Origin of the sequence: Roseovarius sp. MMSF_3350, assembly GCF_030733425.1 — a bacterium.
Taxonomy (GTDB): Bacteria; Pseudomonadota; Alphaproteobacteria; order Rhodobacterales; family Rhodobacteraceae; genus Roseovarius.
In genome coordinates this window covers 168205-224840 of record NZ_JASHIZ010000001.1, presented here as the reverse complement: position 1 = coordinate 224840, position 56636 = coordinate 168205, and the positions used below count along the sequence as shown (strand labels likewise).

The window sequence follows — 56636 nt, the reverse complement described above, 5'->3', positions numbered from 1 at the left end:
TCACGCCCAGCGCCGCCGAGGCGATGCGCTCTTCCGCCCCCTGCGCCCGGCTGGTCAGCAGGATCGGCACCTTGGCCCCCAGCACCACGCCGGCACAGCAGCACCCCATGCCGAACGACATCAGCTTGAACAGCGCGTTGCCCGTGGTGATGTTCGGCGTCAGCATGATGTCGGCATCGCCCGACACCTCGGACTCGTAATTCTTCGCCGCCGCCGCCGCCTTCGACAGGATCAGGTCCATCGCCATCGGCCCTTGCACCACCGCCCCCGGCAGCGCGCTCTTGGCCCACTCCGCGATCTCCTGCGCCTCCATGGTGTTGGGTACCGTCGGAATGGGGTCCTCGGTCGGCGCCAGGATCCCCGCCTTGGGCCGCTCGATCCCCAGCTTGCGCGCCAGAGTAACGGCATGGCTCAGACAGGCCTGCCGCGTTTCGACGTCCGGGTCCACGTTCAACGCCGCATCGGTCAACAGCAAGGGCCGCTCCGACCCCGGCATGGTGATGTGAAACACATGCCCGCAGCGCGTGCCCTTCTCGCGCAGCCCAGCCGCCGACGGCAAAAGCCCCTTGAGAAAAGTCGACGTGTGGATCTGCCCCTTCATGATCGCGCCCACCTCGCCGCCCCGCGCCATCTCGGCCGCCACCGGCGCGGCGCTCTCCTTCGGCGCGTGGATCAGCGGCAGCCCCGCGATATCCCACCCGATCTCCTTCGCCGTGGCCTTGATCTTGTCGCTGTCCCCGATCAGCACCGGCTCGGCCAGCCCGGCCTCGGACGCCTCGCGGATGCCCTGCAACGGGTTCGGCGCACCGGCATTCACCAGCGCCACGCGCGGCCGCGGCAAGCCTTGCGCCCGCGTCAACAACGAAGGCGGGCAGGTGGGCTCACTCGCGGCGAGAAAGGGATATCGGTCTGTCATGTCTTGTCCTGTGCTCTGTCCAGGGCCCTGATCGGCCCCGCGTGGCAAGAGTATGCCTGCGGGGCGTCAGGATTGCGACGTCTCAGACCCGTTGCTCGATCATGTCGTCAGCGCTGATGCCGGCCACTTCCACAGGTTTCTTCATGGCATCCCGGCGGAACGGCTCACCCAGCTCCTGGTTGATCATCGCCTCGATCAGCGTGGTCGTGCCGTTCTCCATCTGCTCCTTGATCGCGGTGTTCAGCGCATCGGTCAGCTCGTCCATCGTCCGCGCCACGACCCCTTTCAGCCCGCAGGCATTGGCGATCCCGGCATAGCTGACATCGTCATCCAGCTCGGTCCCCACGAAATTGTCGTCGAACCACAGGGTCGAGTTCCGCTTCTCCGCACCCCACTGGTAGTTGCGGAACACGATCTGCGTGATCCCCGGCCACTCGCTCCGGCCAATGGCCGTCAGCTCGTTGACAGCGATGCCGAACGCACCGTCGCCGGCAAAGCCCACCACGGGCACGTCCGGGCAACCGATCTTGGCGCCGACAATGGCGGGCAGACCATAGCCACAAGGCCCGAACAGCCCCGGCGCCAGGTATTTTCGCCCCTCGTCGAAATCCGGATAGGCGTTGCCGATCGCACAGTTGTTGCCGATATCGCTGGAGATGATCGCGTTGCGCGGCAGCGCGCCCTGTATCGCCCGCCACGCCATGCGGGGGCTCATCCAGTCGGGCTTGTCCTTGCGCGCCCGCTCGTTCCAGGTGGTGCCGGGGTCGTCATCCTCGTGGTCCATGCTCGCCAGCTGCTGCGCCCAACGGCTCTTGGTCTCGGCAATCTTCGCCTTGCGCGCTTCGCGGTCGTGATCCCCCGCCGTCTCGCCCAGGTTCTTCAGGATGCCCTGCGCCACCTTGGCCGCATCGCCCACGATCCCGACGGTTACCTTCTTGGTCAGGCCGATCCGGTTCGGGTTGATATCCACCTGAATGATCTTGGCATTCGTGGGCCAATATTCCATCCCGTACCCCGGCAGGGTCGAGAACGGGTTCAGACGCGTGCCAAGGCACAGCACCACGTCCGCGTCCTTGATCAGCTCCATCCCCGCCTTGCTGCCGTTATAGCCCAGCGGCCCGGCAAACAGCGGATGCGAGCCCGGGAACGCATCGTTGTGCTGATAGCCCACGCAGACCGGCGCGGTCAGCCGCTCGGCCAGCTCCATCGACGCCTCGATCCCGCCCTTGGACAAGACCACGCCCGCCCCGTTCAGGATCACCGGGTTCTTGGCATCGCTCAAAAGCGCGGCAGCCTCGGCGACCGAGTTGCTGCCGCCAGGGCTCACCTCGAACTCGATCGCGTTGGGGATCTCGATATCCACCACCTGCGTCCAGAAATCGCGCGGGATGTTGATCTGCGCCGGCCCAGACAGGCGCTTGGCCTGGCTGATCACCCGCGCCAGCACCTCGGCCACGCGCGTCGGGTCGCGCACCTCTTCCTGATAGGCCACCATGTCCTCGAACAGCTTCATCTGCTCGACTTCCTGAAAGCCACCCTGACCGATCGTCTTGTTCGCCGCTTGCGGCGTCACCAGCAACAGCGGTGTGTGGTTCCAGTAGGCGGTTTTCACGGCCGTCACGAAATTGGTGATCCCCGGCCCGTTCTGCGCGATCATCATGCTCATCTTGCCGGTCGCACGGGTATAGCCATCGGCCATCATCCCCGCGCTGCCTTCATGCGCGCAATCCCAGAACGTGATCCCGGCCTTCGGGAACAGGTCCGAAATCGGCATCATCGCCGACCCGATGATCCCGAACGCGTGCTGAATCCCGTGACGTTGCAGCGTTTTGACAAAGGCTTCTTCGGTGGTCATCTTCATGACTGTGCTCCTGAACATTGGAAAAGGCCGGTCCTCCACCGGCGCGGCTTGGGGGGGAAGCTACCCTCGCAGTCACCCCCATTCTAGGGCCAGTTTCCGCTGCATACTATAGCCAGAGAGTATTTTTATTGAGACTTTTGGTCTCATTTATTTGCACTCCGGATCTCTTTTGTGATTCCGCGAGGGGCTTTACGCCCTGTCATGCAAGGCGCGTTCGCCTTTCGGCGGCGCGACCGTAAACGGCCTCACGAACCCAGCTCATTTGCCAGTATCCCGATCCCGTCCGCGATCCGCTCCGAGGGAATCGAGGAATAGGCCAGCCGGTAGAAATTCCGCGGCGCATTCGCAGCGTCAAAGAACGGCCGCCCCGGCTCGATCAGAACGCCCCGGGTCTGCAACCGGCGCGCAAGATCCTCGGTATCCACGCCCTCGGGCGCCCGCATCCAGATCGAACTTCCGCCGAACACGCCGCGCCCCTCCACGCCGAGGCCCTGATCGTCCAGCGCCGCCTCCATCACCTGCCGCCGCCGCGCATAGGCCTTGCCGATCCGCCGGATCAGGCTGTCGTAATGACCCAGGCTCAGGAAATAGGCCGTGGTCCGCTGCACATGCCCCGGCGGATGCCGCAGAACGCTGGCCCGCAGCGCCCGCGCCTCACGGATGAACGCCTGCGGCCCCACCAGATACCCCAGCCGCAGCCCCGGAAAGATCGACTTGGAAAAACTGCCCACGTAGATCACGCGCCCGTCGCTATCGAGCGATTTCAGCGACGGCAGCGGCGCGCGCAGAAAGCTGATCTCGAACTCGTAATCGTCCTCGACGATCAGCGCCTCCATCTCGCGCGCCCGCGCCAGCAACTCCTGCCGCCGGTCCAGCGGCATGGTGGCATTCGTGGGCGCCTGGTGGCTCGGAGTGGTGAAAATCACGTCCGCCCGCTCCGGCAGATCCTGTGGCCGCAACCCGTCACGATCCACCGGCACCGGCGCCATGTGACAGCGCGACTGCGTCAGGATATCGCGCAGCGCGTGGTAACACGGCTCCTCCACCGCCGCCGTCCGCCGCTGGGTCAACAACACCTGCGCCGTCAGCCACAGCGCGTTCTGCGCCCCCATCGTCAGCAATATCTCCCCCGGCTCCGCCAATATCCCCCGGCGCGGCAGAGTATGCCGCGCGATGAATTCGATGAGCTTGGGATCGTCCTGGTCATACGCATCCGCCGCCAGCGCCTGGAACTCCTTCTGCCCCAGCGCCCGCAGCGCGCAATGCCGCCAGCTTGCGTGATCGAACAGGCTCGGATCGGTCTGCCCGAAGATGAACGGATAGGGATAGTCCGACCAGTCCCGCGGTTTCTCCGGGGTCGCTCCGCCGGTATAGCGCCGCCCGATCGCCCGCCCCCAATCGATCATGTCGCCCTTCGCCGCACTGGGCGTGAACGCCGGCGGCTCCGGCGCGTTCTGCGACACGAAATACCCCGACCGGTCCCGGCTCTCCAGGTAATCGTTGGCCTGCAACTCGGTATAGGCCAGCGTCACCGTGATCCGGCTCACCCCAAGATGTTCGGCCATCTTGCGGGAACTCGGCAGCCTCTCGCCTTTCCGGAACCGCCCCGACAGGATGCCCTGCGCGATCATCTGCTGGATCTGCGCCTGCAACGTCCCTTCCGCCTCGGGCGACAGGAAAAAGCTTTCCACCGATATGGCCATGCGCGGGATCCTACACTGGCCCCATCGTCGCGGCAATCTGGACCGATCGGCATTTCGGCTGATTCTGCCGTTGCCATTTAATATCTTGATGATATATCAATTGCCGACAATACTGTGCCAGCTACGGCGCGGCACATCGATGGCTCAAGGGAGGACGGCCACATGACCGAACGAAAAAAACGGACAATCACCCAGATCAGGGCCTCGAAACATGACGGCACGCGCATGGTCTACACCTCCGTGCCAGATTACACTTCAGCGCAATGGGCCGAGGCGGCGGGCGTCGATGTCGTCGTGGTCGGCGACAGCCTCGCCATGATCGCCCACGGCCACGCCTCGACCGCACCCGCGACGATGGACATGATGGTCCTGCACGCCCAGGCCATCCGCCGGGGCGCGCCCAATACCTTCTCGCTCGGTTGCATGCCCTATCAGAGCTATCACACAGTGGACCGCGCCCTGACCAACGCCACGCGCTTCATGCAGGACGGCGGCTGCGACGCGGTCAAACCCCAGGGCGGCCGCAGCCAGGCCGACATCCTCAAGGCTCTCGTCGCGGCGGGCATCCCCACGGCCAGCCATATCGGCATGGCCCCGCACCGCGTCGCGATGTATGGCGGCTTCCGCGTACAGGGCAAGACTCCCGAGGACGCGATGGACATCCTGCAGGACGCGCTCGCCATCCAGGACGCCGGCTGTTTCATGCTTGAATTCGAGGCGGTGCCGGCCTCGATCGCCCGCATCATCTCCGCCGAGCTCGAGATCCCCACCATCGGCATCGGCGCCGGCGCCGGCACCGACGGACAGATCCTGCTCAGCTACGATCTTCTCGGTGTATTCACCGATTTCAAACCCAAGTTCACCAAGCGCTACGCAAACCTGACCGAGGCCGCGGTAAAGGGCCTGTCCGATTACGCCGCCGACGTCCGGTCCGGCGCCTTTCCCGACGACGACCATAGCTACCATGTCGATGACAGCGTAACCGACGCCTTCCGCGACATGGTCGAGAAACGCCGCCAGGTCTGAACCGGGCCGAACCCCACCCGGCGCGCATTCGAACGCAAAGCCGTCCCGCCCCAGGTGCCGGAGGCGGCGATGCCGCCGACCGGCCACGTAGGGTGGGTGAAAACCCACGCGCCGTCCAACGCCTCCGCGAACGCAGCCGCCGGCACAAGGGCGCCCGCGATTGCGGCAAACCGTTCGGATCGCTCCCGAACCGGTCACAAGGCCGCGTCCCTGCTCCGTCATCTCCTTGGCGCGAGAAAACGACGCTTTTGCCCAATCAGAGAAGTTCCTCTTGCGCGAGGAACGAACCTTCCTGAAATGTGTTTCGACACTAAGCACAGGAGAGCCCAGATGATCGCCGTCATTTTCGAGGTCATGCCGCACCCCGACCAGAAAGACGCCTATCTCGCCATGGCCGCGAAGATGAAGCCTCTGGCCGAAAGCATCGACGGCTTCATTTCCGTCGAGCGCTTCCAAAGCCTTGTGAACCCTGAAAAGCTTCTCTCGCTCAGCTTCTGGCGCGACGAGGCCGCGTTGGACGAATGGCGCCGGCTCGAGGCGCACCGCGGCGCCCAGCGCGCGGGCCGCGAAATGATGTTCGACGATTACCGCCTGCGCGTCGTGTCGGTCATCCGCGACTACGGCATGCATCAACGCGACGAAGCCCCCGAGGACAGCAAACAGGTTCATAACGGCTGAGACGTCCCTGTCGCGGCTTCCGTCCTGGCCTGATCCGGGGACTCTCGCGGCAAGAGATCCCGGATCAAGTCCGGGATCGCGCAGCTCAACATACGCTGCCGTTTGTTTTACGCACGCCGGTCAGATCAAACCGCGCGCTCGCAGGTCCTTCAGGACGGCCTCCGTATCCTGCCCCCGCGCCGGGGTCGGGTTCGGCGCTAGGGCTTTCCCGTCAAAGCGCGGCGCCGGCGCGGGTTGCAGCACGTCGCCCTCCGACGCGTGCCAGATCGCGCGCGCCGCGATATGCGGATCCGCCGCCGCCTCCCACGGGCTCAGCACCGGCGCGACACAGGCATCGGAATTTTCAAACAGGGCGGCCCAATGGGCCACGGGATGCTCGGCGAACAGCCGCGAAAGGTGCGCCGTCTGATCCGGCCACTGGGCACGGTCGTACTGAGCGGCAAAGAGCGGGTGGTCATCAAGCCCGAGAAGATCCAGAAACATCGCATAGAACTGCGGCTCCAGGCATTGCACCGACAGGTACCGCCCGTCGGCGCAGACATAGGTCCGCCCCCAGGGCGGTGCGTCCAGCAGGCTCTGCCCCCGCTCCCGCGACAGGTTCCCGCCCCCCGCCATCGCCATGAACAACGCCATCATGTGCGCCGACCCGTCGGTGATCGCCGCGTCCACCACCGTGCCCCGGCCCGTCCGCTGCGCATTCAACAGACCGCTCAGGACGCCCGCCACCAGGTACAGCGCCCCGCCCCCGATATCCCCCACGATCGTCGGCGGCGTCAGCGGCGCATCGCCGGGGGTCGAGGCATAGTATAGCGCCCCCGCCGTGGCGATATAGTTATAGTCATGCCCCGCCAGATGCGCCCGCGGCCCGTCCTGCCCCCAGCCGGTCATCCGGCCATAGACAAGCCTCGGATTGCTCTGCGCAAACGCCTCCGGCCCCAGTCCCAGCCGCTCCATCACCCCGGGCCGCAACCCCTCGATCAGCGCATCGGCCTCGTTCACCAGCGCCTTCGCGACCGCCATGTCGCGGGGATCCTTGAGATCCAGCACAACGGCCCGCTTCCCCCTGTCCAGCATGTTGTGCGCGCCCATCGTCGGATTGGCAGGCCCGGGCCTCTGGACAACGGTGACCTCCGCGCCCAGATCCGCCAACATCATGGCGGCAAAAGGCGCGGGGCCAAGGCCCTCGAACTCGATTATTTTCAGACCAGCGAGCATGGGGGCGCTCACACCACCACCTCCATCTCCTCCTGCTCGCCCACCCCGAACACCCGCTTGTAGCGGTCGATCTGGTCGGCGGGCCCCATCGCCTTGCGCGGGTTGTCCGACAGTTTCACCGTGGGCCGTCCGTTCGCGGCAACGGCCTTGCAGACCAGGCTGAACGGCGCCAGCGCGTCTCCCGGAGTCAGGCCGCGAAAATCGTTGGTCAAGAGCGTCCCCCAACCGAACGACACCCGCACCCGGCCCGCGAACTGCTTGTGCAGCGACAGGATCTTCTCCTCGTCCAGCCCGTCGGAAAAGATGATCAGCTTCTGCGTCGGATCCTCGCCACGGTCCTTCCACCACCGGATCGCGATCTCGGCCCCGGTCGCCGGGTCGCCCGAATCGATCCGGATGCCGGTCCACCCGGCCAGCCAGTCGGGCGCCTTCTCCAGAAACCCTTCGGTGCCGTATGTATCGGGCAGGATGATCCTCAGGTTGCCATCGTGCTCGTCATGCCAGTCCGACAGCACCTCGTAGGGCGCGCGGGCCAGGCTGGCATCATCCTCGGCCACCGCGGCATAGACCATCGGCAGCTCATGTGCGTTGGTCCCGATCGCCTCCAGGTCGCGGTTCTTGGCGATCAGGCAGTTCGAGGTGCCCACGAAATTCTCGCCCAGCCGTTCGGTCATCGCCTGCACGCACCAGTCCTGCCACAGGAACGAATGCCGCCGCCGCGTGCCGAAATCGGCGATGCGCAGGCCCGGCGTGTCGCGCAGGATCTCGGTCTTTTCCCACAGGCGTGTCATGGCACGGGCATAAAGCACCTGAAGCTCGAACCGGGCCATGTCGTGCAGCACGGCGCGCGACCGCAGCTCCATCAGCACCGCCAGCGCGGGAATTTCCCAAAGCATCACCTGCGGCCAGGTCCCCTCGAAGGTCAGCTCGTACTGCCCGTCGCGTTTCTCCAGGTGATAGGGCGGCAACCGCAGCTTCTCGAACCAGTCCATGAACTCGGGCGTGAACATCTGCCGCTTGCCATAGAACGTGTTGCCCCGCATCCACGTGGACTCCCCGCGCGACAGTGACAGCGAGCGGATGTGGTCCAGCTGTTCGCGCAGCTCTCCCTCGTCCACCAGCTCGGCCAGTCGGATGTCCTTGCTGCGGTTGATCAGCGAGAAGGTGACGGTGGTATGGGGCCGGTTGCGGAACACCGACTGGCACATCAGCAGCTTGTAGAAATCGGTGTCGATCAGCGAGCGGACGATCGGGTCGATTTTCCACTTGTGGTTCCAGACACGGGTCGCGATGTCGACCATGGGCGGCCTCCCGGGGTAGTTGCGCCGCCTCTTAGAGCAAAGTGGTCAGGTCTCCGCAAGCGCGGCGCGGGTCGCGGTGGCGAGGCGCTCAATTCCCGTGACCAGCTTGTCCTCGGTATTGTAGGTAAAGTTGATGCGGATCGAGCTGTGGTCGCGCCCCTCTGGATCGAACACCGACGAGGGCGAGATGCACACCCCATGCTCCAGCCCCACCTCCATCAGCCGGTTTGTATCCAGCGCGGGGTCCTTCGCCGTGGCCCAGACGAACATGCCCCCCGTGGGCCGCTCCCAGGTGAACATCTCGGGCAGATGCTCGTCCATCGCCGCGCACAGCGCATCGCGCCGCGCGCGGTAAAGATCCAGGATCGTCGGCAGCATGTCATCGGCCAGCCCGGTGGCGAAGGCGTCATGGGTGATCTGCTGGCACAGGCCGCTGGTGCACATGTCGGCACTCTGCTTGGCGGCTTTCAGCACCTCAATCATCTCGGGCGCGGCGATGATCCAGCCGATGCGCAGCCCCGGCGCCAGCTCCTTGGACACGGTGCCAAGATAGATCACCGGCCCGTCATAGGGCGCCCCGGCCCGCTCCGCCGACAGCGTCAGCATCCGCGGCATCGGCGCGTCGTCATAATAAAGCGTGCCGTAGGGGTCATCCTCGATCAGCCAGGTGCCTGTCTCGTGCGCGGCATCCACCAGCCGCCGGCGCGTCGCCGCATTCACCAGCTTGCCCGTCGGGTTCGAGAAATTCGGCACCGTATAGGCAAACTGCGCTCCGGTCATCGCCGCCACCGGGTCAAGGTCGTTCGCCTCCAGCCGCATCGGGCGATAGACCGGCTGCCGCGGCCGCCAGTTGTCCAGCGCCCCCAGATAGGCCGGCGTCTGCGAGGCGACCACGCTGCCTTCCTCCAGCAACACCGTGCCGATCAGGTTCAGCGCCTGCGCCCCGCCCGCGGTGATCAGGACGTTGTCGCGCGTCAGGGTAAGATCGCCCTCGGAATACCGCGCCGCAATCAGGTCGCGCAGCTTGGGCAGGCCCGCGACGGGGGCATAGGCCAGGGTCTCGTCCGCATGATCGGCCACGGCAGACGTCGCCAGTTTCGTCATGTCCTCGATCGGCCAAATCTCGGTTCCCGGCAGGCCACCGCCAAGATTGACAAGACCGGGAATACGCCCGGCAGCCAGGAAAGTGGCTGTCACGTCGTTGGTATCGTCAAGCCATTTGGCAAAGGCGGGGCGCTGGGGCATCGGCTGTCTCCCGAAGTCGTGCAAGGGGTCGGGGCGTGCATAAAGGAAAATGAACATTCGTTCAATTCCCGTTCTGCGCGCTCAAGCGCCCGGCTCGAACGCCTCGACCGACAGGATCGTGGGCATGTGCCGCGCAATCTCGCGCCAGCTGTCGCCTTCGTCAAGGCTGGCAAAGACCGACCCCGAGTTGGTCCCGAAATACAGGCCCGGCGCGTCCAGCGTATCCCCCGCCATGGCCTGCCTCAGCACGGTGAAGAAACAGTTCTCCTGCGGCAGCCCCTCGCGCAGCGCCTCCCATGTTTCGCCCCCGTCGCGCGAACGCCAGACAGCACAGGCCGAATCGGGCGGGTAGCGCCCCGCCATGTCGCCATTCAGCGGCAACGTCCAGATCGTGCGCGGATCGCGCGGATGCACCCGGATCGGAAAGCCGAAGGTCGACGGCAGACCCCGGGTTATGTCGTCCCACGACCGCCCGCCATCGGACGACCGCCAGACCCCGTGGTGGTTCTGCTGATAGAGCAGGTCCGTCTTACCCGGTGCGCGCATGATGTTGTGCACGCAATGCCCGGTTTCCCCGTTGCTCGGTCCGGCTGGATGATCGTGTGCGCCACAGGCCTCGGCATTCGACAGCCGGTTGCGCCGCGCCCAGGTGGCTCCGCCATCCTCGGTGGCGAACACCCCGGCGGCGGAAATCCCGATCCACTGCTTCCGGGGTTCATCAGGGTCGAAGACGATCGTGTGCAAAACCAGCCCCGCGGCACCGGGGTTCCAGTCCTTGGCCGATGGATGATCGGTCAAGGCGTCGACGCGACTCCATGTCCTACCGTGATCACCGCTCCTCAGCAAATTCGCGGGCTTCGTTCCGGCATAAAGCGTCCCGTGCGCGAACCCCAGCGACCAGATCTGCTCGAACCCATCCTCGAACGGCAGCGGCGTGTCGGTCCAACCGATCATCTCGGCAAAGCCCGGATCCTGCGCGGCCCACTCGTCCATCTGGCCGCGGGTCAGGCGGGCAAGCGTCCATGACCGCCCATGGTCCTCGGAGCGCCAGATGCCCGCCCCGTGAAACGCACCGCCACCCCCGGCCCAGATCGTGCCGGTGTCGGGATCGCCCGCCATGTGGTTGATGCACCAGCCATCACAATGCGGGCCGGTGACGTCCCAGCCGTTCCGGTCCGGACCGGCCGACAGGATAAAGGCACCCTTGGTGGTGCCGACAAGAAGGCTGACGCAGGGGGAAGGCATGACACGGGGCTCCGCATGGTTCGCGCAAAACTACCACGTCCCGGCGCGATTCCCGAGAGCGGGAATTGGCCGATCCGGATCCGCCAAATGCGGGCTTGTTTCCATCGGGCCAGAGGCCCCGGATCAGGTCCGGGGCGGGATGCGCCCTGATACGACGGTCACGCCCACATCCCGGCAAAATGATGCGTCGGACCATGCCCAGACCCGACATCCAGCGCCCCGGCCCCGGCAATCGCCCGCGCGACATAGGCCTTGGCCTCGGCCACCGCCTCGGGCAGAGGGTCTCCCCGCCCGATCCGGGCTGCCAGCGCCGCCGACAGGGTGCATCCCGTGCCATGGGTATTGCGCGTCGCCACCCGCGCGCCCTCGAACCAATGCACGCCGTCCGCATCGGCCAGCACGTCCGGGCTGTCCTCGCCCACAAGGTGCCCGCCCTTCAACAGCACCGCCGCGCAGCCCAGCGTCCGCAACGCCTGCGCCTGTTCGGCCATCGCGTCCCGCGTCGTCGCCTCGTCGCGGCCCAGCAACGCCGCCGCCTCCGGCAGGTTCGGCGTGATCACCGCCGCCTTCGGCACCAGCGCATCGCGCAGCGCCGCCACCGCGTCCTCGGACAGAAGCGACGAACCCCCCTTGGCCACCATCACCGGGTCCAGCACCACCGGCGCCTCGGGCAAGGCATCCGCCACCGCCCGCGCGATCTCTGCCGTGGCGATCATCCCGATCTTCACCGCGTCGATCCGCACGTCCTCGGCCACCACACGGATCTGGTCGGCCACGAACTCCGGCGGCACCAGGTGCACGCCCTGCACGCCTTGGGTGTTCTGCGCCGTCAACGCGGTCAGCGCCGCCATGCCATAGGCTCCGTTCGCCGAGATTGCCTTGAGATCGGCCTGCACGCCCGCACCGCCCGACGGGTCCGACCCCGCGATCGACAGGACGTTGGCGATCCGGCCCTTGGCAGTGTTCCTTGTCTGGGGTTTCATCCGGCTCCTTTCGCGACGTCGAAAGGCTGGGTCCGACCGGTTCCGGTCGCGCCTTCCTCCGCCAGCATGATCTGGGTCAGGTTCAAAGGGTGCATCTCAGCCCGAAGGCGCCCCTGGCTCATCCCCGACGATAGGCACGGCGGCGGTCCTGTCAACTGCGGTGGCGCGGCGCAACGCCCGCCCGGTTAATCATGCCATTTGCGAATAATAGCACCGTCGCCATACTGTTAGGATACCGACGTGATACCGACGTGCCGATCTGCCCCTCGCCGCCCCGTTCACCTTTCGAGTCGTTTCAGGGGGTTGGAAGCCTCCGACACAGGCGCTATCTTCATCCTTCGCACCGCCCGGAAGGCATTTTGAGATGGTTAAGCCCAAGATCAATCCCAACTACAAGGTCGTCGCCGAGAACCGCAAGGCGCGGCACGACTATGCCATCGAGGACGACCTCGAATGCGGCATGGTGCTCGAAGGGTCCGAGGTCAAATCCCTGCGCCAGAAAAGCTCCAACATCGCCGAAAGCTACGCCGCGGTGGAGGATGGCGAGTTGTGGCTGGTCAACAGTTACATCGCGCCCTACGAGCAGGCCGTGCCTTTCGGCCACGAAGACCGGCGCAAGCGCAAGCTACTGGTTTCACGCAAGGAAATGGCGCGGCTGTGGAACGAGACCCAGCGCAAGGGCATGACCCTCGTGCCGCTGGTCATGTATTTCAACGACCGCGGCATCGCCAAGATCAAGATCGGCATCGCCAAAGGCAAGAAAAACACCGACAAGCGCCAGACCGAGGCCAAGCGCGACTGGAACCGCCAGAAGCAGCGGCTTTTGCGCCACGGTATGTAATCCGTTCCGATTTCGGCCTCTGCGGGTGTCGGGCCTTTTGCTATCATCCCTCTTGTTCCGGGCGTCACGCGCGCGGTTGCACGAGGGACCGGACCGCATGGACCTACTGATCAGCCTCATTGCCGGCGCCATTGGCGGCAACTTCGCCGGCGGCCTCCTGCGCACGCTCAACCTCGGCTTTCTGGTCAACTCTCTTGCCGGCACTCTCGGCGGCGCAATGGGCGGCCAAGCTCTTGGTCTTATGGCGCTCGGCGGGCTGGCACAGACCGCGCCGCACGACGCCGCGCTCGACCCCACCGCCCTTGCCATCGAGCTCGCAGCAGGGGGCCTTGGTGGTGCCGCCTGCCTTCTGGTCGCGGGCCTGTTGCGCAATCTGGTCGCCCGCTGAAGTCGGTGCGGCAATCGCCCGTCGGCTTGCACTGGCCTGCATCCCGCGCTACGTCATTCGCAACCGTTTCTGGGGGCTGTCATGGCAAACGACGATCCGAAAACACTGGTATCCACCGATTGGCTTGCCGCGCATCTGGGCGATCCCGACCTGCGGGTCCTCGATGCCACCTATTTCCTGCCCGGCGTCGAACGCGATGCCAGGGCGGAATACGATCAGGCGCACATCCCCGGCGCACGTTTCTTCGACATTGACGATATTTCCGACCACCGCTCCGACCTGCCGCATATGGCTCCGCCGGTGGAGAAATTCATGTCCCGTATGCGTCAGATGGGCGTGGGCGACGGTCACCAGGTGGTGGTCTACGACACCCACGGCCTGTTCTCGGCGGCCCGCGTATGGTGGCTCTTCCGCCTGATGGGCCAGACGGATGTCGCCGTCCTGGATGGTGGACTGCCCAAGTGGCTGGCCGAGGGCCGCCCGACCGAGGATCTGCCTCCGATGATCCGAGACCGGCACATGACTGTCCGGCGCGAAGCGCACCGCGTCAAGGACGTGACGCAAGTCGCGGCCGCATCGAAGCTGGGCGACTACACCATCCTGGACGCCCGCGCCCCGGGTCGTTTCCGCGGGGACGAACCCGAGCCGCGCAAAGGGCTGCGGGCTGGGCATATCCCCAATTCCCGCAACGTGCCCTACAGCACACTGCTCAACGATGACGCAACGATGAAGTCCCCCGACGAATTGCGCGCGATCTTCGACGCCGCCGGCGCGGACCTCACCAGGCCCGTCATCACAAGCTGCGGCTCCGGCGTGACCGCCGCGGTGATCAACCTTGCGCTGGAACGGATCGGCAAGACCGACCATGCGCTCTACGACGGATCCTGGACCGAATGGGGCGCCTTCCCCACCGTCTCCGTCGCCACCGGAGAAGCCTGATGTTCGAACACCTCAAGGAACAACCCGCCGACAAGATCCTGGCACTGATGGAGGCCTACAAGGAGGATCCGCGCGAGACCAAGATCGACCTCGGCGTCGGTGTCTACAAGGATGCCGAAGGCCGCACGCCAATCATGCGCGCCGTCAAGGCCGCCGAAAAGGAATGGTGGAAGAAGGAAGAGACAAAGGCCTATGTCGGCCTCGCCGGCGACCCGGCCTTTTCCGACGCGATGGTCAAGCTCATCCTCGACGATGCCGCCCCCCGCGATGCGGTGGCGGCCGTGGCCACCCCGGGCGGCACCGGCGCGGTGCGGCAGGCGTTCGACCTGGTGAAGATGGCCAACCCCGGGGCGCGCGTGTTCGTGTCGGACCCGACCTGGCCCAACCACCTCAGCATCCTCAAGCACATGGGGATCGAACATGTCCCCTACCGTTATTTCGACAACGAGACCGGCGGCGTCGATTTCGACGGCATGATGCAGGATCTGGACAGCGTCAAAGCCGGTGACGTGATCCTGCTGCACGGCTGCTGCCACAACCCGACCGGCGCCAACCTGACGATGCAGCAATGGGGCGAGGTGACTGACCTGGCCAACGCCAAGGGCGCCATCCCGATGATCGACATCGCCTACCAGGGGTTTGGCGACGGCCTGGATGCCGACGCGGCCGGCACCCGCTACGTCGTGTCCTCCTGCCCCGAGGTCCTGATCGCTGCCAGCTGCTCCAAGAATTTCGGCATCTACCGCGAGCGCACCGGCCTCCTGATGGCGGTCTGCCAGGACAGCGCGCGTCGCCCGACAACGCAGGCGAACCTCGCCTATCTCAACCGTCAGAACTATTCCTTCCCGCCCGATCACGGCGCGCGGCTCGTTTCGCTGGTGCTGAATGATGACGCCCTGCGCGCCGACTGGCAGGCCGAACTCGAAGAGGTCCGCCGCGGGATGCTCGGCCTGCGCGAGCAACTGGCACAGGAATTGCGCACGCTCTCGGGGTCCGACCGCTTTGGCTTCATCGGGCAACACCGCGGGATGTTCTCGCGCCTGGGTCTCGCGCCTGACAAGGTCGAGGCGCTGCGCCGCGATCACGCAATCTACATGGTCGGCGACAGCCGGATCAACATCGCGGGCCTGAATGCCAACACCGTGCCGCTGCTGGCAAAGGCAATCATCGACGTGGGCGCCTGAGCGCCCCGTTAAACTTTTCTCAATTGTTGTCAGCGACGGTTACGGGAATTGGAGAGACACCTGCCGGTTGGCGCTTTATCAAAGCGCTAGGCGCCGTACCGCGCCAGAAAGGTTTCGACCGCGCCGGTCGCGATGCGCTCTATCGCATCTTCGGACTTGTCACATTCCACGCCGCACAGGCATCGCACGAAGAGGTCACATTTGCACAGTTCTCCGAACTGCTTGGTGGCCAGGTCCATGTCTTCGATCTTCAGCTCGCCGCGCTCCACGTACGGGGCCAGCAAACGTCCGATCCGTTCGCTGAACAGCGCCGGACCGGAGGCATAGAACCGTTGGCCCAGTTCCGGAAAACGATAGGATTCCGCGACGCAGATCCGGAACATCTGCTGACCGAAATCCGACAGGAAAAACCGCACGGCCCGGCTCGCCGTCTCGTGCAGGGCGTCCTCGATCGACACCGCGTGGCCAATCTGTTGCAGCGCCTCTTCGGCCTGCCGGTTGCACTCGACCCGCGCAACCTCGGAAAACAGCAACCGCTTGTCCGGGAAATAGCTGTAAAGCGTCGCCTTCGACACGCTTGCCGCACGGGCAATGTCATCCACACTGGCGCCTTCGAATCCGTCTCGCATGAAGATTTGCCGCGCGCCTTCAAGCACCTGGTCGAATTTCCGACCTTTCTTGATCTCGGCGTCCATGGCCGTCATGCAAGTCCTCCTGCCTGTTCCTGTCAGCTTACAGGTCCGACGCGGCGAACTGCAAGCCTGTCTGCGGGCAAGCGGGGGAGAAGAGGATGGCTGGCCCGCAGACGTGATGCGCAAAAGTTACTGGGACGCGATGCCACCATCGCCTTGCGTCACCGGCTCGGGCGCGGGTTCCGGGAAGGTCAGAACCGGCGTCAGGCTGGACATATCGACACTTACCGCCATGGCAGGCCCTGCAAATGCAGACGCGACAAGCGTCAATGTCAAAAGAAGAGATTTCATATCATGTTCCTTTTCTGAACTATTCAGTTCAATTAACAATCTAAACAGATCGGTTCATTTTGCAATGTGGGAAATAAACAAACCAGTTTACTTATTCGAATATTCGCTATTCATTCTCGATTGGCCCGGCGTCCACCCAATAAGATTGACGCGCCCCGCCAACATGCTAGGACCGGTCCATGCTGGATATCTTCTTGCAAACCCTGCCCTTCTTTCTGCTGATCGGGCTTGGCTACTGGGCAGGGCGCACCGGGTTCTTCAGCGAAGAGGCGACCGCCTACCTCACCAAATTCGTCTTCTACTTCGCCTTGTCGGCCATGCTGTTCCGGTTCTCCGCGAACCTGACCATGAGCGAGATCTTCGACTGGCGGTTCGTCATGGCCTACCTTTGGGGCACCGCCTTTGTTTACGGGCTGGTGACGCTGGTCGCCTTCGTCCGCCGGCTCAAGGCAGAGGAAGCCGCGTTCGAGGCTCAATGCGGCGTGATCGGCAATGTAGGCTTTCTGGGCGTGCCAATGCTGACCCTGCTTCTGGGGCCGGACGCGATCGGACCAGTCATGCTGGTGCTTGCTGTTGACCTGATCGTCTTCGGCTCGCTGATCGTGATCGTCGTCACAGGCACCCGCGACGGTCGGATGAGCCTCGGAATCTTTCGCACCGTCGGCATCGGCCTCGTGAAAAACCCGATGATCGTGTCGATAACGCTCGGCCTTGCCTGGTCCGCCTTCGACCTGCCGATCCCCAACGTGATGAACGATTTCCTGTCCCTGCTGGGCGGCGCGGCGACCCCGGGCGCGCTCTTTGCCATCGGCGCGTCGCTGGCCACAAAGTCCGCCGAACGCCCCTTCGTCGCTGGCTGGCTCAGCTTTAACAAGCTGATCCTGCATCCGCTCTTCGTCGCCTTTTCCGCGCTTTATCTTTTCCCGGTCGACCCCTACCCGGCCGCCGTGATGATCACCGCCGCCGCCCTGCCCGTGGCCGGTAACGTCTACATCCTGGCCGAGCATTACCGCGTCGCGCCCCAGCGGGTCTCGGCCTCGATCCTGATCTCGACCGCCGTAGCTGTCATTACCGTGTCGATCGTCATTGGCTGGGTCACCGGTCTCTACCAGTAACGCCGCGCCCGCAGCCTGGCATTTGTGAAACTGAAACCTGTTGGCGCTATGCCGGCGCCGAGCAAATTCGCGGTTGGCCGCAGGGCTGGGCATGATACGGTCCGCGAAAGTCGCCGGATAATGCCGACCCGGCGCCTCACCGCGTTAAGGACAGAAGGAAGATCGTGATGGAAACCGTTTCGGAAAATGCCTGCTTTGGCGGCACGCAAGGTGTCTACACCCACAAATCCAAGGCCTGCGATTGCGACATGACCTTTGGCCTCTTTCTGCCGGAAGAGGCGAAATGGGGCACCGTCCCCGTGCTGTGGTACCTGTCTGGCCTGACCTGCACCCATGAGAACGCCATGACCAAGGCCGGCGCCCAGCAATGGGCGGCCGAACAGGGCATCGCGCTCGTCTTCCCCGACACCTCGCCAAGGGGCGAGGGCGTGGCCAATGACGACGCCTTCGACCTCGGCCAGGGCGCGGGCTTCTACGTCAACGCCACGCAGGACCCCTGGGCGCCGAATTTCCGCATGTGGGACTACGTGACCGAGGAACTGCCAGTGCTGATCGCCTCAAACTTCGCCATCGACAGCGCCCGGCAGGCCATCACCGGCCACTCCATGGGCGGGCATGGTGCGCTGACCATCGCGATGAACATGCCCGACCGCTTCGCCTCGGTCTCGGCCTTCTCGCCCATCGTCAACCCCACCCAAAGCAGCTGGGGGCGCAAGCAGTTCGGCGCCTATCTGGGCTCGGACGAAAGCCTCTGGGCCAAGCATGACGCCACGCTGCTGATGAACGAAAAGGGCTTCGATGGTCCGATTTTGTGCGATACCGGCACGTCGGACCAGTTTCTGGACCTGCTGATGCCCGAAAGCTTTGCCAAGGCTTGCGCCACCCGACGCCAGCAATCCATCCTGCGGATGCAGCCCGGTTACGACCACAGCTATTTCTTCGTTTCCTCCTTCATGGAAGAACACATCGCCTTCCACGCCGAAGCGCTCTACGCAGGGTAAGTCATGAGCCATTACGACCTCATCATCATAGGCTCCGGCCCCGCCGGACGCTCTGCCGCGATCCAGGCGGGCAAGCTGAAACGCCGGGTGCTGGTCGTGGACCGCAAGAACAGGCTGGGTGGCGTGTCGGTGCATACCGGCACGATCCCGTCCAAGACTCTGCGAGAGACCGTGCTCAACCTCTCGGGTTACCGCGAACGCAGCTTTTATGGGCGCTCATACCGCGTGAAAGAGGATATCGGCGCGCAGGACCTGAAAATGCGACTGCACAAGACGCTGGATTACGAGGTTGATGTCCTGGAGCACCAGTTTAACCGCAACCACGTCGATACCCTCCACGGGATGGCGAGTTTTACGGGGCCCAATGCGCTGGATGTTGCAACCGAGGCGGGTGAAACCATGTCTCTCACCGCCGACCGCTTCCTGATCTCCACCGGCACCAAGACCTATCGCCCCGACTACGTGCCTTTCAACAGCAATACGGTCGTCGACAGCGACGAGTTCCTCGAACTGGGTCAGATCCCGCGCAGCCTCGTGGTGGTGGGGGCGGGCGTTATCGGCGTCGAATACGCCACCATGTTCTCGGCCCTCGACGTGCGCGTCACCCTGATCGAGCCGCGCGACAGCTTCCTAGACTTCATCGACAAGACCCTGATCGACGACTTCACCCACCAGATCCGCGAGAACGGCGTCGATTTGCGCCTCGGCTCGGCCATCGAGACGATCGAGGACGCGGGCGAGCATATCGAGACGACGCTGGCCAACGGGCGGCACGTCCGCTCCGAGATGCTGCTTTTCGCCGCCGGGCGCATGGGCGCCACGGATCGGCTGGGGCTCGACAAAGCCGGGTTGAACACCGACCACCGCGGCCGGCTCGAAGTCGACCGCAAGACCTACCAGACCAGCGTGCCGCATATCTACGCCGCGGGCGACGTGATCGGGCACCCTTCGCTTGCCTCGACCTCTTTGCAGCAAGGCCGCATTGCCGCCTGCCACGCGCTCAACACGCCCACCTTGCCCGAAAGCCCGTGGTTTCCCTACGGCATCTATTCCGTGCCAGAGATTTCCACCTGCGGCATGTCAGAGGAGGAAATGCAGGAGCGCGGCATCGCGTACGAGGTCGGCATCGCCCGCTTCCGCGAAACATCCCGCGGCAACATCATGGGGCTGGAACACGGGATGCTGAAAATGCTCGTGTCGCTGAAAACCCGCCGTGTGCTGGGCGTCCAGATCGTCGGCGAAGGCGCGACCGAACTCATTCACATCGCCCAAGCGGTGCTGAATTTGAAGGGCACGGTGGATTACTTCGTGCAGAACACGTTCAACTACCCCACGCTGGCTGAGGCCTACAAGATCGCCGGTCTCGACGCGTTCAACCGCATGCCGATCCCAGAGGAATACAAGGTCGCGCGCGGCGCCAAGGCGGCGGAATAGGCCCATGTCCCTCTACGTCGATGCCGATGCCTGTCCGGTCAAGGACGAGGTCGAGCGGGTGGGCACCCGTCACAAACAGAAGATCTTCATCGTCTCCAACGGCGGCCTGCGCCCCTCGCGCAATCCGCTGGTGGAAACCATCATCGTGCCCGACGGCCCCGACGCGGCCGACATGTGGATCGCCGAGCGTGCCGGGCCGGGCGACGTGGTCATCACCGGCGACATCCCCCTCGCGGCCAAATGCGTCGAGGCCGGCGCGCTGGTGTTGAAACACAACGGCGAGGCGCTGACCCAGGCCAATATCGGCAACGCGCTGGCCACCCGCGACCTGATGAGCGACCTGCGCGCCGCCGACCCGTTCCGGCAGGGCGGCGGCAAAGGGTTTACCAAGGCCGACCGCTCGCGCTTTCTCGACGCGCTGGAACGCATGGTCCGCAAGGCAGCGCAGGGATGAGCGTGTCGCGCACGAACCTCGCCGGAGCGGGCTGTGCCCTGCTGGCTGTAATGTGCTTTTCGCTGAACGACGTGGGCATCAAGTTCCTGTCGGACGATTATGCCCTGCACCAGATCGTATTCTTCCGGTCAGCCATCGGCCTGCTGACCTTCGCGGTGATCTTCCTGCCCATCTACGGTCTGCGGGTGCTGCGCACACGGCGCCCGGGTGCGCACCTGTTGCGCGGGGTCTGCGTGGTCGGTGCCAATTCCTGCCTGTTCCTCGGGCTGGCGGCGATGCCCATTGCCGATGCGGTGGCGGTGTTCTTCATCTCGCCGCTGGTGATCACCGTCTTCTCGGTGATCTTCCTGCGCGAAACCGTGGGCGCCCGCCGCTGGGCCGCCATCGCCGTGGGATTTCTGGGCGTGCTGGTGATCGTCAAGCCCGGCACGTCGGCCTTCCAGGTGGCCGCCCTCCTACCCATGGCTGCCGCGGTCCTTTACGCAGTGATCCACATGGTCGCCCGCAAGGTCGGCGGCACGGAATCCGCGGCCACCATGGCGGTCTATATCCAGATCACCTTCATCATTGCCTGCACCTTCATCGGCCTCTCCATTGGCGACGGCAAGTTCGCCCAACAGGATCACGCGTCACTGGCCTTCCTTTTCCGAGCGTGGGGGCCGATCGCGGCGCATGACTGGTGGATCCTCATCATGCTGGGTGTCAGCGGCGTCACGGGCGGTTTCTTCATCAGCCAAGCCTACCGCATTTCCGAGGCCGCGTTCGCCGCACCCTTCGAATACGTCGCCATGCCCATGGCCATCATGTGGGGCGTCACCGTGTTCGGAACATGGCCGGACCGTACCGCGTGGATCGGCATCGCGCTGATCCTCGGCTCCGGTCTCTATTTGATTTGGCGCGAATCCCGTAAGGACCAGATCGTCGCCAGCGATGAGCCCCGCCACCTTTGACAGCACTATTTGACGCCAACCGCGCCAGCACGCATACCTTGCGAAACAACCAGCAAGGAGCGCCCCCATGAGCATATCCATCATTCCCTTCGACGAAGGCGAGGCGCTACTGAACTGGTTGGCACTGTGCGACACCTTCGAAGCCGGGCACATGCGCCCCAAGGCCGAGATCGGCGACACGTTCCTCTACCGCGACCCCGACACGCTGCTCAGCCGGTCCGCGTGGATCGACGGCATGGGTCTGGCCGTCAAATCCGCCACGATCTTTCCCGGCAACCCTGACAAGGGCCAACCGATGATCAACGGATCGGTCAGCGTGTTTTCCGATACGACTGGCAGTCTGGAGGCGGTCATCGACTTCCACCTCGTGACCAAGTGGAAAACCGCGGGCGACAGCCTCTTTGCCGCCCGACGCCTGGCCCGGCCCGACAGCCGCAATATCCTGATCGTCGGCGCAGGCACCGTGGGCCGCTCGCTCTTTCAGGCCTACAGTGCGGGATTTCCCGACGCGCGATTCACCGTCTGGAACCGCACCCGTGCCAATGCCGAGGCTATGTCCGAAGATTGCCCCGGCCTGAGCGTCGCGGACGACCTGGAAACCGCCGTGCGCGCCGCCGACATCGTCACCTCGGCCACCATGTCCACCGAGCCGGTGCTCAAGGGCGACTGGTTCCAGCCGGGCCAGCATATCGACCTGATCGGCGCCTATCGCCCCGACATGCGAGAGGCCGACGACGCCGCCCTGCAACGCGCCCGCGTCTTCGTCGACAGTTATGACACAACGGTCGGTCATATCGGCGAGATCAAGATCCCGCTCGAGGCCGGTGCGATCAACCGTGACCACCTCGTGGCCGACTATTACGAGCCCAATTTGTTCAATCGGCGCTGCGAAGACGAGATCACGCTGTTCAAGAATGGCGGAGGCGCGCATCTGGACCTGATGACCAGCCGGTACATCCTCGACGCCTGGCAGGCCGGCGGTTGATCGGCTGGGCGCTTGTTGCCGCCGGCGCCGCAATCGCGGCGGCACCCTTCGCGGCCGAAGCCGTCCGTTCCCGCGTCGGCGATCGACACCGCGCCGTCGCCTCTGGCCAGACGGCAAATCTGCCGGGCGGCGCGACATTCTTCAGTTGGCAGGGACCGAAGGATGGTCCGGTCGCGGTCTGTATTCACGGGCTAACAACACCGAGCTTCGTCTGGGGGCCAATCGCCGAGCACCTGACGAATATGGGGTTTCGCGTTCTGGTCTATGATCTTTATGGCCGGGGCCTTTCCGCGCGTCCGAAGGGGGTGCAGGACAGCAGCTTTTTTAATGCCCAGCTCCTCGCGCTGCTCGATCACGAGGGCGTTGAAGGTGACATAACGGTCTTGGGGTATTCGATGGGCGGCGCCATCGCATCCGGCTTTGCAGCAAGTCACCCCGACCGTCTGCGCCAGCTTTGCCTCATCGCACCGGCCGGATTGGGCCACGATCTTGGGCCGGTGGCAGATATGGCTGTCAGCCACCCCGCACTTGGCCGGTGGATGATGCTGGGCTTTTATGGCCGCAGTCTCCGTCGCGCGCTGGACGCCGAGCGCGCTTTGCCCTCAGCCATTCCCGATATGGTGGACATGCAGATCGCAGAAACTCGCAAGCACGGCTTTGCGCCAGCCGTCATGGCCTCGCTGCGCGGCATCATGGACGAGGATATGGCACTTGCGCACCGGGCCATAGGTGAGGCGCGAATACCCACGATTGCAATATGGGGAGAAAAAGACGATGTTATCCCCCTCTCGGGCCGCGACCGGCTGTCGGAGTTGAACCCGTCAGCCCGCAACGTGGTCATATCCGGGGCGGGTCATGCGCTGGCCTACACTCACGTCTCCGAAGTGACCGCCATTTTGGACAGTCTTCGCGTGGCCGATCACTCGGAGAGCTGACCCAGCCGTGCCCTTGCGGCATCGCAGGCGCTGCCATCCGGGTCGACATCACACGCACGCTCCAACGCATCGCGCGTCTTGCCGGATTCTGCCCCGTTGCTTTCGTACTCCATCCCCAGCATGAAGCACCCCCAAGGCGCTTTGGCATCGCAGGCTGTTTCATAGGTTCGGACCTGACAATGCGATGTCGCGGCCGCATCGGGGCGAGTGTTCTGAATCCAGTTGCCTTTCTTCGCGGTCGCCCCGGCATTGGTGCAGCCGTTGGCATCGCCTGCGGCACAGGCTGCCATGAAGAAGGGGAACTTGACATTGGCCTGACCGTTGACGTCAAGTTCGATCTCGACCGCTCGCGCCAGCCCGAAACACGCCTTTGCCTGCCCCGCGCGACACAAAGCCATGCACCATCCGGGCCGATCCGTGCAATCCCGCGTACCGCTGGTGTCCTGTGCAGGGGTCCGGTAGACGTCCGCCGGGCATTGATCCCGATAGGTGGCAAAGACCGGGTCGTCCTGTCCCGCTTGAAGGGCGGCCCGATAGCGTTCGGGCTGGGTTGCGATCCAGCTGTCGACATCTGCCGCGGCAGGGACAGCCACCGCAGCAAGTAAAAGGACTGCCGTCAGGCCAAGGCACCACGCGGCAGGACTCGTTCTTTCACCGGAAGATGTACGATGGCCGAGAATGCGCCCACTCCTACGCCAATCCACCAGACAAGCGAATAGTTGCCATACATATCATACAACTGCCCCCCTAACCAGACACCTAGGAAACTGCCTAACTGGTGGCTGAAGAAAACAATCCCGTAAAGCGTGCCCATGTATCTAAGACCGTAGATATGCGCGATCAGCCCGCTGGTCAGCGGCACAGTGGCCAGCCAAAGGGACCCCATCGCCGCCGAGAACAAGAGCACGCTGGTCGGCGTGATCGGAAACAGGATGAAGGCCGCCGCGACGAGCGTCCGCCCGGTGTATATTCCGGCCAGCAACAGTTTCTTGGAATGGCGTTTGCCCAGCCACCCCGCCGTCAGCGTCCCCGCGATATTGGCCAGCCCGATCAGCGCGATGGCCACCGCCCCCAGCGCCGAGGTCGTGGTCACCCCCATGTTGTGCAACACGCTGCCGGCCGCAATCGGCCCGCAATACTCCGTCACGAAGGCCGGGAAGTGCGCCGTGATGAACCCCAACTGATAGCCACAGGAAAAGAAGCCAAGGAAGATCAGCGTGTAACTCGGGTCCCGGAACGCCTTGACCAGGATCTGGCCCATCGTCTCTTCCAGCTCCGCCGTGCTGACAGGCTCCGGCGCCCGCATCAGCGGCAGGCAGGCCAGCACCGCCAGGATCGCCGCCGCGAAGATCAGGAAGACCGACTGCCAGCCCATCATCGACAACAGGTACTCCGCGATCGGCGGGCCGAACACCTGCCCCGCCGATCCGGCCGCCGTCGCGATGGCAAGGCTCATCGAGCGGTTCTCGTCGCTGCTCGCGCGGCCGACAACGGCCAGGATCACGCCGAACCCGGTGCCCGCGATACCGAAGCCCACCAGCACCTCGTAAAGCTGGTGCGCCAGCGGCGTCGTTGCAAAGGACGACAGGACCAGCCCAGCGGCATACATCAATGCACCGAGGATGATGGCCTTGCGGTCGCCCACCTTTTCGGCAATCGCGCCGAATATCGGCTGGCCGATCCCCCAGGCCAGGTTCTGAACTGCTATGGCAAGGCTGAACTCCACCCGCAGCCAGTTGAATTCCTCGGCAATCGGGATCTGGAACACGCCAAAGGCTGCCCGGATCGAGAACGAAACGAGCATGATCAGGCAGCCCGCCACAAGGACAGACGTGAAAAGTGGCGCCGCTTTCTGCATCGCATCCTCCGAACAACCCGCGCAGATTTACCCGAGCCCGACCCGCCGTCAATTTATGGATTGTGATGCACACAATTCCGTTTCGCGATCTGCTTCGTGCTTTCCACGCCTGCGCCGCTTCGATATCCAGAGTGCATGGAGACTGTGCCCGACAGATATGAGCGTTTGGTGTCCGAAGGCGTTCTGAAGCGTGACGAAGCACAGGTCGCCGCGGTGGAAGAGTTGGAACGGCTTCGCGCCGATCTTGCGCAACCTCAGAAGAAGGGATTTTTCCGCAGGCAGGTGGAAGCTCCCATGGGTCTTTACCTTTGGGGCGGCGTCGGCCGCGGCAAATCCATGTTGATGGATATGTTTGTCGACACACTGACGGTCCCAAAGCGCCGCGTGCATTTTCACGCCTTCATGCAAGAAATTCATGCCGGCATGCACAAGGCGCGCGCCGAAGGGAAGGAAGATGCGCTTGCCCCGGTGGCCAAGTCCGTCGCCGATTCGGTGCGCTGTCTCGCATTCGACGAAATGCAGATCACGGATATCACCGACGCGATGATCGTTGGCCGGTTGTTCGAGTCGCTGTTCGATTCCGGCGTCGCCGTGGTGACAACCTCCAACCGCGTGCCCGACGACCTTTACAAAGATGGCCTCAACCGGCAACTTTTCCTGCCCTTCATCGAACTCTTGAAGGAAAGGATGGTCATCCACGAAATGATCAGCCCCACCGATCACCGGCAGGGGCGCCTTGCTGGCAGTCCGACCTATTTCACACCAAACAACCCCGAAGCGCGCGCCAAGATCAACGCGATCTGGCAGGATCTGACCGAAGGCAAAAGTCAGCCGCTGACCCTGGTGGTGAATAAACGCGAGGTCGAGATACCCGCCTTTCACAACGGTGTTGCGCGGGCCACTTTCTATGACCTGTGCGGTCGGTCTTTGGGGCCTGCGGACTACCTCGCGCTCGCCCAGGCGGCCCGCGTGCTTGTGCTGGAGAACATCCCACAACTCGGCCGGTCGAATTTCAACGAGGCCAAGCGTTTCGTGACCCTGGTCGACGCACTCTACGAGGCGAAGGTGCGTCTTATCTGTTCCGCCGCCGCAGCGCCCGAATATCTTTATGTCGAGGGCGAGGGCAGTTTCGAGTTCGAACGTACCGCAAGCCGCCTGCGCGAAATGCAATCCGAGGGGTGGGGCCAGGATCCTTGAGCCGCCGTTTCGCCGGCTCTACGAGTTAATTGTATTACCCGACTCAGGTGCGCGCCGTCGCCTGTAGCCAGTTGATGTAGATACGCTCAGCCATCTCGTTGAACTCACCCATGCGCTTGGAGCAGTTTTCCTGAAACGCGTCCAGCGCACCCGGACCCAGAGCCTTTTCCAAAGCTTGGGCGTATTCTGGAATTTCACCCCAAGCCTGCACCGTGTCATGTTCGATCTCGATATGGAACTGCATCGAAAAGGCGCGCGTTCCCCATTTCATCGCCTGCACCGGGCAGGCAGGGGACGTGGCCAGCACCTGAGCGCCCTCAGGTAGCGCGGTCACTTCGGCCGAATGCCATTGCAAGGCCTGAAATACCTCGGGCAGCCCATCGAAGAACACGCCGCTTGCCCCAGCCTCGGTCAATTGCACGTCCAGCACTCCGATCTCGGGCGTCTTCGACGGGCCAACGGCGCCGCCAAGCGCATCGGCCAGCAGCTGGTGGCCGAGGCAAAGGCCAAGATACGGCACACCCTGCCCCTCGACCGCCTCGCGGATGAAAGCCTTTTCCGCTTTCAGCCAAGGGTGCTCGTCCTCCTGCCACGTGTCCATGGGCCCCCCAAGGACCCACAGCGCATCGTAGCCGTCCATGCTCTCGGGCAACGCCTCGCCCTCGTCCAACTCGATCGCATCCCAGGTGTGACCGTCTTCCTTGAGAAACTTGCGGAAAACGGCCGGATGCTCGACGCGTTCATGTTGCAGGACCAGAATATGCATGGGGACCCTCACCTTTGCTTTGCCGAACCTTAACGTGCCGCGCGACCATGACAAGCCATCGGGCGCAAACCGAACACCACGTGACGTAAACCTAGCGATAGGCCGAAGGCGGCTGCCCGAAGCGTGCACTGTATGCGCGCGAGAAATGCGCTGAACTTGCAAAGCCCGTGGCCAAAGCGATCTCGGTCAGGCTCAACGGTGAGTTGCGCAAGAGGCTCTGCGCCTTCTCCAGCCGCAATTCGCGGTAATAGCGCATCACCGACCTCCTCAGCTTGTCGTGAAACAGTCGGTTCAACTGCCGGGGCGACAGCCCGGCCACCTGCGCCAGCCGAGACAGCTCCAGCGGATCAGCCACGTTCGCCTCCATCGCCTCTACCGCGTCCAGAATTGCAGGCACCGTCGTCCCTACACGCTCCACCAACCCCGACCGCTGCGGCCCGGCCGAAGGGCGAACCTCTGTATGCATGAACCAGTCGCTAACCAACCGGGCGAAATGCGCGCCGTGATGCTGTGTGATCAGAGCGTGCATCAAATCCATCGGCGCGGTTCCCCCCGCACAGGTCACCCGGTCCCGGTCGATCACATAAAGGGAGCGTTCCAGTACCAGGCTGGGCGAGATTTCTGCCAGCGCACCGGCATGTTCCCAGTGGACCGTCATGCGACGCCCATTCATCAGCCCCGCCCGCGCCAGAATGATCGGTCCGCCCGAAACCCCGCCCAGTGGCACACCCGCCCGCGCCAGCCGCGCCAGCCAGTTCAGCACCGCGCGGTCGTTATAAAGCGTGGGGTCCCCGCCCGCGACGACAAAGAGGTAATCGAACACGTCGGTCTCGCCCACTTCGATTTCGGGCAAAACCATGCCCGCCCCGGAGCTCGGCACCGGATCCAGGTCACTTCCTACGGTAATTACGTGGTAAAGCTCCCGCCGCGCCAGCAGGTTCGCCGCACGCATCGGTTCGGTCAGCGCGGCGAAGGACATCATCGCGAACCCCGGAATCGGCAGGACCCCGATTCGGCGGGAAGCATCCAAATTTGAACCAATATTGTCCATAATCGGAAACTATCCGTCTTTTTTGGAAAAGTCCATTCGCCGCGAAATACCGCAAACTGATTACAGCAACCGTGGGAAATCATCTTATGCGCTACAGTGGGTTCAAGGTCCTCTGGGAAGGCCTGACCGGCAACAAGGGTTGGGCGCGCGTCTGGCGCGAGCCCGAGCCCAAGGCGGAATACGACATCGTCATCATCGGCGGCGGCGGGCATGGCCTGTCGACGGCCTATTACCTCGCCAAGGAGTTCGGTCTGACCAAGGTCGCCGTTCTGGAAAAGGGCTGGCTGGGTTCGGGCAATATCGGGCGCAATACCACGATCATCCGCTCCAACTACCTGCTGCCAGGGAACGAGCCGTTCTACGAATTCTCGATGAAGCTTTGGGAAAACCTCGAGCAGGACACGAACTACAACTCGATGGTCTCGCAGCGGTCGATCCTGAACCTGATTCACACAGACGGCCAGCGCGACGCCTTCGTGCGGCGCGCGAACGCGATGTTCCTGGCCGGCGCCGACGCCGAACTGGTCGATGCCGCGCAACTGAAAAAGGAACTGCCGTTCCTCGACTATGACAACGCCCGCTTCCCCATCAAGGGGGGCCTCTTTCAGCGCCGCGGCGGCACCGCCCGGCACGACGCCGTCGCCTGGGGCTATGCCCGCGGCGCCGACAGCCGCGGCGTCGACATCATCCAGAACTGCGAGGTCACCGGCTTTCAGATTGAGAATGGCCGCTGCCTCGGGGTCGAGACCTCGCGCGGCCCCATCCGCGCCAAGAAAGTGGCGATGTGCGTCGCCGGCTCCTCCGGCCGTGTCGCCGCGATGGCCGGCATGCGCCTGCCCATTGAATCACACGTATTGCAGGCGTTCGTGTCCGAGGGCCTGAAGCCGACGCTCCCCGGCGTGATCACCTTCGGCGCCGGCCATTTCTACGTCAGCCAGTCCGACAAGGGCGGGCTGGTCTTCGGCGGCGACATCGACGGCTACAACACCTACGCCCAGCGCGGCAATCTTCCGGTTGTCGAGGATGTCTGCGAGGGCGGCATGGCGATCATGCCGATGATCGGCCGCGCCCGCCTCCTGCGGTCCTGGGGTGGCGTCATGGACATGTCGATGGACGGCTCGCCCTTCATCGACAAGACCCATATCGACGGGCTCTATTTCAACGGCGGTTGGTGCTATGGCGGGTTCAAGGCCACGCCCGCGTCGGGCTTCTGCTATGCCCACCTGCTCGCCAGGGACGAGCCGCACCCCACCGCCACGCAAATGCGGCTGGATAGGTTCATGACCGGCAACCTGATCGACGAAAAGGGCATGGGCAACCAGCCCAACCTGCATTGAGGGGCGCACAGACATGATCATCGACCATCCCCTTCTGGGCCCGCGCGACGCCGCCGAGTTCGTCTATCTCGGCGATGCCGCCCTCATCGACCGACCCGACTGGCAGGCCGACGACGCGATGGAACAGTTCCACAGCTACGGCTACCTGCGCGACAACCCCGCAGGCCAGCACCAGGAGCTTTGGTACCACGAACAGGGTGACCGCTCGTGGCTGGTGGTCACGCGCAACACCCTCACGCACGAGATCACGGCAGTCGAACTGGCCCGCGACGTCGCGCGCAAACGGGGGCGCGGCAAATGAGCCAGAAGAACCGCATCACGGGCGGCCTGATCGACCGCTCGAAAGAGATCAAGTTCCGCTTCAATAACAAGTGGTTTCGGGGCCATCCCGGCGACACGCTGGCCTCAGCGCTGCTGGCCAACGGCCAGCTTCTTGTGGGCCGCTCGTTCAAGTATCACCGCCCGCGCGGCGTGTTCACCGACGGCTCCGAGGAACCCAACGCGCTGGTCCACCTGCGCGACGGCGCCTACCAGGAGCCGAACACGCGCGCCACGATGGTCGAACTCTTCGATGGCCTCAACGCCACCTCGCAGAACCATCGCGGCTCGCTGGAATACGACCTCCTGGCGGTCAACGACTTCTTATCGCCTTTCCTGTCTGCGGGCTTCTACTACAAGACCTTCATGTGGCCCAAGGCGTTCTGGGAAAAGCTCTACGAGCCGATCATCCGCTCCGCCGCCGGCCTTGGCCGACTGTCGATGAAGGACGACCCCGACACGTACGACAAGGGCTTCCTGCATTGCGACCTGCTGGTCATCGGCGCGGGTCCCTCGGGCCTGATGGCCGCGCTGACCGCCGCGCGCTCCGGCGCCCGCGTGATCCTCGCCGACGAGGATTTCCGCCCCGGCGGCCGCCTCAACTCCGAGACGCTGGAACTGGGCGGGATGTCCGGCACCGACTGGGCGGCAGAGACCGCCGCCGAGCTGGCGTCGATGGACAACGTCCGCCTGATGCCCCGCACCACCGTCTACGGTGCTTACGATCACGGCATCTACGGCGCGCTCGAACGCTGCACCGATCACCTCGCCGATGGCGGCGGCAAGCCGCGCCAGGTCCTATGGCGCATCTATTCCAGGCGCGCCGTTCTGGCCGCTGGCGCCACCGAGCGCCCCATCGCCTTCGGCAACAATGACCGCCCCGGCATCATGCTGGCCAGCGCCGTGCGCAGCTATGCCAACCGCTATGCCGCCACCCCGGGCAAGCACGTCGCAGTCTTCACCAACAACGACGACGGCTGGCGCACCGCCGCCGACCTGATCGCAAAGGGCGTCGAGGTGCCCGTCGTCGTCGACAGCCGTGACAGGCCTGCCCCCATCGACCTGCCCGGCGTGCGCCACGTCGCGGGCGAGGCGGTGATGAACACAATCGGGCGCAAGGGCGTGAAGTCGATCACCCTGACCAACGGCCAGGTCATCCCCGTCGACGCGCTGGCCGTGTCCGGCGGCTGGAACCCCAACGTGCACCTCACCTGCCACCAACGCGGCCGCCCCACATGGCGCGACGACCTCTGCGCCTTCGTGCCGGGTGGCGACCTGCCCGTCGGCATGGCCGTCGCCGGGGCGGCGAACGGCGCCATGACCCTCGCCGCCGCCTTGGCAGAGGGGCAGGCCCAGGCCACCGCACAACTTGACGCGCTCGGGATCAAATCCACCGCCGACGACCTGCCGCAGGCCGAGGATGAACCGCGCGAGGCTGCCGCCTTCTGGCACGTCAAGCAAAGCAGGCACCGCGCCTGGGTCGACCTGCAGAACGACGTCACCGTCAAGGACATCAAGCTCGCCAATACCGAGGGTTTCCGCTCGGTCGAGCTGCTCAAGCGCTACACGACGATGGGCATGGCCACCGACCAGGGCAAGACCTCGAACATCGCGGGTCTCGCGATCCTGGCCGAGGAACGCGGCAAGACCATCCCCGAGGTCGGCACCACCATCTTCCGCCCGCCCTACACGCCCGTTCCCATCGGCGCGCTGGCCGGGCGCGCGCGCGGCAAGGATTTCCGCCCCTACCGCCTGACCCCCAGCCACAAATGGGCCGAGGAGAACGGCGCCAGCTTCGTCACCGTGGGCAACTGGCTGCGGGCCGAATGGTACACGCGTCCGGGCGAGCAAGGCTGGCGCGATTCCGTCGACCGCGAGGCCCAGGCGGCCCGCACGAGTGTCGGCATCTGCGACGTCACCACACTGGGCAAGATCGACATCCAGGGCAAGGATGCCGGCGCCTTCCTCGACAAGGTCTATGCCAACACCTTCTCGACCCTCAAGGTCGGCCGGGTCCGCTATGGCCTGATGCTGCGCGAGGACGGGATCTGCTACGACGACGGCACCACCGCGCGGATGGACGAGAACCATTACGTGATGACCACCACCACCGCCAACGCGGTCACGGTCTTCCGCCGTCTGGAATTCGCGCGCCAGTGCCTCTGGCCCGACATGGACGTGCACCTGATCTCCACCACCGACGGCTGGGCGCAGTTCGCCGTCGCCGGGCCAAAATCCCGCGACCTCCTGCGCAAGGTGATCGACGCCGACCACGACATCTCGAACGAGGCGTTCCCCTTCATGGCTTGCGGTCACGTCACCGTCTGCGGCGGCACGCCCGGGCGGCTCTTCCGGATCTCGTTCTCGGGCGAGATGGCGTATGAAATCGCCGTGCCCGCGCGGTTCGGTAACTCCATGATGGCGGTGCTGAACGAGGCCGGCAAGGAGTTCGATGCGGCACCGTATGGGACCGAGGCGCTGGGCGTCATGCGGATCGAAAAGGGTCATTGCACCGGCAACGAGCTGAACGGTCAGACCACCGCCCACAATATCGGGCTGGGCAAGATGGTCAGCCAGAAGAAGGAATGCATCGGCCAGGTCCTGGCCCAACGCCCCGAACTGACCCGCGAAGATGCCGTGCGGCTGGTCGGCTTCCGCCCGGTCGACCGGGACAAGAAACTGATCGCGGGCTCGCATTTCCTGAACAAGCATGCCCCTTCCGACATGGAGCATGACCAGGGCTGGATGACCTCGGTCGCCTATTCGCCCAACCTCGGTCACCATATTGGCCTGGGCTTCATCAAGAGCGGGCACGAGCGCATGGGCGAAATCGTCCGCGCGGTCAGCCCCGTCCACGGCACCGAGATGGAGGTCGAAATCGTTTCGGCCCATTTCGTCGACCCGGAAGGAGAGCGTCTGCGTGGCTGATTTCACCCTCACCTCGGAACTGCCCCTCAAGGGCTTTGACCATAGCTTCGGCGACACGCGGCTTCACGCGCCCGCCGACTTGGCGATCGTGTCCATCGCCCTGCCCCTCGGGGCCGAGGACGCGGCGCTGAAAGCGATCAGATCCGCCTTCGACGCCGACCTGCCCGCGCCGGGTCTCTCTGTCATGGGCAAGGACGAAACCCGCCTGGTGCGCCTTGGCCCCGACCAGGCCTTCGCGATCTTCACCCGCGCGACGCCCGATGCCGAACCGCATGTGCAAAACCTGCTCAAGGGTGCGGCCTACACCACCGACCAGACCGATGTCTGGTCCGGCCTCGTGCTCGACGGCCCGCTCGCGCGTACCGCGCTGGAACGCATCTGCCCGATCGACCTGCACCCCGACGCCTTTGTCGAAGGTGCTGCCGCGCGCACGGTCATGGAACATCTTGGCGTGCTGATCCTTCGTACTGGCCCAGACGCCTATCTTCTCCTCTCAGCATCCTCCTCGGCAGGGTCCTTTCTGCACGCGGTCGAGACCTCGCTCGTCAACGTAACTTAAAGGTCAGAAATCAAGCACGGAATTCAGGGATCCGTTCGCAATAGGGAAAGTCAATCAAGACATGTACCTCTCAAACCTCGATCCCGTCGGTACATCCGACCCGCGCCCGCTGCGCGACCAGCGCAGCCTTTCGGACAAGTTCGTTTTTGTCGTGCAGAATGCAGAAAACGCTTTCGTCGCGGAAACTTGCATCCATGTCCTGCGACGCGCCAATAGTATTCTGGGTCAAGAAATCTATAGCTGGAATTGCGTTGATGCCACGGTTTCGCGGCGGGCAACACTCAGCTGTGCACCGGATGAAGTGCTGGTGCTGGTAGGCGGCGTGGACATGCCCTGGAGACCCGCAAGGTCGGAAGTATCGAAGCTGCGCGCCGCGATCAGGAACGCCGCGCGGGTTTGTGTGGTTGGGGGTGCCGTCTTTGTGCCTTTGGCAACGGGCGTGCTGGGGGCCAAACGCTTGTCAGTCCACGCCGCATTCCATGCGGCCGTACGGGAAACCTGCGCCAGTCTGGAGTTGCACAGCGACACGACTTGCCATCACAAAGCGCTCAGCAGCGCCACCGGCCCGGCGGCGGCGATCCGCATGATGGTCGAACTGATCGGTGCACGAGAAGGGAATTTCACCGAAGCTGCACTGGCCCGCGATCTGGGCATTTCAAGCCCTGATACGCAGGACAGTAACTGCTCGGGCGAACGATGGCGCCTGCACCGGCGGGCCGAAGGGTGCGACATGATTTCTGATGCGCTCCAGATCATGGAGGACCACATCGAGGATACCCTGAGCGTCTCGCAAGTCGCTGACATTATCGGCATTTCAGCCCGCAAGCTCGAACGCGGCTTCGCCGAGAAGCTGGGGCGATCTCCGCTCAAGGTTTATCGCGACCTGCGTCTCGACCGAGCCCATGACCTCGTGACACAAACCGCATTGCCTTTGGGCGAAATCGCCATTGCATGCGGTTTCTCCAACGTCACCCTCATGAAACGTTGGTTCCAAAGAAGGTACGGCGAGCCCCCTTGCGATGTGCGGCGACGGGCGTTCCACGGCATTCACTGATACGGAAAAACCCCCGGCAAATGGACCGGGGGCCCTCAACGACAAGTTTGGAGTCAGTTAGCCGACGTTTCTGGCTTCGGCCCGGAACTCGGTCTCTTCCGTCGCAGAGAAACGTCCGCCCCGAACCTTGCGCAGCTTCCCTTGCCGCAGAAGCTGGCCGAACGAGCGCAGGCCATCTTCGCGACTGTAATCACCGCGGTTCACTTCCTTCAGCTTACCCATGAGCATTGGTCGGGTGAATTCCGAATGGCCCTCGACATCAGACATGTAGGCGGCCGCTGCCTCGAGCAGATCGGAAAGTCCGGTCGCGCCCATCTCTTCCGCGAACGCCGTGAAGCCACCGTCATTTGCCGCGGGCATCGATGCGGGCACTGAAACGACACGACGCGGACGCACGGGGGCACGTTCCGTATCGACACGTTGCTCGGCCACCAGTTTGAGCGGTGCGGGGCGTTGTTCGTTCGGGCGCGCCGACCGGGTTGTTGGCGCTGCTGTGTTGGGGCGGCGCGGGCGAACCACTTCGGCCAGGTCAGATCGATAAGGCGTCTCGTCTACTCCGAGGTCAACGTCGACTCCGGCGCTTTTTTCGGCCTTGGTCGCGGCTACGGCAGCGCGCAGATGCTGAATTGCGGTTCGCCGCATGCTGGCATCCTTGTCGCCCATCTGGCTGTCGGCTTCCTCGAATATGCGCTTTTCGTCCTCAGGGGCGCGTTTTCCCATTCCAAGGAAACGCGACAGTCCGCGGCGGGGCTTGTCTGCCGTCTCTTCGGTCCGGGTGTCGTCGGCCGGGAATTCCTCATCGACTGCTTCAGTCTCGTCCAGCGCGTCGAATGCTTCACGGTTTTCAGCCGTGGGCAGGGCATCGTATTGCTCGTCTTCGGAATAAGTCGAGGCTTCTGCCCGAATTTCCGATGCAGAGGTTTCATCCGCCAAAATGTCGTCATCGACGGTGTCTGAAGCGGCATCTTTCGGGCCTTGCTCGACCTGAAGATCATCCTCGTCTGCCTGGGCTTCTTCCGCGTGCGCCACGTTCGACAGATCGTCTTTCGCATCGCCGTCGCTCTGCGGGTTCTGTTCGGCCAGTTCCGCCTCGACCTCGGCTAATTCGCGCTGCAGATCAGCTTCTTCTTCGGGGCTGAGGATTGCTTCGTCGCCAAGGTGGGTGGCTTCAACCGCCTCGACCTCTTCCACAATCATGCCTTGCGTGACCGCCGTCTCAAACTCGGACTTTTTCATCTTGAGTACGCGAGCGTTCAGCGGTCGCGAAGCCGTTTCCTCATCGCGCTCTGCGACACGGGCGTCATTGCCCAGAACGAACGGCGCCCCACCTCTGTCTGCCGATGCAGGCACATGTGTTTCGAGCGCGTCGTCAAGGTCGGCGAAAAGAGATTCCGGAGCGTTGCCGTCTTCGATAACTTCAGCAGGGGAGTCTTCCAAATTCTCTGCAATGCCGGGCACTTCGGCGCGCCGGGGTCCCTCGGGCGCGGCATCCGCCAGCAGTTGCGAAAGAGTGTCGTCATCCACGATCACAGCGGCGTCGAGGTCCGTTTCCAGCATATCTTCGGCCTCATCCTCGTCGGTGAGGTCGTCATCAGCCACATCTTCGACAAACGTCTGCAACGTATCGGCTTTTTCCGACGGTAGACCTTCATGGGCCGCTGCGTCGCTGCCGTCTTTGGCGACAGTATGCTCCGAGGCGTCATCGTACGCGGGCTCAGGCTCGAGCGCACCGTCACCAGCGTCTTTCACCGAGACTGCCGCGTCCATCGGAGCAGCGTCGTCAGCCTCTTCATAACTTTCGTCATAGGGGCCCTTCAGCAACTCATCCAACTCGTCGGACGCGTTGCCCATCGTGCCGTAGGCGTGCTCGTCCTCGCTGTACTCGGACGCTCCGTAGTCCAATTGGCTTTGCGACACGACGGAGCGGATCCGGCGAAGCTTTTCCGCCACGCTGTCAGTATCGTCGTTGACGACCGGAGCTTCGACAAGCTCGCCATCGAACTCGGCGTCCGGCTTTTTTCCTTCCTTATAAATATCGGGGGCATCCGCCTCAGCGGCGGCATTGGCGGCTTCGTCGACAACCGGAGTGGCAACATTCTCGTCTTGCTCGGGCTCATCCGGCATCGAGGCACCAGCCTCGTCAACAGCGGCATCGGCTATGAACGCCTCGAGGTCGGCATCGTACGAGTAATCGTCTTCTTGTTCAGAGGCTTTCTCTGCTCCTGTCTCCACAGGAGTATGATTTTCAACCTCATTTTGCGGAACCTGCCGGGCGTGTTCCTGCGAGCCAGCTTCGGAATGATCAGCCTGGGCTTCCGCAACATCGGGAAGCGCCTCGTCCGTTATTTCGATCCCGGCGAGAACCTCTTCCGTTTCGGAAGCAATTTTGGTTTCTTTCGCTTCGCTTTCATCCGCAACTTCAGACGTGGTGTCATCTTCTTCCGACGCGATCTCTTTTTCTGGGTCGGACTGCACCGCTTCTTGGGAAACCTCCTCGTCAGGCTCCTCGGAGGCAGATGAGAGGTCTTTCGCCATCTCGGGAGTCTCGGAGTCCGTTTCGGAGGCATCGTTCACCGGAGCTTCCGGCGCCTCGGGGTTTTTCTTCGCCGCGAATTCTTCCCCAGCCTGAGCGCTTTCCGCGTAAGGCGCGGTTTGGGCTGATTCCTCCGTTGCAGGCGCAGCGACCGGAGCGGCATGGGTCAGAGCCTCGGCGGCGCCTTGGCTTTCATTTGCGCGCAGATGGATTTTTCCCTGCTCTTCCCGGGCTTCTACGCGGCGCGAAATCTCGCGCTCGGCAATGCGGGCGAGCATTTCTGCGTCCGGGGTCGGCGGCTCTGCTCCGAAGTATCTGTCGTCAGCGGCCAAGTCGCGGAAATACTCTGCAATCGCCTTCATGGTTTCGAACGAATCGTCAAAACCTTCCAACGTGCACGAGAACGTGCCGTAAGATACGGTCAGAATTTTGCTTGTACTTACCATTTTTCGCTCGCTCTACTTTGCCTGCAATCATAATTTTTACCATGATCGCAGCGACGAAAGCGGCCCGATTCTTAGAACTTTACCGTATCATTTCGAGGCCAGAATGTGTCTTGTTTCCAAAATAGTGGTTAATGTCGGAAATTCATCGTGATTGTTCACCAATTGAACCCTGTTACGCTGGTGGGAGGTGGCCAGCTTGGCGAAAACGATCTGAAGCGCGCCCTCGCCGTCGGTAACCATGTCGTTGCAGCAGATGGTGGTGCTGACAGCGTCAAACGAGCGGGCCTGGTTCCCTCCGCCGTAATCGGCGATTTTGATTCGTTGAGCGATGAGACGCGCGCCACTTTGTCGCCAGACCGACTGTATCACATTTCTGAGCAGGACAGCACCGATTTCGAGAAATGCTTGCGCAACGTCGACGCGCCGCTGATCCTTGGTGTCGGGTTCACAGGCCGCCGCATCGACCACCACCTGGCCAACCTCAATGCGCTGGTACGCTATCCGCACCGCCGCTGCATTCTGCTGGACGGCACCGACATCGTGTTCCTCGCGCCACCTTCCATTGCCCTGGATCTTCCCCCGGGCACACCTGTGTCTCTCTTTCCGCTCGGCATAGTGGAGGGGATGTCAGAAGGTCTGGAATGGCCGATCTCGGGGCTGACATTCACCCCGGATGGTCGTGTCGGAACATCCAACCGAGCGACGGGCCCCGTTTCGCTTCACGTCACCGCACCGAAAATGCTGCTGATCCTGCCCGCCACAGCTTTCGAAGCGGCTGTCGATGTGCTCCTGCAGAATGCCGCCACCTGGTCGGCCACGGCATCCACTGCGTGACGTATCAGGGGGCCGGCATAGGGCGACGCTCCAGCCGCCTTTCGCGAACGAAGACGTAAAGCCCTGCCGAAACGATCAGTGCGATACCGAACAGGGTCGTGGCATCCAGCAGATCCCCGAATATGATATAGCCCAGAACACTGGCACCGACGATTTCGAGATACTGGATAGGCGCGAGCACGGATGCGGGTGCCAGCTTCAGCGCGAAGCTGATACAGACGTGACTGGCCGTCGCGATAAGCCCTACCGCAACGAGCAAAAGCATTTCGCGCTGTCCGGGCCAAGACGGGTCCAACGGCGCGACGCCAGAGCCATCGAATATCCACAGGACCGGCAGCACAAGAAGCAGCGCGGCAAGCCCCGTATAGGCCTGCATGGAAATCGGATGCATCCGGGCCGCCATCCTTCGGGTCAGGATCATGTAGAAGGCAAAGCAGACGGCGGTGACCAACGGCAACATCACGATCGGCCCCACCTCGCTGAAGCTAGGCTGAATGACGAAAAGCGCGCCTACGAACCCGACAGCGCACGCCGCATAGCGCCGCGGCCCGATTGGCTCACCAAGCAGGATTCCACCCAAAAGAGTCAGAATGAAAGGCTCGACAAAGAACACCGCGATTGCATCCGCGATGGGCATGAACCGCAGCGCTTGAAAAAAGCATGCAGTCGCCAGCAGGATCAAGGCCCCGCGCACAAGATGCAAAGCGCTTTCGCCGAACCCGGGGCGATGCAACCACCCCATGGCCAGGGCCAGCGGCAAGAGTATCGCCGCCTGTATGCCGAACCGCGCCGCAACGATCTGGCCCACTGCCAACGCATCTCCGATCAGCTTGGCCGACGCATCCATCGCGGGCGCGATCAATGAAAACCCCACCATTAGCAAGATTCCGAGCGTTGTTCTGGGAGCGTTTTCTGACATGAATACCTTTCGGATTGAGAGGCGTCACCGCCTCACGCGAAACAGGCGCTAGTGCGTGTCAGAAATGATGCGGCGTCAAGCCCTTAACCGCAGCAGACAGCTTCTAGAGACGGGCCCGTTCAGCAATTCGGCACGTTGACGGCAAGACCGCCCAGCGAGGTTTCCTTGTAACGTTCGCTCATGTCCTCGCCAGTCTGGCGCATCGTTTCAATGCAAGCATCCAACGGCACAAGATGGACCCCGTCACCGCGGAGGGCCAGGCTCGCGGCACTTACAGCCTTGATCGCACCAAGCCCGTTACGCTCGATGCAAGGTACCTGCACCAGCCCCTTCACCGGGTCACATGTCATGCCAAGGTGGTGCTCCAACGCGATTTCGGCCGCATTCTCGATCTGAGCGGGTGTGCCGCCCAGCACCGCAGCCAGCCCAGCAGCGCCCATGGCGGACGCACTGCCGACTTCGGCTTGGCAACCTGCCTCGGCACCGCTGATCGACGCATTGAACTTCACCAGGCCGCCGATCGCCGCTGCGGTCAGAAGAAACGTTTCGATGTCGCGTTCATTGGCCCCAGGCACATGCTCCAGCCAGTACTTGATGACTGCCGGCACAACCCCTGCCGCGCCGTTGGTCGGCGCTGTCACGACCTGCCCTCCCGCGGCGTTTTCCTCGTTCACGGCCATGGCATAGATGCTGATCCAGTCGTTGATCTTGTGTGGCGCGTTCAGGTTCGTGCCGCGCTCCGCGAGAAGCGCCTCGTAGATCGCCTTGGACCGGCGACGCACCTTAAGGCCACCGGGCAGGATCCCGTCATTGGCGAGACCGCGTTCGATGCAGTCGTCCATAACCTGCCACAAGCGCGCCACGCCGCTTTGCAGATTTTTGGAGCCGCCGCGCGAGATCTCGTTGGCCCTTTTCATCTCGGCGATGGTTTTGCCGCTGGTTTCGGACATTTCCAGCATTTCGGCCGCGCTCTTGAAAGGATAGGGTACCGGCGGGCCATCGTCGGTATCGCGACCCGCGGCGAGTTCATCAGCCGTCAGGACGAACCCGCCGCCGACCGAATAGTATGTCTCTTGCAGGATCACGTCGCCCTGTCTGTCGATCGCCATGAAGATCATTCCGTTGGCATGCCCGGGCAGGTTCGGGCCAAAATCAAACTGAAGGTCCTCTTTGGGATGGAAATGTAGGGATGGCAGGCCCGGCGGCGTCACCGTGCCCGTTTCGCGGATTTCCGCAAGGACCGCTTCGGCCTCTTCATTGTCATATGTTTCCGGGCGGAACCCGGCGAGGCCGAGGATCGTTGCGCGGTCAGTTGCATGTCCAACCCCGGTAAAGGCGAGCGATCCGTGCAAGCTTGCGCGCAGGCCATGAAACTCAAATGGTGAGGCGCGCATCAGGTCCAGAAATCTGGCGGCCGCCACCATAGGCCCCATCGTGTGCGAGGAGGACGGACCGATTCCGATCTTGAACATATCAAATACAGAGAGAAACATGGCTGCGAACCTAGAACATTCGGGGCCCTCGCCCAAGCGATCACTAGGATGCATCGCATATCCGAAGCCGCCCAAAACCGACGCCGGTCCGGCAATCCACGCCATTGCCGTGTTTAATTTCACGTTCAGTTAACCGACTCACGTCATAGTGGAACCACGAACGGTTTGACACGTTCGCTAAAACATCACGTTCACTCCGATTTTGGAGCACGGAAATGCAGACAACAGGGTTCATCCTACTTCTCGCCGCAGGCGTCATTGTCTTTTTCGGCGGCGAGTCGACCAGCACGAAAACTTTTCCCTCCGCGATTTCTTCGGATCCGGCGACGATCCGGGCACAATAGGGGCGAACTGCCTTGGTCTTGAAATGACCCCTCGCCCCTGACGCGCAAACTCCCTATAACGCGGGCCACAACGCCTGCCTGATGGAGAGATGCGCATGACCGGAGAGCTGTCACCGATCGACAAAGCCAAATTTGTGGCCGCGAAACGCTCCGTCGACTATGTCGAGGACGGCATGCGCGTCGGGCTCGGAACCGGATCCACGGCGGCCTGGATGGTACGCTGTCTTGGAGAACTTGTAAGGGAAGACGGCCTCAAGATCCGCGGTGTCCCGACATCGACGCGAACGGCTGAACTTGCGCGCGAGGTCGGCATCGAGGTCATCAGCCTCGACGAGGCCCGTTGGATCGACGTGACCATCGACGGGGCGGATGAATTCGACGGCAACCTGAACCTCATCAAAGGTGGCGGCGGAGCGCTCCTGCAGGAGAAGATCGTGGCGACGGCGTCGGATCAGATGATCGTCATCGCCGATGTCGGCAAGGAGGTCGAAAAACTCGGCGCCTTCCCCTTGCCGGTCGAAGTCATTCCTTTCGGATGGCAGACAACCAAGTCACTGATCGAGGAAATGCTGATTTCGATGGATGTTCTAGGCCGGGACACGACCTTGCGCATGAACGGCGACAGCGCCTACGTTACGGATGAGGGGAACTACATTCTTGATCTTCACCTCGGTCGCATCGGGAACGCCCATCAATTGGCAATGGTTCTGAACCAGATGCCCGGTGTCGTCGAGAATGGCCTGTTCATCGACATTTGCGACGTCGTTATACTCGGCTACGGCGACGGGCGTGTTGAAACGCGCGACATCAACGAAGGCACGGTCGAGGAAGATCGGCTAGACTTTATAGAGACCGACAACCTTTTCACCGACTTGCAGGACTGAGGGCACAATGGCGATGGCATTCGACTTTGATCTTTTCGTCATCGGCGGCGGCTCCGGTGGCGTCCGGGCGGCGCGTGTGGCTAGCGCCAGCGGCGCCAAAGTCGCCCTGGCCGAAGAGGACCGCTATGGCGGCACCTGCGTGATCCGCGGTTGCGTCCCCAAGAAACTGATGGTTTTCGCATCGGAGTTTTCGACCTTCCCCGCCGAAGCCGCAGCCTATGGTTGGGACATGAAGCTGGGTGCCTTCGATTGGCCCGGATTCCGCAATCGCCTGCACGGCGAGCTCGACAGGCTCGAAAGCGTGTATCGCAGCCTTCTGGAAAATTCCGGCGTCACGATGTTCGACGGTCGCGCCTGTCTCAAGGACGCCAACACGATCATCATGTCTACGGGCGAGGAGGTTACGGCGAAACATATCCTCGTTGCCACGGGCGGTCACCCTATACGCCCGGACCTGCCCAATGCCGAACTCGGGATGGTGTCCGACGACATCTTCCATATGGAGGAGCTGCCCAAGTCCATCCTGATCGTCGGCGGCGGCTATATCGCTTGTGAATTTGCCTGCGTTATGGCCGGGCTCGGAGTGAACGTTTCGCTGTATTATCGCGGCGCGCAGATCCTGCGCGGATTCGACGAGGAGGCGCGCGGCATTATCGCAGAAGGCATGAGCGAGAGAGGCATTGACCTGCATTTCGGTACCAATATCGTGGAAATGGCGCCAGCAAGCGAGGATCGCCCAGCTGAGACTGAATTCACCGAATCGGAAGCCTCGATGGGGGCTCCGGCAGGAGAGCTTTCACATAAAGCCGACGTTCCGGACGATTATAAGGGCCCGATCCGGGTGAAGGCCACCAACGGCAAGGAAGCTGAATTCGACGCGGTCCTTTTTGCCATCGGCCGTGCTCCGAACACAATGGACATGGGGTTGGAGGAGGCGGGCGTCGAACTGGGTCGCCGCGGTCAGATCGTCGTGGACGAGTATAGTCAGACGTCTGTCCCTTCGATCTACGCCATCGGGGATGTGACCAACCGGGTCAATCTGACCCCCGTTGCGATCCGCGAAGGAATGGCATTCGTCGAGACCGTGTTCAAAGACAACCCGACGCCGATCGATCACGAACTGATACCGTCCGCGGTGTTTACCCAACCCGAATTCGGCACGGTGGGCCTGACGGAGGAAGAAGCCCAGGAGCAAGAACCCGTGCACGTCTACTGCACATCGTTCCGCCCGATGCGCACGGCGTTTGCCGGACAGCCCTACCGGGTGTTGATGAAGTTGGTGGTTTCCAAGGAAACCGACAGGGTCATGGGCTGCCACATCGTCGCACCGAATGCGGGCGAAATGATCCAGCTGGCTGGCATCGCAGTCAAGATGGGTGCGACGAAAGCCGATTTTGACCGCACCGTTGCCGTACACCCGACGATGTCCGAAGAGATCGTGACCATGCGGGACCCCATGCGGAGCGGTTGAATTTTTGACTGTTGTGCACAGTTATGACACAGGGATGGCGCTTTGCGCGTTTGGATGAAGGGAAGAGATTTCATGGCTGGACATTCTGGCGGCCCGTGGGGCGGCGGTGGAGGCAACCGGGGCGGTGGTGGTGACGACGATCGCGGCAACCGCGGCAACGGCAACCGGCGCCCGCCCGAAGGCGGCTCGCAGATCCCCGAAATCGACGAGCTGGTGCGCAAGGGTCAGGACCAGCTTCGCGTTCTGATGGGCGGTCGCGGCGGCCGGGGTCGCGGGAACGGCGTAGGCGGCGATGGCGGCGGCGGACCCGGATTTGGCCGCGGCACGATTGTGATCGGTGCCTTGATTGCCGTGGCGCTATGGGCAGCCGCGAGCTTCTATACCGTCAAGCCGGAAGAACAGTCCGTGGAACTCTTTCTTGGCGAATATTACTCGACCGGGGACCCTGGTTTGAATTTCGCACCGTGGCCACTGGTGTCGGCCGAGGTCGTGAACGTCACCTCTGAACGCACCGAGAATATCGGAAGCGGGCGCAGCAGTGCCGCAGGCGGCGACGGGCTTATGCTGACCACCGACGCCAATATCGTCGACATCGACTTTCAGGTCGTGTGGAACATCAACGATCCCGCCAAGCTATTATTCAACATTCGTGACCCTCAACTGACGGTTCAGGCCGTGTCCGAGGCCGTCATGCGTGAGATCATCGCGGCGACGAACCTGGCGCCGATCCTCAACCGGGACCGTGGCATCATCGCCGATACCGCGCGTGAGAACATCCAGTCCACGCTCGACGAATACGACAGCGGCATCAACATCGTCCGGGTCAACCTCGACACCGCCGATCCGCCGCGCGAGGTGATTGATGCCTTCCGCGAAGTGCAGGCCGCCGAACAAGAGCGTGATCGTCTGCAACGCCAGGCCGACGCCTACGCTAACCGCGTTCTGGCCGAGGCTCGTGGTGAAGCTGCGCAAGTGCTGGAACAGGCCGAGGGCTACCGCGCACGCGTTGTCAACGAAGCCATCGGTGAAGCCAGCCGTTTCATCGCCGTGGCACAGGAGTTTAACGAGGCACCGGAAGTTACACAGCGTCGCCTGTACCTCGAAACCGTGGAACGTACGCTCGGCAAAATGGAGAAGATCCTCCTTGATGAATCCACCGGGGCGTCCGGCGAGGGCGTACTGCCCTACCTGCCCCTCGACCAATTGCGCCGCTCTGGCCAGTCCGGAAACGGAGGATCGAACTGATGCGTAAATCCGCCCTTCTTCTTCCCGTATTGGCCGTTGCGGTCATGGGCCTTCTGTCGTCGCTATATATCGTGGACGAACGAGAGAAAGCGCTGGTGCTGCAATTCGGCCAGATCAAGAAAGTGGTCGAAGAGCCGGGTCTTGGTTTCAAGATCCCGATCATTCAGGATGTGGTACGATATGACCGCCGGATCCTGTCGCTCGATACCGATGCGATCGAGGTGACACCTTCGGATGACCGCCGCCTCGTGGTCGATGCCTTCACGCGCTACCGTATTGCCGATGTCGTCCAGTTCCGGCAGGCCGTGGGTATTGGCGGCACACGCGTTGCCGAAGATCGCCTCGCCTCGGTTCTGAATGCCCAGATCCGTGAGGTGCTGGGTGCCGATCAGGTGACATCCGACACGATTCTTTCGCCACAGCGGCGTGACCTCGCCGTACGCATACTGGAGCAGGCCCGTGCCAGTGCCGCCGGCCTAGGGTTGGAGATCGTCGACGTCCGCCTGAAACAGACCAACCTGCCCCAGCAGAACCTCGAGGCGACATTTGCACGTATGCGGGCAGAGCGTGAACGCGAGGCTGCCGACGAGATTGCCCGGGGTAACGAGGCCGCGCAACGTGTGCGTGCCGCGGCGGATCGTACCGTAGTCGAGACCGTCTCGAACGCGGAACGCGAAGCCGAGATCACACGGGGCGAGGCCGATGCCGAGCGAAATCGCATCTATGCCGAAGCATTCGGCAACAACCCAGATTTCTTCGCATTCTATCGCTCGCTTACCGCACTGGAAAGGTCGATGAACGAAGAGAACTCCACGATCGTCTTCTCGCCGCAAAGCGGGTTCCTCGGACAGATGTTCGAGGCCGTGCGTGCCGACGGTCTGGGAGAGGTCGCGCTGGAGGAGTTCGATATGGAACGCCTGCGCGAGATGGCGCCTGAAACGGAAATCTCGCCAGACTTGCCGGAGAGCGAGCGGCAACGCCTGGAAGAAGACGCCGCCGAACAGGAAGCGCGTCAAGAGGCCGACGCGGCGGCCGAAGAGGAAGAGGCCGAGAACGAAAGTCCTGATGAAGATGCGCCAACGGAAGATGCGCCTCAGGATATCACGACGGAAGACGATGATCCCGTCAGCGACGACGTTACAAATTGATTGCAACGATGTTCCTTGCCCTCGGGCTTGTTCTGATCGTCGAGGGGCTGGTGTACGCACTGGCCCCTTCGCTTGTCGAGCAGCTACTCGCCGCACTGCGCGCCCTGCCAGAGGAACAGCGCAGATTGATCGGCCTTGCGGCGCTGGCGTTCGGCGCCGTGCTGGTGTGGTGCGCGAAAATGCTGGGGGCGTGACGCGTCCCTATTGCACGTTGCCGCACAAAACGTTCACATGGACGTGACATCCTGTTGTGAATTTGGCGTTTGCGTACGGCGTCCCTAAATAAGCACCAGAACGGGCAGGCCGCTCGCGCAAGCGGCAGGCTCTCTATTTCAGACACCGATCAAGGAGTGGTCTCGCGTGAAAGCACAAACTCTCTCACAACACATGACGCCGGCAGCCGCGATCCGCGCGCTCTGGCTTACGGCCTTGGCGATGGCTCTGCTGATCGCTCAGGCGATCAGCGCAAATGCACGGCCCGAAAGCTTTGCCGATCTGGCACAGGAGGTCAGCCCGGCCGTCGTCAACATCACCACCTCGACCGTCGTCGCCCAAGGCACCGGGCCCTCGCCCATCGTGCCCGAAGGCTCTCCGTTCGAGGATTTCTTCCGGGACTTCCAGGATCGGAACAACAATGGTGACCGGCCCCGCCGCACATCCGCGCTCGGCTCAGGCTTCGTCATTTCCGAAGACGGTTACATCGTCACCAACAACCACGTTATCGAAACCGCCGACGAGATCATTATCGAGTTTTTCTCTGGCCGCGAGCTCGAGGCAGAGGTGATCGGCACCGACCCGAAGACCGACATTGCTCTGTTGAAGGTCGAGGCCGACGGGCCGCTCCCCTTCGTCAGCTTTGCCGACAGCGACACTGCGCGCGTCGGGGACTGGGTTATTGCGATGGGCAACCCGCTGGGCCAAGGCTTCTCGGTTTCGGCCGGGATCGTATCTGCCCGCAACCGCGAGCTTTCTGGTACCTATGACGATTACATCCAGACCGACGCAGCCATCAACCGTGGCAACTCGGGTGGCCCGCTGTTCAATCTCGACGGTCAGGTCGTCGGAGTGAACACCGCGATCCTGTCGCCCAATGGCGGCTCGATAGGTATCGGCTTCTCGATGGCGTCCAACGTGGTGACCCGCGTTGTAGATCAGCTGCAGGAATTCGGCGAAACCCGCCGCGGCTGGCTCGGTGTTCGCATCCAGGACGTGACCGATGACGTGGCCGAGGCCATGGGCCTCGAGAAAGTCGCCGGCGCCCTGGTTACCGACGTTCCCGAAGGACCTGCCGAAGAAGCCGGCATGCAGGCGGGTGACGTGATCACGCAATTCGACGGTTACGAAGTCGAGGATACTCGGACGCTCGTACGCCGCGTCGGGAATACTGAGGTCGGCAAGACTGTCCGCGTCGTCGTCTTCCGCGAAGGCAAGACCCAGACCCTTCGCGTCACGCTTGGTCGCCGTGAGGCCGCCGAGGGTGTGGTTCCGGCAGCCCAGCCGGGCGAGAGCGAAGAGCCGTCCGAGACCGAGATCCTTGGCCTGACCTTGACGCAGCTCGACGATGATCTGCGCAGCCAGCTCGAGTTGGACGACAATGCGAGCGGCCTGGTTGTGTCCGACATCGACAATCTGTCCGAAGCTTATGAGAAAGGCATGCGCGCCGGCGACGTGATTACCGAGGCAGGGCAGCAAAAACTGTCCAGCATTTCGGATCTCGAAGCCCGGATCGAAGATGCGCGGGAAGCGGGACGCAAGTCTATCCTGCTTCTCGTCCGCCGGGCTGGCGAGCCGCGCTTCGTCGCGCTGTCGCTGGAAGCGTCGGAAGACGAGCCCGAGTAAAGCGGGCTAAAAGATCGAAAGCCAAACGGGCGCTCGGATAGAGCGCCCGTTTTCGTACCAACTCTCCCCATTCAGCGAGGCATCGGGAAATCCTGCAAGCGTGTGTCCTTGCGCAGGTAAAGCGGGTGTTTGGCCGATCCGTCCTTGTTCAATCCCAAGCATTTCAAAGGCCGTCCCGTCGACGCGATGGCAGACACTGCCTCCCGCACCAAGGCGGCGTAGCGTTGGTGGAGCTTGCCATAAGCCAAGACCACCAGTTCTGCCTGTTGCGCCATTTCGACCAGTTCGGGAGTATTTTCGGCACTGCACGCTATCGCGGGATCGTGTGGGATATCCTTGGGCGACGTCGCGCGCCAATCCAAGACATTCCCCTTGAGATAGCGGGTGAAGCCCCAGTCACGGGCGAACATCAGTTCGCGGTGACATGTCGGGTCCGATGCTGCCGCGTCTGCCACCGACGGGTTCATCCCGACGAACAGAACGGTGCGAGGCGCTGCACCCTTTGGCGTCCAGTCCCGCGTCAGGGCTTGCCGGTATTGTCCGCATTTGGAAAATCGTGCTCCGCCCACCACCCCGTCAGGCAGTCGCAGCCGCACCTTGCCGCCCGGATCGTGCGCTTTTTGCGTCATTGCGGAGCCAGGTTGAAGACTCGGCTGGGATAAAGCTCCCCGCCCTTAAAATGTCCAACCGCCACGGCCTGACCTTGCAGTGCCGCCCAGCATTCATCACCGTATTCGACATCTCCGCCGATGACCGGCGCCGGGTTTCCGTGCCGAAGGCGCGCGGCACTCATCTCGTTGCAACTGACGCACGGCAGATCGCTCAGCCCCTCTTCCAGCGGCCGCAAATACGCGTCCAGCGCAGGATCATGTGCCAACGCCTCGATCTGCTGCATCGACACAGCATCATCGGCACGAAACGGTCCGGACCAGACCCGGCGCAGCGACAGAACGTGGCCAAAACACCCCAGCACTTCGCCCAAGTCCCGAGCAACGGATCGCACGTACCCGCCCTTTCCACAGACCAACTCAAGTTCGACAGTGTCCGCGTCCGGTCGATCGGTCAGCAGCAACTCCTCCACCCATAATGGCCGGGCGGAGACCTCGAAATCCTCGCCGTCGCGGGCGCGTTTGTAGGCGCGTTCGCCGTCGATCTTTACCGCCGAAAATTTCGGCGGCACCTGCTGGATATTTCCCACGAAGCCCGAGAGCGCATTCTTTATATCTTCGTCGCACGGCCGTTCAGTGCTTTCTGCGATGACCTCGCCTTCGGCATCATCGGTGTTGGTCGCCTGACCCAACCGCACTAGGAACCGATAGGATTTCAATGCATCGGTGATGAATGGCACGGTTTTCGTCGCCTCTCCCAAAGCGATCGCCAGCACGCCGGTCGCATCGGGGTCCAGTGTTCCGGCATGTCCGGCCTTTTTTGCCTGAAACGCCCAACGCACCTTGTTGACGACTGCGGTCGACGTCACTCCGGCCGGCTTGTCGACAATCAACCAGCCTGAGATATCGCGTCCTTTGCGTTTGCGCCCCATGGTCTTGTCGTCCCTCTCGTGCGTAAAGGCCGCCGCGTATCGCAGCGCCCCGCACAAGTCAATTCAGCACCGCTCTGTTACGGCGCGACCACGCCCACGATCGGCCCCATCGGAAAGCCGCCATCGTGCCGGCCCAACTGCGGCGCATAAAGCCGCGAGATATTTCCATCGAAATAGAGCGCCTGCGGCGTCTTCAGCACGTCGCGAAAGACGCGCGCAAAAGCGTGAAAATTAACCCTATCCTCTGAAATGACGAACCAGGCCGTGTGCCCGTCCGCCGAGGTGCCCACGCCGTTGCGCACATACAGGCTGTCGCTATTCTCCAGAAACCGTGGGTGAAGCTGACCATCGATCACTAGCATCGGCCCCGACTGGCTTGCGAAATTGCACGAAGGTTCGTCCCTCTCGAAGCGCCGCGTCTCGAATACGTCGACCCTATCGTCCTGCACGCAAAAGACGCCATTTGGCAGCAATCCGAAATTGCCCGGACCTTCTCGTGTCACCAGCGATTTCGTCTCCCTGCCGGCCTCGACATAATGGCCGACCGGGCTGCGATCCTGATGGTACATGCCGGCATTCATTGCGAACAGCAACGCGCCGCCTTCACCGCGCACTTGGCGCTCTACGCTAGAAAAACTTCCCAACGGCTTGCCGGTCATCGGGTCATTAAGAAACAGCCGCAGCTTCTCTCTGTTTACGTCAACCTTGCAAGTCGTGTAGCGCGCGCCATCATAGCTGATTTGCTGGCACTCCACCGCCGCAGCGGGCCCCGCCAACAACACCAGTGCCACAAGAACCCCCCGCCACATGGGCTCAGTTCTCGACGTCGCGTCGAACGGCATCCTGCGCGAACAGGCGTCGTGTCTCGTCCAGCTGGTCAAAGGTTTCATCCAGCCGGAACCTCAGCTCCGGGGCGAATTTAAGGCCAACCTTCTTAGCGACGATCCGGCGCAGTTCGCCCTTGTTGCGGCCCAGTAGCTCCAGCACGTCGCCCTTTCCCTCACCGCCGAGCGGCAGAACGTAAGCGGTCGCAACCTTCAGATCCGGCGAGGTGCGCACCTCACCCACAGTGACCGAAAGCCGGTTCAGTTCGGGGTCGTGAATGTCGCCGCGCGCCAGCACATCGGCCAGCGTGCGGCGGATCAGTTCCCCGACGCGCAACTGCCGCTGAGAGGGTCCGGGCCCATCATGAAACTTGTTCTTTGCCATGTCACAGCATCTAAGCCCTGTGCATGTCTTTGCCAAGCGATGATCACCGGGTTATGGAGTTCGGAAAGGAAAACGGAGAGTGACATGACCGACCTGCCGGGGATTGTGGTAACCGGCGCCTCCGGGCGCATGGGACGTATGCTGATCGAGATCGTGACAGCTTCGGAAAGTGCGCAGCTGATCGGTGTTCTGGAACGACCCGGTCACGCCTGGATCGGCGCCGACGTCGGCGAGGCAATGGGAGGCGCGCCGATCGGTGTCGTTGTATCGGACGATCCGCTGGAACAAATCTCGCAAGCGCACGCCGTATTGGACTTTACTGCGCCCGCCGCGACCGTCGATTTCGCGTCATTGGCGGCCCAAGCCCGCTGCGTCCATGTGATCGGCACCACCGGACTTTCCGATGAGGACTTGGCGAAGATAAACGCCGCCGCGCGCCATGCCACCATCATCCGTGCGGGCAACATGAGCCTGGGCGTCAATCTTCTGGTCCAGTTGACCAAGAAGGTCGCTGCCGCCCTCGACGAGGATTACGACATCGAGGTGATCGAGACGCATCATAACAAGAAGGTCGATGCGCCCTCCGGGACGGCGCTGATGCTGGGACAAGCCGCTGCCGATGGACGCGGCGTGTCACTTCAACAATACTCGGACCGGGGCCGAGACGGCATCACCGGCGCCCGCACTGCCGGCCATATCGGGTTCTCGGCCATTCGCGGGGGCGATATCGTGGGCGAACATGACGTGATGTTCGCCACGGCGGGCGAGCGTATCATCCTGCGTCACATCGCCTCTGACCGCGCGGTATTCGCTCGCGGCGCGCTCAAGGCCGCCTTGTGGGGGCAAGGGCGCAAACCCGGCGAATACGACATGCTCGACGTACTCGGCCTTAACGAAAACTGATCCATTCGCTCCGGCGGCCCGTAACAGGTATTGTTTGTAACGGGAGCCAGAAAATGCGCCTGACTGTTTTCGCGATTATCGCCGCCATTGCCGGTGGCTCTGCCATTGCAGAGGAATTCAACCAGATTGACGACAAGTCAGAATTTCTGTCGGTCGTGGCCGACCGCAACCTTACTAGGCTTGGCATCAATCTGACTGTAACGCCTTCCGGGCAGATCAAAGGCAAGGCCTTTGGGCGCCCGGTGACGGGTGCGTGGCAGTGGAAATCGGGGTATTTCTGTCGCGACCTTTATTGGGGTCAGCGCAATCTTGGCCCGAACTGCCAAGCGGTCAGGGTTCAGGGCTCTACTGTCCGTTTCATCTCGGATCAGGGCACTGGCGAATATGCCGACCTGAGGCTGCAATAGCAGCCAAGGCTGGGGCGTGCCTCAGAAGTCGATCGCTATGCCCTTCTTTTCCCAGTCTCCAAAGCGGACGGGCTCGGGGCCTTTGCGGCCCCCCAGTTCCTTGGGCATTTCAAGCTGTTCGGCGGCCTTGCGCCGTTCCTCGGCTTCGGCCAAAGCGCGGATCGCTTCCGGTGGCAATTCCTTGTGGTCATCCGTCATCGTCGGGCTTCCTTCGTTTGAATGAGGCTGATATAGGCGCGTTCTGTCCAAAGGCCAAGGAAAGCCCATGCCCGCGCCCACTCCCCGCAGCACTGCCGTGGCCCTGCTCGACAAGGTATTGGGTGAAGGCCGTCTTCTTTCAGAACTCAATGCGCCGTTGTCTCGTCTTGCACCGGCAGATCGCGCACGCGCCTTGCGGTTGGCAGGTGACACGCTGCGTGGATTGGACAGGGCGGACCGCCTGCTGTCCCGACAACTTCGAAAGACGCCGCAGCTGCATGTGATGAACATCCTGCGCCTCGGCACCGTCGAACTTTGCATGGGTGGCGACGCCCACGGAGTGGTCGACGAATTGGTCTCTCTCGTCGGCGCCCATCCACGTTACAAACGGCTGCGGGGGCTCGTGAACGCCATCTTGCGCCAGATGGCAGGCGACGCCGGAAAGCCATGGAAAGACCTGCGCGTTCCCCGCATGCCCGGCTGGCTGCGTGAGCCACTCGTCTCGGCCTGGGGAAACGGCGCCGTCTCGGCGATGGAGAAAGCGCAGTTTGCCGGCGCTCCTGTCGATCTGACACTGAAGCCGGGCCAGGACCCGGGGGATTGGGCGCACCACCTTGGCGCGGTCGCCTTGCCGACCGGTTCACTGCGCCTCAGGGAGTCCGGGCAGATCTCGGCCCTGCCCGGCTTTTCGGATGGCGCTTGGTGGGTCCAGGATGCAGCCGCTGCCATGCCGGCGCGCATTCTCGCGCCAAGGACGGGCGAGCGTGTTCTGGACCTCTGCGCCGCGCCGGGGGGCAAGACGTTGCAACTTGCTGCGGCGGGAGCTTCCGTCACGTCGCTCGATATCTCGGAAAAGCGCATGGAGCGCGTGACGGAAAACCTCGCCCGAACAAACCTGTCCGCAGATATCGTCGTTGCCGACGGCCTCGGCTACCAAGGCGGTCCTTTCGATGCTGTCTTGATTGACGCGCCCTGTTCGGCGACCGGCACGATCCGTCGCCATCCCGACCTGCCCTATGCAAAGGATGGGTCGGATTTCGGGGCGCTGATTGCTTTGCAGGCACAGATGCTCGATCATGCTCTCACCCTTCTGGCGCCGGGCGGTCGGCTGGTTTTTTGCACGTGCTCGCTCCTGCCGGACGAGGGCGAGGTACAGGTCGAAGAGGCGCTAGCACGCCATGGCGGCCTGCGGACCGACATAACGGCGCTCGAGTTGCCCGGGGTCGACCCGGCCTGGCGCACCGAGGAAGGCGGGCTGCGCCTGCGGCCAGACTACTGGCCGGACCTCGGCGGAATGGACGGGTTCTATATCGCGGTCCTGCGCCGGGAATGATATGCTGTTCGCGTTCCGCCGTGACTTGAACGGCAGGGCGGAGTATACTGCGCCTACAACGCCAGGAAGAGCGTGCCGAGGCCGGGATTCGATGTCGACACCCAATCAAGATCTACCGCGCGTCACGCGGTTTCTGAACCGTCTCGCTGCGCGTCGGGCGACGTTCGGCGGCCGGGTGACCACGTTCGTCTCACAGCCCGACCCCCGCACCATCGGCAGTTTCGCCCGCGGCCGTCAGCTATGCGCCGGCAACTTCCTGTTTTCGGGGCATCTCGTGCGCGACCCCGGCAAGACGCCATGGGATATTCCCCCGGCCGACGCCGCTTTCTCACGCGAAGTACATGGCTTCACCTGGCTTGATGATCTCGCTGCTGCCGGTGACACCACCGCACGCACCTGTGCGCAGGATTGGCTCTGGCGCTGGATCGAGCTTTATGGACGCGGACGCGGTCCCGGTTGGACACCAGATCTGGCAGGCCGGCGCATCATTCGCTGGATCAACCATGCGATCTTTCTGCTGGCGGGCCGTACACAGGCCCAATCGGATCAATTCCTGCGTTCACTCTCACAGCAGACGCTGTTTCTCGCGCGTCGTTGGCGGGCTACGGCACCCGGACTGCCCCGGTTCGAGGCACTGACCGGCCTGGTATACGCAGGCCTCTCGCTTGAAGGCTTGTCATCGCATGTCGGCCCCGCGTCGAGCGCCTTGGCCCGGGAATGCGCCCGTCAGATCGACGATCAGGGTGGTTTGCCAACCCGCAACCCCGAAGAGTTGCTCGAAGTTTTTACTTTGCTGACCTGGGCCGCAGAAACCCTGACCGCGGCCGGACAAAGCCCCTTGTCGGCGCATTGGGCCGCGATCGAACGGATAAGTCCAACGCTGCGAACCCTGCGCCATTCCGATGGCGGGCTGGCGCGGTTCCATGGCGGTGGTCGCGGCCTGGACGGGCGTCTCGATGCGGCACTCGCCGCCAGCCAGATCAAGGGTCGCCACGCCAGCGGCCTCTCCATGGGGTTCGCGCGGCTGAGCGCCGGGCGCAGCTCTCTGATCGTAGACGCGGCCGTGCCGCCCGAGGGCAAGGCCTCCAGCAATGCCCATGCTTCTACTCTGGCGTTCGAACTGACGGCGGGTCGCCGGCCTTTGATCGTGAACTGCGGCGCCGGCGCCAGTTTCGGCGCCGCGTGGCGGCGTGCCGGACGGGCGACCCCTTCGCATTCCACCCTGATCTTGAACGGCCAATCCAGCAGCCGCCTAGGAAAGGGGCCACAGAAGCAGGATTTGCTGGTCGACGGCCCGTCGGACGTCCCAATTCGCGTCAACCACGCGCCGGACGGTCTAACGTTCGAAGGCGGGCATGACGGTTATGTCAATGGATATGGCCTGACCCATGTGCGAAAGCTGGAGATGACGTTTGACGGTCGCGGCATCGCGGGCGAAGACATGCTTCTGGCGCTGGACGCTGCCCACAAACGGCGCTTTGACCGTGCACTCGACGGTATGAAGCTGCGAGGCATACCCTTCGACATCCGGTTTCACCTGCATCCCGATGTAGACGTCTCGGTCGATTTGGGCGGAACGGCCGTCTCCATGGCCCTAAAGAGCGGCGAGATCTGGATTTTCCGCGGTGATGGGTCCGCCAGCCTCTCTGTGGAAACGAGCGTTTACCTTGAAACCGGACGGCTGAAGCCACGTGCGACCAAACAAATCGTTCTATCCGGTCGCGCGATGGAGTATGCGACGCGTACGAGATGGTCACTGGCCAAGCCTCAGGATTCTCCGATCGGCGTGCGCGATCTGGCAGAGGACGGGCAAACGCCGGTGGCTCTCAGTTGACCTGACCCGAAGACTGCCACAAGGAAGACTTGCTTAATGACCGATCTCGCCCCCGTGCGCCGCGCCCTTCTTTCCGTATCCGACAAGACCGGACTGGTCGATCTGGGGCGTGCCCTGGCTGAACGCGGCATCGAGCTTCTGTCGACCGGCGGAAGCGCCAAAGCGTTGCGCGACGCGGGTCTCGACGTGCGCGATGTTGCAGAAGTGACCGGTTTTCCCGAGATGATGGACGGCCGGGTGAAGACGCTGCACCCGATGGTGCATGGTGGCCTTCTGGCACTGCGCGACAATGACGAGCACCTTTCATCAATGACGGAACACGGGATCGCCCCGATCGACCTGTTGGTCGTCAACCTCTACCCGTTCGAGGAAACCGTCGCCAAGGACGCGGATTACGCCACCTGCATCGAGAATATTGACATTGGCGGTCCCGCCATGATCCGCGCGGCGGCCAAGAACCACGCCTTCGTCAACGTTGTAGTGGATGTCCGGGATTACGAGGCGCTAATGGCCGAGCTCAATGCCAATGACGGCCAGACGACCTATGCCTTCCGCCAGAAATTGGCACTCAGTGCCTATGCCCGCACAGGCGCCTATGATGCCGCTGTCTCGGGCTGGATGGCCAAGGCACTGAACGAGCCCGCACCGCGCCGCCGCGCTGTGGCCGGAGAGCTTGCCCAGACCCTCCGCTATGGCGAAAACCCGCACCAGAGCGCTGCATTCTACACCGATGGCTCCGTCCGCCCCGGTGTGGCCACCGCTCGGCAGGTGCAAGGCAAGGAACTCAGCTACAACAATATCAACGACACCGATGCAGCGTTCGAGCTAGTCAGCGAATTTGCGGCATCGGACGGCCCGGCTTGTGCGATCATCAAGCATGCCAATCCCTGCGGCGTGGCCCGCGCCGGTACGTTGAAAGAGGCCTACATGCGCGCCTTCGACTGTGACCGTACCTCCGCCTTTGGCGGCATCATTGCCCTGAACCAGCCGCTTGACGGGCCCACAGCGGAAGAGATCGCTGGCATCTTCACCGAGGTCGTGATCGCTCCAGGGGCAGACGACGACGCAATGAGTGTGTTTGCCAATAAAAAGAACCTGCGCCTGCTCACCACCGATGGCATTGCCGACCCGGCAGAGGCCGCGCTGATGCTCAAGCAGGTTTCGGGCGGTTATCTGGTGCAGGACAAGGACAGCGGACAGATATCGGCAGGCGATCTGAAGGTCGTGACCAAACGCGTCCCGACCGATCGGGAGATGACCGATATGCTTTTCGCTTGGAAAGTGGCCAAACACGTGAAGTCCAACGCCATCGTCTACGTCAAGGACGGCGCGACCGTGGGCGTCGGCGCCGGCCAGATGAGCCGTGTCGACAGTTGCCGCATCGCCGCCCGCAAGGCCGAGGATATGGCCGCCGAACTGGGACTGTCCGCACCGTTGACCCAGGGCAGCGTGGTTGCCTCCGACGCGTTCTTCCCCTTTCCCGACGGCTTGCTGACCGCGGCCGAGGCAGGGGCCACCGCGGTCATACAGCCAGGCGGCTCAATGCGCGACGATGAGGTCATTGCCGCCGCTGACGAGGCCGGCCTGGCGATGGTCTTGACCGGTA

Annotated in this window: 53 protein-coding genes and 1 riboswitch (2 of these 54 only partly in view); of the genes, 31 read left to right on the top strand and 22 right to left on the bottom strand. The window is 63.0% G+C overall.

Annotated elements, in window-relative coordinates; all coding sequences use genetic code 11:
• From RBB31_RS01090 to RBB31_RS01080, 3 genes are all read right to left on the bottom strand, one after another.
• A protein-coding gene (locus RBB31_RS01090; protein ID WP_306127412.1) for a phosphate acyltransferase crosses the window boundary here: on the bottom strand, nucleotides 1–916 show its 5' portion. Its footprint begins 17 nt before the window's first position; 916 of the gene's 933 nt are visible here — the first part of the coding sequence; the start codon lies at nucleotides 914–916; its stop codon lies beyond the left edge, outside the window.
• Nucleotides 917–998: 82 nt separating this feature from the next.
• A complete protein-coding gene (xsc, locus tag RBB31_RS01085; protein ID WP_306127410.1) occupies nucleotides 999–2777 on the bottom strand; it encodes a sulfoacetaldehyde acetyltransferase in 1779 nt (592 codons plus the stop codon).
• 245 nt (nucleotides 2778–3022) lie between these two features.
• Entirely contained in the window at nucleotides 3023–4480 is a 1458-nt protein-coding gene (locus tag RBB31_RS01080; RefSeq protein ID WP_306127409.1) for a PLP-dependent aminotransferase family protein, read from the bottom strand.
• Between the two features lie 162 nt (nucleotides 4481–4642).
• On the opposite strand from RBB31_RS01080, the gene panB reads away from it, so the two are divergent.
• Entirely contained in the window at nucleotides 4643–5506 is an 864-nt protein-coding gene (gene panB / locus RBB31_RS01075) for a 3-methyl-2-oxobutanoate hydroxymethyltransferase (RefSeq protein ID WP_306127408.1), read from the top strand.
• A 330-nt stretch (nucleotides 5507–5836) separates the two neighbouring features.
• Entirely contained in the window at nucleotides 5837–6184 is a 348-nt protein-coding gene (locus RBB31_RS01070) for an antibiotic biosynthesis monooxygenase (protein WP_306127407.1), read from the top strand.
• 120 nt (nucleotides 6185–6304) lie between these two features.
• Here the strand turns inward: RBB31_RS01070 and RBB31_RS01065 are convergent, their stop codons facing one another.
• The 5 genes from RBB31_RS01065 to thiD all read right to left on the bottom strand — a co-directional run bounded on the left by RBB31_RS01065 (nucleotide 6305) and on the right by thiD (nucleotide 12173).
• Nucleotides 6305–7399 (bottom strand): CaiB/BaiF CoA-transferase family protein, encoded by a 1095-nt coding sequence (locus RBB31_RS01065; RefSeq protein ID WP_306127683.1) that lies wholly within the window; start codon nucleotides 7397–7399, stop codon nucleotides 6305–6307.
• Between the two features lie 8 nt (nucleotides 7400–7407).
• Nucleotides 7408–8700 carry a nicotinate phosphoribosyltransferase gene (gene pncB, locus RBB31_RS01060; protein WP_306127406.1) on the bottom strand — a complete coding sequence of 431 codons (1293 nt, stop codon included), beginning with the start codon at nucleotides 8698–8700 and terminating at the stop codon, nucleotides 7408–7410.
• A 45-nt stretch (nucleotides 8701–8745) separates the two neighbouring features.
• The gene (locus tag RBB31_RS01055; protein WP_306127405.1) at nucleotides 8746–9945 is read right to left on the bottom strand and encodes a PLP-dependent aminotransferase family protein; all 1200 of its coding nucleotides are present in this window, start codon (nucleotides 9943–9945) and stop codon (nucleotides 8746–8748) included.
• Between the two features lie 81 nt (nucleotides 9946–10026).
• Nucleotides 10027–11190, bottom strand: a complete 1164-nt coding sequence (locus tag RBB31_RS01050; RefSeq protein WP_306127404.1) for a sialidase family protein — start codon at nucleotides 11188–11190, stop codon at nucleotides 10027–10029.
• 158 nt (nucleotides 11191–11348) lie between these two features.
• Nucleotides 11349–12173, bottom strand: a complete 825-nt coding sequence (thiD, locus tag RBB31_RS01045) for a bifunctional hydroxymethylpyrimidine kinase/phosphomethylpyrimidine kinase (RefSeq protein WP_306127403.1) — start codon at nucleotides 12171–12173, stop codon at nucleotides 11349–11351.
• Between the two features lie 36 nt (nucleotides 12174–12209).
• Nucleotides 12210–12298: riboswitch (TPP riboswitch) on the bottom strand.
• 239 nt (nucleotides 12299–12537) lie between these two features.
• Between thiD and smpB the strand changes: the two genes are divergently transcribed.
• The 4 genes from smpB (at nucleotide 12538) to RBB31_RS01025 (ending at nucleotide 15525) form a co-directional block, all read left to right on the top strand.
• Nucleotides 12538–13014: an SsrA-binding protein SmpB gene (smpB, locus tag RBB31_RS01040; protein WP_306127402.1), complete on the top strand. Its 477-nt coding sequence runs from the start codon at nucleotides 12538–12540 to the stop codon at nucleotides 13012–13014.
• A 97-nt stretch (nucleotides 13015–13111) separates the two neighbouring features.
• A complete protein-coding gene (locus RBB31_RS01035) occupies nucleotides 13112–13402 on the top strand; it encodes a hypothetical protein (protein ID WP_306127401.1) in 291 nt (96 codons plus the stop codon).
• Nucleotides 13403–13483: 81 nt separating this feature from the next.
• Nucleotides 13484–14341 (top strand): 3-mercaptopyruvate sulfurtransferase, encoded by an 858-nt coding sequence (gene sseA, locus RBB31_RS01030; RefSeq protein ID WP_306127400.1) that lies wholly within the window; start codon nucleotides 13484–13486, stop codon nucleotides 14339–14341.
• Nucleotides 14341–15525, top strand: coding sequence for an amino acid aminotransferase (locus RBB31_RS01025; protein ID WP_306127399.1), 1185 nt, complete (start codon nucleotides 14341–14343; stop codon nucleotides 15523–15525). Before sseA ends, RBB31_RS01025 begins: the two co-directional genes overlap by 1 nt.
• Before the next feature lie 86 nt (nucleotides 15526–15611).
• On the opposite strand, the gene RBB31_RS01020 is transcribed toward RBB31_RS01025, so the two are convergent.
• Nucleotides 15612–16229 carry a TetR/AcrR family transcriptional regulator gene (locus RBB31_RS01020; protein WP_306127398.1) on the bottom strand — a complete coding sequence of 206 codons (618 nt, stop codon included), beginning with the start codon at nucleotides 16227–16229 and terminating at the stop codon, nucleotides 15612–15614.
• Between the two features lie 117 nt (nucleotides 16230–16346).
• Complete coding sequence (locus RBB31_RS01015; protein ID WP_306127397.1) at nucleotides 16347–16508, bottom strand: hypothetical protein; 162 nt, start codon at nucleotides 16506–16508, stop codon at nucleotides 16347–16349.
• 179 nt (nucleotides 16509–16687) lie between these two features.
• Here RBB31_RS01015 and RBB31_RS01010 point away from each other — a divergent pair, with 179 nt between their 5' ends.
• The 7 genes from RBB31_RS01010 (at nucleotide 16688) to RBB31_RS00980 (ending at nucleotide 23382) form a co-directional block, all read left to right on the top strand.
• Nucleotides 16688–17623: an AEC family transporter gene (locus tag RBB31_RS01010; protein WP_306127396.1), complete on the top strand. Its 936-nt coding sequence runs from the start codon at nucleotides 16688–16690 to the stop codon at nucleotides 17621–17623.
• Nucleotides 17624–17790: 167 nt separating this feature from the next.
• Entirely contained in the window at nucleotides 17791–18624 is an 834-nt protein-coding gene (fghA, locus tag RBB31_RS01005; protein ID WP_306127395.1) for an S-formylglutathione hydrolase, read from the top strand.
• Between the two features lie 3 nt (nucleotides 18625–18627).
• Nucleotides 18628–20058 (top strand): Si-specific NAD(P)(+) transhydrogenase, encoded by a 1431-nt coding sequence (sthA, locus tag RBB31_RS01000; RefSeq protein ID WP_306127394.1) that lies wholly within the window; start codon nucleotides 18628–18630, stop codon nucleotides 20056–20058.
• Nucleotides 20059–20062: 4 nt separating this feature from the next.
• Entirely contained in the window at nucleotides 20063–20512 is a 450-nt protein-coding gene (locus RBB31_RS00995) for a YaiI/YqxD family protein (RefSeq protein ID WP_306127393.1), read from the top strand.
• Entirely contained in the window at nucleotides 20509–21462 is a 954-nt protein-coding gene (locus RBB31_RS00990) for a DMT family transporter (protein ID WP_306127392.1), read from the top strand. The genes RBB31_RS00995 and RBB31_RS00990 overlap by 4 nt, the downstream gene beginning before the upstream one ends.
• Before the next feature lie 67 nt (nucleotides 21463–21529).
• Nucleotides 21530–22447 carry an ornithine cyclodeaminase family protein gene (locus tag RBB31_RS00985; protein ID WP_306127391.1) on the top strand — a complete coding sequence of 306 codons (918 nt, stop codon included), beginning with the start codon at nucleotides 21530–21532 and terminating at the stop codon, nucleotides 22445–22447.
• Nucleotides 22444–23382, top strand: a complete 939-nt coding sequence (locus RBB31_RS00980) for an alpha/beta fold hydrolase (protein ID WP_306127390.1) — start codon at nucleotides 22444–22446, stop codon at nucleotides 23380–23382. Before RBB31_RS00985 ends, RBB31_RS00980 begins: the two co-directional genes overlap by 4 nt.
• Here the strand turns inward: RBB31_RS00980 and RBB31_RS00975 are convergent.
• Both RBB31_RS00975 and RBB31_RS00970 read right to left on the bottom strand, forming a co-directional pair.
• Nucleotides 23367–23975, bottom strand: coding sequence for a hypothetical protein (locus tag RBB31_RS00975; RefSeq protein ID WP_306127389.1), 609 nt, complete (start codon nucleotides 23973–23975; stop codon nucleotides 23367–23369). The genes RBB31_RS00980 and RBB31_RS00975 overlap by 16 nt on opposite strands.
• Before the next feature lie 23 nt (nucleotides 23976–23998).
• Complete coding sequence (locus tag RBB31_RS00970; RefSeq protein WP_306127388.1) at nucleotides 23999–25240, bottom strand: MFS transporter; 1242 nt, start codon at nucleotides 25238–25240, stop codon at nucleotides 23999–24001.
• Nucleotides 25241–25375: 135 nt separating this feature from the next.
• Here RBB31_RS00970 and zapE point away from each other — a divergent pair, with 135 nt between their 5' ends.
• Nucleotides 25376–26437, top strand: a complete 1062-nt coding sequence (gene zapE / locus RBB31_RS00965) for a cell division protein ZapE (RefSeq protein ID WP_306127387.1) — start codon at nucleotides 25376–25378, stop codon at nucleotides 26435–26437.
• A gap of 43 nt (nucleotides 26438–26480) precedes the next feature.
• Here the strand turns inward: zapE and RBB31_RS00960 are convergent, their stop codons facing one another.
• Nucleotides 26481–27203 (bottom strand): type 1 glutamine amidotransferase, encoded by a 723-nt coding sequence (locus RBB31_RS00960; RefSeq protein WP_306127386.1) that lies wholly within the window; start codon nucleotides 27201–27203, stop codon nucleotides 26481–26483.
• Nucleotides 27204–27294: 91 nt separating this feature from the next.
• Complete coding sequence (locus RBB31_RS00955) at nucleotides 27295–28185, bottom strand: GlxA family transcriptional regulator (RefSeq protein WP_306127385.1); 891 nt, start codon at nucleotides 28183–28185, stop codon at nucleotides 27295–27297.
• A 155-nt stretch (nucleotides 28186–28340) separates the two neighbouring features.
• On the opposite strand from RBB31_RS00955, the gene RBB31_RS00950 reads away from it, so the two are divergent.
• The 5 genes from RBB31_RS00950 (at nucleotide 28341) to RBB31_RS00930 (ending at nucleotide 34450) form a co-directional block, all read left to right on the top strand.
• The gene (locus tag RBB31_RS00950) at nucleotides 28341–29591 is read left to right on the top strand and encodes a sarcosine oxidase subunit beta family protein (RefSeq protein WP_306127682.1); all 1251 of its coding nucleotides are present in this window, start codon (nucleotides 28341–28343) and stop codon (nucleotides 29589–29591) included.
• A 13-nt stretch (nucleotides 29592–29604) separates the two neighbouring features.
• Nucleotides 29605–29892: a sarcosine oxidase subunit delta gene (locus tag RBB31_RS00945; RefSeq protein ID WP_306127384.1), complete on the top strand. Its 288-nt coding sequence runs from the start codon at nucleotides 29605–29607 to the stop codon at nucleotides 29890–29892.
• Nucleotides 29889–32837 (top strand): sarcosine oxidase subunit alpha family protein, encoded by a 2949-nt coding sequence (locus RBB31_RS00940; protein ID WP_306127383.1) that lies wholly within the window; start codon nucleotides 29889–29891, stop codon nucleotides 32835–32837. The genes RBB31_RS00945 and RBB31_RS00940 overlap by 4 nt, the downstream gene beginning before the upstream one ends.
• Entirely contained in the window at nucleotides 32830–33396 is a 567-nt protein-coding gene (locus RBB31_RS00935) for a sarcosine oxidase subunit gamma (RefSeq protein WP_306127382.1), read from the top strand. The genes RBB31_RS00940 and RBB31_RS00935 overlap by 8 nt, the downstream gene beginning before the upstream one ends.
• Before the next feature lie 61 nt (nucleotides 33397–33457).
• On the top strand, nucleotides 33458–34450 hold the full coding sequence (locus RBB31_RS00930; protein WP_306127381.1) for a helix-turn-helix domain-containing protein: 993 nt from the start codon (nucleotides 33458–33460) through the stop codon (nucleotides 34448–34450).
• 57 nt (nucleotides 34451–34507) lie between these two features.
• Here the strand turns inward: RBB31_RS00930 and RBB31_RS00925 are convergent, their stop codons facing one another.
• The gene (locus RBB31_RS00925) at nucleotides 34508–37429 is read right to left on the bottom strand and encodes a hypothetical protein (RefSeq protein ID WP_306127380.1); all 2922 of its coding nucleotides are present in this window, start codon (nucleotides 37427–37429) and stop codon (nucleotides 34508–34510) included.
• A 147-nt stretch (nucleotides 37430–37576) separates the two neighbouring features.
• On the opposite strand from RBB31_RS00925, the gene RBB31_RS00920 reads away from it, so the two are divergent.
• Complete coding sequence (locus tag RBB31_RS00920) at nucleotides 37577–38263, top strand: thiamine diphosphokinase (protein WP_306127379.1); 687 nt, start codon at nucleotides 37577–37579, stop codon at nucleotides 38261–38263.
• 4 nt (nucleotides 38264–38267) lie between these two features.
• Here RBB31_RS00920 and RBB31_RS00915 read toward each other — a convergent pair whose 3' ends face one another.
• The gene (locus RBB31_RS00915; RefSeq protein ID WP_306127378.1) at nucleotides 38268–39182 is read right to left on the bottom strand and encodes a DMT family transporter; all 915 of its coding nucleotides are present in this window, start codon (nucleotides 39180–39182) and stop codon (nucleotides 38268–38270) included.
• A 119-nt stretch (nucleotides 39183–39301) separates the two neighbouring features.
• Entirely contained in the window at nucleotides 39302–40675 is a 1374-nt protein-coding gene (locus tag RBB31_RS00910) for an L-serine ammonia-lyase (RefSeq protein ID WP_306127681.1), read from the bottom strand.
• 439 nt (nucleotides 40676–41114) lie between these two features.
• On the opposite strand from RBB31_RS00910, the gene rpiA reads away from it, so the two are divergent.
• From rpiA to RBB31_RS00880, 6 genes are all read left to right on the top strand, one after another.
• Nucleotides 41115–41903: a ribose-5-phosphate isomerase RpiA gene (gene rpiA, locus RBB31_RS00905; protein ID WP_306127377.1), complete on the top strand. Its 789-nt coding sequence runs from the start codon at nucleotides 41115–41117 to the stop codon at nucleotides 41901–41903.
• Nucleotides 41904–41916: 13 nt separating this feature from the next.
• On the top strand, nucleotides 41917–43374 hold the full coding sequence (locus tag RBB31_RS00900; RefSeq protein WP_306127376.1) for an FAD-dependent oxidoreductase: 1458 nt from the start codon (nucleotides 41917–41919) through the stop codon (nucleotides 43372–43374).
• Nucleotides 43375–43446: 72 nt separating this feature from the next.
• Nucleotides 43447–44619, top strand: coding sequence for an FtsH protease activity modulator HflK (gene hflK, locus RBB31_RS00895; protein WP_306127375.1), 1173 nt, complete (start codon nucleotides 43447–43449; stop codon nucleotides 44617–44619).
• The gene (hflC, locus tag RBB31_RS00890; RefSeq protein ID WP_306127374.1) at nucleotides 44619–45767 is read left to right on the top strand and encodes a protease modulator HflC; all 1149 of its coding nucleotides are present in this window, start codon (nucleotides 44619–44621) and stop codon (nucleotides 45765–45767) included. The genes hflK and hflC overlap by 1 nt, the downstream gene beginning before the upstream one ends.
• An 8-nt stretch (nucleotides 45768–45775) precedes the next feature.
• Nucleotides 45776–45961 (top strand): DUF2065 family protein, encoded by a 186-nt coding sequence (locus RBB31_RS00885; protein WP_306127373.1) that lies wholly within the window; start codon nucleotides 45776–45778, stop codon nucleotides 45959–45961.
• Nucleotides 45962–46154: 193 nt separating this feature from the next.
• Complete coding sequence (locus tag RBB31_RS00880) at nucleotides 46155–47606, top strand: DegQ family serine endoprotease (protein WP_306127372.1); 1452 nt, start codon at nucleotides 46155–46157, stop codon at nucleotides 47604–47606.
• A gap of 71 nt (nucleotides 47607–47677) precedes the next feature.
• Here RBB31_RS00880 and RBB31_RS00875 read toward each other — a convergent pair whose 3' ends face one another.
• The 4 genes from RBB31_RS00875 to rbfA all read right to left on the bottom strand — a co-directional run bounded on the left by RBB31_RS00875 (nucleotide 47678) and on the right by rbfA (nucleotide 50355).
• Entirely contained in the window at nucleotides 47678–48235 is a 558-nt protein-coding gene (locus tag RBB31_RS00875; RefSeq protein ID WP_306127371.1) for a DUF1643 domain-containing protein, read from the bottom strand.
• On the bottom strand, nucleotides 48232–49146 hold the full coding sequence (truB, locus tag RBB31_RS00870) for a tRNA pseudouridine(55) synthase TruB (RefSeq protein ID WP_306127370.1): 915 nt from the start codon (nucleotides 49144–49146) through the stop codon (nucleotides 48232–48234). The genes RBB31_RS00875 and truB overlap by 4 nt, the downstream gene beginning before the upstream one ends.
• A 77-nt stretch (nucleotides 49147–49223) precedes the next feature.
• Complete coding sequence (locus RBB31_RS00865) at nucleotides 49224–49955, bottom strand: phosphodiester glycosidase family protein (RefSeq protein ID WP_306127680.1); 732 nt, start codon at nucleotides 49953–49955, stop codon at nucleotides 49224–49226.
• A 4-nt stretch (nucleotides 49956–49959) separates the two neighbouring features.
• Nucleotides 49960–50355, bottom strand: a complete 396-nt coding sequence (gene rbfA / locus RBB31_RS00860; protein ID WP_306127369.1) for a 30S ribosome-binding factor RbfA — start codon at nucleotides 50353–50355, stop codon at nucleotides 49960–49962.
• An 84-nt stretch (nucleotides 50356–50439) separates the two neighbouring features.
• Between rbfA and dapB the strand changes: the two genes are divergently transcribed.
• Both dapB and RBB31_RS00850 read left to right on the top strand, forming a co-directional pair.
• The gene (dapB, locus tag RBB31_RS00855) at nucleotides 50440–51258 is read left to right on the top strand and encodes a 4-hydroxy-tetrahydrodipicolinate reductase (RefSeq protein ID WP_306127368.1); all 819 of its coding nucleotides are present in this window, start codon (nucleotides 50440–50442) and stop codon (nucleotides 51256–51258) included.
• A gap of 53 nt (nucleotides 51259–51311) precedes the next feature.
• A complete protein-coding gene (locus tag RBB31_RS00850) occupies nucleotides 51312–51665 on the top strand; it encodes a dihydrodipicolinate reductase (RefSeq protein ID WP_306127367.1) in 354 nt (117 codons plus the stop codon).
• A 21-nt stretch (nucleotides 51666–51686) separates the two neighbouring features.
• Here the strand turns inward: RBB31_RS00850 and RBB31_RS00845 are convergent, their stop codons facing one another.
• Entirely contained in the window at nucleotides 51687–51863 is a 177-nt protein-coding gene (locus RBB31_RS00845) for a DUF1674 domain-containing protein (RefSeq protein ID WP_306127366.1), read from the bottom strand.
• 67 nt (nucleotides 51864–51930) lie between these two features.
• Here RBB31_RS00845 and RBB31_RS00840 point away from each other — a divergent pair, with 67 nt between their 5' ends.
• From RBB31_RS00840 to purH, 3 genes are all read left to right on the top strand, one after another.
• A complete protein-coding gene (locus RBB31_RS00840; protein WP_306127365.1) occupies nucleotides 51931–53196 on the top strand; it encodes an RsmB/NOP family class I SAM-dependent RNA methyltransferase in 1266 nt (421 codons plus the stop codon).
• 91 nt (nucleotides 53197–53287) lie between these two features.
• On the top strand, nucleotides 53288–55030 hold the full coding sequence (locus RBB31_RS00835) for a heparinase II/III family protein (protein ID WP_306127364.1): 1743 nt from the start codon (nucleotides 53288–53290) through the stop codon (nucleotides 55028–55030).
• 36 nt (nucleotides 55031–55066) lie between these two features.
• Nucleotides 55067–56636: the 5' portion of a bifunctional phosphoribosylaminoimidazolecarboxamide formyltransferase/IMP cyclohydrolase gene (gene purH, locus RBB31_RS00830; protein WP_306127363.1), read on the top strand. 20 nt of this gene lie beyond the right edge of the window; 1570 of the gene's 1590 nt are visible here — the first part of the coding sequence; the start codon lies at nucleotides 55067–55069; its stop codon lies beyond the right edge, outside the window.

Excerpts from the sequence above, each read along its gene's own strand:
- xsc (WP_306127410.1), bottom strand. The coding sequence starts at position 2,777 with ATGAAGATGACCACCGAAGAAGCCTTTGTCAAAACGCTGCAACGTCAC.
- RBB31_RS01080 (WP_306127409.1), bottom strand. The coding sequence starts at position 4,480 with ATGGCCATATCGGTGGAAAGCTTTTTCCTGTCGCCCGAGGCGGAAGGG.
- panB (WP_306127408.1), top strand. The coding sequence starts at position 4,643 with ATGACCGAACGAAAAAAACGGACAATCACCCAGATCAGGGCCTCGAAA.
- RBB31_RS01070 (WP_306127407.1), top strand. The coding sequence starts at position 5,837 with ATGATCGCCGTCATTTTCGAGGTCATGCCGCACCCCGACCAGAAAGAC.
- RBB31_RS01065 (WP_306127683.1), bottom strand. The coding sequence starts at position 7,399 with ATGCTCGCTGGTCTGAAAATAATCGAGTTCGAGGGCCTTGGCCCCGCG.
- pncB (WP_306127406.1), bottom strand. The coding sequence starts at position 8,700 with ATGGTCGACATCGCGACCCGTGTCTGGAACCACAAGTGGAAAATCGAC.
- RBB31_RS01055 (WP_306127405.1), bottom strand. The coding sequence starts at position 9,945 with ATGCCCCAGCGCCCCGCCTTTGCCAAATGGCTTGACGATACCAACGAC.
- RBB31_RS01050 (WP_306127404.1), bottom strand. The coding sequence starts at position 11,190 with ATGCCTTCCCCCTGCGTCAGCCTTCTTGTCGGCACCACCAAGGGTGCC.
- thiD (WP_306127403.1), bottom strand. The coding sequence starts at position 12,173 with ATGAAACCCCAGACAAGGAACACTGCCAAGGGCCGGATCGCCAACGTC.
- smpB (WP_306127402.1), top strand. The coding sequence starts at position 12,538 with ATGGTTAAGCCCAAGATCAATCCCAACTACAAGGTCGTCGCCGAGAAC.
- RBB31_RS01035 (WP_306127401.1), top strand. The coding sequence starts at position 13,112 with ATGGACCTACTGATCAGCCTCATTGCCGGCGCCATTGGCGGCAACTTC.
- sseA (WP_306127400.1), top strand. The coding sequence starts at position 13,484 with ATGGCAAACGACGATCCGAAAACACTGGTATCCACCGATTGGCTTGCC.
- RBB31_RS01025 (WP_306127399.1), top strand. The coding sequence starts at position 14,341 with ATGTTCGAACACCTCAAGGAACAACCCGCCGACAAGATCCTGGCACTG.
- RBB31_RS01020 (WP_306127398.1), bottom strand. The coding sequence starts at position 16,229 with ATGACGGCCATGGACGCCGAGATCAAGAAAGGTCGGAAATTCGACCAG.
- RBB31_RS01015 (WP_306127397.1), bottom strand. The coding sequence starts at position 16,508 with ATGAAATCTCTTCTTTTGACATTGACGCTTGTCGCGTCTGCATTTGCA.
- RBB31_RS01010 (WP_306127396.1), top strand. The coding sequence starts at position 16,688 with ATGCTGGATATCTTCTTGCAAACCCTGCCCTTCTTTCTGCTGATCGGG.
- fghA (WP_306127395.1), top strand. The coding sequence starts at position 17,791 with ATGGAAACCGTTTCGGAAAATGCCTGCTTTGGCGGCACGCAAGGTGTC.
- sthA (WP_306127394.1), top strand. The coding sequence starts at position 18,628 with ATGAGCCATTACGACCTCATCATCATAGGCTCCGGCCCCGCCGGACGC.
- RBB31_RS00995 (WP_306127393.1), top strand. The coding sequence starts at position 20,063 with ATGTCCCTCTACGTCGATGCCGATGCCTGTCCGGTCAAGGACGAGGTC.
- RBB31_RS00990 (WP_306127392.1), top strand. The coding sequence starts at position 20,509 with ATGAGCGTGTCGCGCACGAACCTCGCCGGAGCGGGCTGTGCCCTGCTG.
- RBB31_RS00985 (WP_306127391.1), top strand. The coding sequence starts at position 21,530 with ATGAGCATATCCATCATTCCCTTCGACGAAGGCGAGGCGCTACTGAAC.
- RBB31_RS00970 (WP_306127388.1), bottom strand. The coding sequence starts at position 25,240 with ATGCAGAAAGCGGCGCCACTTTTCACGTCTGTCCTTGTGGCGGGCTGC.
- zapE (WP_306127387.1), top strand. The coding sequence starts at position 25,376 with ATGGAGACTGTGCCCGACAGATATGAGCGTTTGGTGTCCGAAGGCGTT.
- RBB31_RS00960 (WP_306127386.1), bottom strand. The coding sequence starts at position 27,203 with ATGCATATTCTGGTCCTGCAACATGAACGCGTCGAGCATCCGGCCGTT.
- RBB31_RS00955 (WP_306127385.1), bottom strand. The coding sequence starts at position 28,185 with ATGATGTCCTTCGCCGCGCTGACCGAACCGATGCGTGCGGCGAACCTG.
- RBB31_RS00950 (WP_306127682.1), top strand. The coding sequence starts at position 28,341 with ATGCGCTACAGTGGGTTCAAGGTCCTCTGGGAAGGCCTGACCGGCAAC.
- RBB31_RS00945 (WP_306127384.1), top strand. The coding sequence starts at position 29,605 with ATGATCATCGACCATCCCCTTCTGGGCCCGCGCGACGCCGCCGAGTTC.
- RBB31_RS00940 (WP_306127383.1), top strand. The coding sequence starts at position 29,889 with ATGAGCCAGAAGAACCGCATCACGGGCGGCCTGATCGACCGCTCGAAA.
- RBB31_RS00930 (WP_306127381.1), top strand. The coding sequence starts at position 33,458 with ATGTACCTCTCAAACCTCGATCCCGTCGGTACATCCGACCCGCGCCCG.
- RBB31_RS00925 (WP_306127380.1), bottom strand. The coding sequence starts at position 37,429 with ATGGTAAGTACAAGCAAAATTCTGACCGTATCTTACGGCACGTTCTCG.
- RBB31_RS00915 (WP_306127378.1), bottom strand. The coding sequence starts at position 39,182 with ATGTCAGAAAACGCTCCCAGAACAACGCTCGGAATCTTGCTAATGGTG.
- RBB31_RS00910 (WP_306127681.1), bottom strand. The coding sequence starts at position 40,675 with ATGTTTCTCTCTGTATTTGATATGTTCAAGATCGGAATCGGTCCGTCC.
- rpiA (WP_306127377.1), top strand. The coding sequence starts at position 41,115 with ATGACCGGAGAGCTGTCACCGATCGACAAAGCCAAATTTGTGGCCGCG.
- RBB31_RS00900 (WP_306127376.1), top strand. The coding sequence starts at position 41,917 with ATGGCATTCGACTTTGATCTTTTCGTCATCGGCGGCGGCTCCGGTGGC.
- hflK (WP_306127375.1), top strand. The coding sequence starts at position 43,447 with ATGGCTGGACATTCTGGCGGCCCGTGGGGCGGCGGTGGAGGCAACCGG.
- hflC (WP_306127374.1), top strand. The coding sequence starts at position 44,619 with ATGCGTAAATCCGCCCTTCTTCTTCCCGTATTGGCCGTTGCGGTCATG.
- RBB31_RS00885 (WP_306127373.1), top strand. The coding sequence starts at position 45,776 with ATGTTCCTTGCCCTCGGGCTTGTTCTGATCGTCGAGGGGCTGGTGTAC.
- RBB31_RS00880 (WP_306127372.1), top strand. The coding sequence starts at position 46,155 with ATGACGCCGGCAGCCGCGATCCGCGCGCTCTGGCTTACGGCCTTGGCG.
- RBB31_RS00875 (WP_306127371.1), bottom strand. The coding sequence starts at position 48,235 with ATGACGCAAAAAGCGCACGATCCGGGCGGCAAGGTGCGGCTGCGACTG.
- truB (WP_306127370.1), bottom strand. The coding sequence starts at position 49,146 with ATGGGGCGCAAACGCAAAGGACGCGATATCTCAGGCTGGTTGATTGTC.
- RBB31_RS00865 (WP_306127680.1), bottom strand. The coding sequence starts at position 49,955 with ATGTGGCGGGGGGTTCTTGTGGCACTGGTGTTGTTGGCGGGGCCCGCT.
- rbfA (WP_306127369.1), bottom strand. The coding sequence starts at position 50,355 with ATGGCAAAGAACAAGTTTCATGATGGGCCCGGACCCTCTCAGCGGCAG.
- dapB (WP_306127368.1), top strand. The coding sequence starts at position 50,440 with ATGACCGACCTGCCGGGGATTGTGGTAACCGGCGCCTCCGGGCGCATG.
- RBB31_RS00850 (WP_306127367.1), top strand. The coding sequence starts at position 51,312 with ATGCGCCTGACTGTTTTCGCGATTATCGCCGCCATTGCCGGTGGCTCT.
- RBB31_RS00845 (WP_306127366.1), bottom strand. The coding sequence starts at position 51,863 with ATGACGGATGACCACAAGGAATTGCCACCGGAAGCGATCCGCGCTTTG.
- RBB31_RS00840 (WP_306127365.1), top strand. The coding sequence starts at position 51,931 with ATGCCCGCGCCCACTCCCCGCAGCACTGCCGTGGCCCTGCTCGACAAG.
- RBB31_RS00835 (WP_306127364.1), top strand. The coding sequence starts at position 53,288 with ATGTCGACACCCAATCAAGATCTACCGCGCGTCACGCGGTTTCTGAAC.